Source organism: Microbispora sp. H10830 (genome assembly GCF_014161375.1).
In the GTDB taxonomy this organism is placed as follows: Bacteria; Actinomycetota; Actinomycetes; order Streptosporangiales; family Streptosporangiaceae; genus Microbispora; species Microbispora catharanthi.
In genome coordinates this window covers 113,479-169,979 of sequence record NZ_JABBWX010000017.1, presented here as the reverse complement: position 1 = coordinate 169,979, position 56,501 = coordinate 113,479, and the positions used below count along the sequence as shown (strand labels likewise).

The 56,501-nt window shown below is 72.6% G+C and carries 51 protein-coding genes (2 of these 51 only partly in view); 33 read left to right on the top strand and 18 right to left on the bottom strand.

Annotated elements, in window-relative coordinates; genetic code table 11:
- A protein-coding gene (locus HHX35_RS34515; protein ID WP_182902839.1) for an HAD hydrolase-like protein crosses the window boundary here: on the bottom strand, window positions 1-210 show its 5' end (the start). The gene continues 456 nt to the left of window position 1, outside the view; 210 of the gene's 666 nt are visible here — the first part of the coding sequence; the start codon lies at window positions 208-210; its stop codon lies off the left edge, out of view.
- A gap of 28 nt (window positions 211-238) precedes the next feature.
- On the bottom strand, window positions 239-1,381 hold the full coding sequence (locus HHX35_RS34510) for an ROK family protein (protein WP_220506223.1): 1,143 nt from the start codon (window positions 1,379-1,381) through the stop codon (window positions 239-241).
- A 104-nt stretch (window positions 1,382-1,485) separates the two neighbouring features.
- On the opposite strand from HHX35_RS34510, the gene HHX35_RS34505 reads away from it, so the two are divergent.
- The 7 genes from HHX35_RS34505 (at window position 1,486) to HHX35_RS34475 (ending at window position 7,148) form a co-directional block, all read left to right on the top strand.
- Window positions 1,486-2,214 (top strand): amino acid ABC transporter ATP-binding protein, encoded by a 729-nt coding sequence (locus HHX35_RS34505; protein WP_139579438.1) that lies wholly within the window; start codon window positions 1,486-1,488, stop codon window positions 2,212-2,214.
- Window positions 2,215-2,236: 22 nt separating this feature from the next.
- Window positions 2,237-3,166 carry a glutamate ABC transporter substrate-binding protein gene (locus tag HHX35_RS34500; protein WP_182902838.1) on the top strand — a complete coding sequence of 310 codons (930 nt, stop codon included), beginning with the start codon at window positions 2,237-2,239 and terminating at the stop codon, window positions 3,164-3,166.
- Window positions 3,166-3,810, top strand: coding sequence for an amino acid ABC transporter permease (locus HHX35_RS34495; RefSeq protein WP_182902837.1), 645 nt, complete (start codon window positions 3,166-3,168; stop codon window positions 3,808-3,810). The genes HHX35_RS34500 and HHX35_RS34495 overlap by 1 nt, the downstream gene beginning before the upstream one ends.
- Complete coding sequence (locus tag HHX35_RS34490; RefSeq protein ID WP_182902836.1) at window positions 3,807-4,637, top strand: amino acid ABC transporter permease; 831 nt, start codon at window positions 3,807-3,809, stop codon at window positions 4,635-4,637. Before HHX35_RS34495 ends, HHX35_RS34490 begins: the two co-directional genes overlap by 4 nt.
- On the top strand, window positions 4,624-5,574 hold the full coding sequence (locus HHX35_RS34485) for an asparaginase (RefSeq protein WP_182902835.1): 951 nt from the start codon (window positions 4,624-4,626) through the stop codon (window positions 5,572-5,574). The genes HHX35_RS34490 and HHX35_RS34485 overlap by 14 nt, the downstream gene beginning before the upstream one ends.
- Before the next feature lie 11 nt (window positions 5,575-5,585).
- On the top strand, window positions 5,586-6,332 hold the full coding sequence (locus tag HHX35_RS34480) for a copper homeostasis protein CutC (protein ID WP_182902834.1): 747 nt from the start codon (window positions 5,586-5,588) through the stop codon (window positions 6,330-6,332).
- Between the two features lie 96 nt (window positions 6,333-6,428).
- On the top strand, window positions 6,429-7,148 hold the full coding sequence (locus HHX35_RS34475; RefSeq protein ID WP_182902833.1) for an alpha/beta hydrolase: 720 nt from the start codon (window positions 6,429-6,431) through the stop codon (window positions 7,146-7,148).
- 15 nt (window positions 7,149-7,163) lie between these two features.
- On the opposite strand, the gene HHX35_RS44025 is transcribed toward HHX35_RS34475, so the two are convergent.
- From HHX35_RS44025 to HHX35_RS34460, 3 genes are all read right to left on the bottom strand, one after another.
- A complete protein-coding gene (locus HHX35_RS44025) occupies window positions 7,164-8,558 on the bottom strand; it encodes a lectin (RefSeq protein WP_182902832.1) in 1,395 nt (464 codons plus the stop codon).
- Between the two features lie 318 nt (window positions 8,559-8,876).
- Window positions 8,877-10,544, bottom strand: a complete 1,668-nt coding sequence (locus HHX35_RS34465; RefSeq protein ID WP_182902831.1) for an MBL fold metallo-hydrolase — start codon at window positions 10,542-10,544, stop codon at window positions 8,877-8,879.
- 32 nt (window positions 10,545-10,576) lie between these two features.
- The gene (locus HHX35_RS34460) at window positions 10,577-12,037 is read right to left on the bottom strand and encodes an MFS transporter (protein WP_182902830.1); all 1,461 of its coding nucleotides are present in this window, start codon (window positions 12,035-12,037) and stop codon (window positions 10,577-10,579) included.
- A 77-nt stretch (window positions 12,038-12,114) separates the two neighbouring features.
- Here HHX35_RS34460 and HHX35_RS34455 point away from each other — a divergent pair, with 77 nt between their 5' ends.
- From HHX35_RS34455 to HHX35_RS34445, 3 genes are all read left to right on the top strand, one after another.
- Window positions 12,115-12,798: a winged helix-turn-helix transcriptional regulator gene (locus HHX35_RS34455; protein WP_182902829.1), complete on the top strand. Its 684-nt coding sequence runs from the start codon at window positions 12,115-12,117 to the stop codon at window positions 12,796-12,798.
- 152 nt (window positions 12,799-12,950) lie between these two features.
- The gene (locus HHX35_RS34450; protein WP_182902828.1) at window positions 12,951-15,614 is read left to right on the top strand and encodes an exo 1,3/1,4-beta-D-glucan glucohydrolase; all 2,664 of its coding nucleotides are present in this window, start codon (window positions 12,951-12,953) and stop codon (window positions 15,612-15,614) included.
- 81 nt (window positions 15,615-15,695) lie between these two features.
- Window positions 15,696-17,150 carry an acyltransferase gene (locus HHX35_RS34445; protein ID WP_182902827.1) on the top strand — a complete coding sequence of 485 codons (1,455 nt, stop codon included), beginning with the start codon at window positions 15,696-15,698 and terminating at the stop codon, window positions 17,148-17,150.
- Here HHX35_RS34445 and HHX35_RS34440 read toward each other — a convergent pair.
- Window positions 17,053-18,375 (bottom strand): MFS transporter, encoded by a 1,323-nt coding sequence (locus HHX35_RS34440; RefSeq protein WP_182902826.1) that lies wholly within the window; start codon window positions 18,373-18,375, stop codon window positions 17,053-17,055. The two genes, HHX35_RS34445 and HHX35_RS34440, sit on opposite strands and share 98 nt — an antisense overlap.
- A gap of 122 nt (window positions 18,376-18,497) precedes the next feature.
- On the opposite strand from HHX35_RS34440, the gene HHX35_RS34435 reads away from it, so the two are divergent.
- Window positions 18,498-19,304, top strand: a complete 807-nt coding sequence (locus HHX35_RS34435; RefSeq protein ID WP_182902825.1) for an SAM-dependent methyltransferase — start codon at window positions 18,498-18,500, stop codon at window positions 19,302-19,304.
- Here HHX35_RS34435 and HHX35_RS34430 read toward each other — a convergent pair.
- Together HHX35_RS34430 and HHX35_RS34425 are read right to left on the bottom strand one after the other, a co-directional pair.
- Window positions 19,271-20,455 (bottom strand): MFS transporter, encoded by a 1,185-nt coding sequence (locus HHX35_RS34430; RefSeq protein WP_310739504.1) that lies wholly within the window; start codon window positions 20,453-20,455, stop codon window positions 19,271-19,273. The genes HHX35_RS34435 and HHX35_RS34430 overlap by 34 nt on opposite strands.
- A gap of 9 nt (window positions 20,456-20,464) precedes the next feature.
- On the bottom strand, window positions 20,465-21,673 hold the full coding sequence (locus HHX35_RS34425; RefSeq protein ID WP_182902823.1) for a monooxygenase: 1,209 nt from the start codon (window positions 21,671-21,673) through the stop codon (window positions 20,465-20,467).
- Between the two features lie 243 nt (window positions 21,674-21,916).
- Here HHX35_RS34425 and HHX35_RS34420 point away from each other — a divergent pair, with 243 nt between their 5' ends.
- A complete protein-coding gene (locus tag HHX35_RS34420) occupies window positions 21,917-23,632 on the top strand; it encodes a DEAD/DEAH box helicase (protein ID WP_182902822.1) in 1,716 nt (571 codons plus the stop codon).
- A gap of 48 nt (window positions 23,633-23,680) precedes the next feature.
- Here the strand turns inward: HHX35_RS34420 and HHX35_RS34415 are convergent, their stop codons facing one another.
- Complete coding sequence (locus HHX35_RS34415) at window positions 23,681-25,543, bottom strand: cytochrome c oxidase assembly protein (protein ID WP_182902821.1); 1,863 nt, start codon at window positions 25,541-25,543, stop codon at window positions 23,681-23,683.
- A 991-nt stretch (window positions 25,544-26,534) separates the two neighbouring features.
- Here HHX35_RS34415 and HHX35_RS34410 point away from each other — a divergent pair.
- The 3 genes from HHX35_RS34410 to HHX35_RS34400 all read left to right on the top strand — a co-directional run bounded on the left by HHX35_RS34410 (window position 26,535) and on the right by HHX35_RS34400 (window position 29,827).
- The gene (locus tag HHX35_RS34410) at window positions 26,535-28,205 is read left to right on the top strand and encodes a lectin (protein WP_310739503.1); all 1,671 of its coding nucleotides are present in this window, start codon (window positions 26,535-26,537) and stop codon (window positions 28,203-28,205) included.
- A gap of 185 nt (window positions 28,206-28,390) precedes the next feature.
- Window positions 28,391-28,981, top strand: a complete 591-nt coding sequence (locus tag HHX35_RS34405; RefSeq protein ID WP_182902820.1) for an MFS transporter — start codon at window positions 28,391-28,393, stop codon at window positions 28,979-28,981.
- 102 nt (window positions 28,982-29,083) lie between these two features.
- Entirely contained in the window at window positions 29,084-29,827 is a 744-nt protein-coding gene (locus tag HHX35_RS34400) for a YcnI family protein (RefSeq protein WP_182902819.1), read from the top strand.
- Between the two features lie 110 nt (window positions 29,828-29,937).
- Here HHX35_RS34400 and HHX35_RS34395 read toward each other — a convergent pair whose 3' ends face one another.
- The 4 genes from HHX35_RS34395 to HHX35_RS34380 all read right to left on the bottom strand — a co-directional run bounded on the left by HHX35_RS34395 (window position 29,938) and on the right by HHX35_RS34380 (window position 33,572).
- The gene (locus tag HHX35_RS34395) at window positions 29,938-31,152 is read right to left on the bottom strand and encodes a Dyp-type peroxidase (protein WP_182902818.1); all 1,215 of its coding nucleotides are present in this window, start codon (window positions 31,150-31,152) and stop codon (window positions 29,938-29,940) included.
- Window positions 31,145-31,693, bottom strand: coding sequence for a copper chaperone PCu(A)C (locus HHX35_RS34390; protein ID WP_182902817.1), 549 nt, complete (start codon window positions 31,691-31,693; stop codon window positions 31,145-31,147). Before HHX35_RS34390 ends, HHX35_RS34395 begins: the two co-directional genes overlap by 8 nt.
- A gap of 221 nt (window positions 31,694-31,914) precedes the next feature.
- Window positions 31,915-32,496 (bottom strand): MFS transporter, encoded by a 582-nt coding sequence (locus HHX35_RS34385; RefSeq protein ID WP_182902816.1) that lies wholly within the window; start codon window positions 32,494-32,496, stop codon window positions 31,915-31,917.
- Between the two features lie 104 nt (window positions 32,497-32,600).
- Window positions 32,601-33,572, bottom strand: a complete 972-nt coding sequence (locus tag HHX35_RS34380; RefSeq protein WP_182902815.1) for an AraC family transcriptional regulator — start codon at window positions 33,570-33,572, stop codon at window positions 32,601-32,603.
- Window positions 33,573-33,670: 98 nt separating this feature from the next.
- Between HHX35_RS34380 and HHX35_RS34375 the strand changes: the two genes are divergently transcribed.
- From HHX35_RS34375 to HHX35_RS34330, 10 genes are all read left to right on the top strand, one after another.
- Window positions 33,671-34,627 carry an SDR family NAD(P)-dependent oxidoreductase gene (locus tag HHX35_RS34375; protein ID WP_182902814.1) on the top strand — a complete coding sequence of 319 codons (957 nt, stop codon included), beginning with the start codon at window positions 33,671-33,673 and terminating at the stop codon, window positions 34,625-34,627.
- 58 nt (window positions 34,628-34,685) lie between these two features.
- The gene (locus tag HHX35_RS34370) at window positions 34,686-34,910 is read left to right on the top strand and encodes a hypothetical protein (RefSeq protein WP_139579411.1); all 225 of its coding nucleotides are present in this window, start codon (window positions 34,686-34,688) and stop codon (window positions 34,908-34,910) included.
- Window positions 34,911-34,995: 85 nt separating this feature from the next.
- Window positions 34,996-36,021 carry a BadF/BadG/BcrA/BcrD ATPase family protein gene (locus tag HHX35_RS34365; protein WP_310739502.1) on the top strand — a complete coding sequence of 342 codons (1,026 nt, stop codon included), beginning with the start codon at window positions 34,996-34,998 and terminating at the stop codon, window positions 36,019-36,021.
- Window positions 36,012-37,490, top strand: coding sequence for a glycoside hydrolase family 3 protein (locus tag HHX35_RS34360; protein WP_182902812.1), 1,479 nt, complete (start codon window positions 36,012-36,014; stop codon window positions 37,488-37,490). The genes HHX35_RS34365 and HHX35_RS34360 overlap by 10 nt, the downstream gene beginning before the upstream one ends.
- A 148-nt stretch (window positions 37,491-37,638) precedes the next feature.
- A complete protein-coding gene (locus HHX35_RS34355; protein ID WP_182902811.1) occupies window positions 37,639-39,459 on the top strand; it encodes an ABC transporter substrate-binding protein in 1,821 nt (606 codons plus the stop codon).
- Entirely contained in the window at window positions 39,456-40,490 is a 1,035-nt protein-coding gene (locus tag HHX35_RS34350; protein WP_182902810.1) for an ABC transporter permease, read from the top strand. The genes HHX35_RS34355 and HHX35_RS34350 overlap by 4 nt, the downstream gene beginning before the upstream one ends.
- On the top strand, window positions 40,487-41,419 hold the full coding sequence (locus tag HHX35_RS34345) for an ABC transporter permease (protein ID WP_182902809.1): 933 nt from the start codon (window positions 40,487-40,489) through the stop codon (window positions 41,417-41,419). The genes HHX35_RS34350 and HHX35_RS34345 overlap by 4 nt, the downstream gene beginning before the upstream one ends.
- A 5-nt stretch (window positions 41,420-41,424) precedes the next feature.
- Complete coding sequence (locus HHX35_RS34340; RefSeq protein ID WP_259405654.1) at window positions 41,425-42,468, top strand: ABC transporter ATP-binding protein; 1,044 nt, start codon at window positions 41,425-41,427, stop codon at window positions 42,466-42,468.
- Window positions 42,465-43,484 carry an ABC transporter ATP-binding protein gene (locus HHX35_RS34335; protein ID WP_182902808.1) on the top strand — a complete coding sequence of 340 codons (1,020 nt, stop codon included), beginning with the start codon at window positions 42,465-42,467 and terminating at the stop codon, window positions 43,482-43,484. Before HHX35_RS34340 ends, HHX35_RS34335 begins: the two co-directional genes overlap by 4 nt.
- A complete protein-coding gene (locus tag HHX35_RS34330; RefSeq protein ID WP_182902807.1) occupies window positions 43,481-44,362 on the top strand; it encodes a GNAT family N-acetyltransferase in 882 nt (293 codons plus the stop codon). The genes HHX35_RS34335 and HHX35_RS34330 overlap by 4 nt, the downstream gene beginning before the upstream one ends.
- 2 nt (window positions 44,363-44,364) lie before the next feature.
- Here the strand turns inward: HHX35_RS34330 and HHX35_RS34325 are convergent, their stop codons facing one another.
- Complete coding sequence (locus tag HHX35_RS34325) at window positions 44,365-45,483, bottom strand: exo-beta-N-acetylmuramidase NamZ domain-containing protein (RefSeq protein ID WP_182902806.1); 1,119 nt, start codon at window positions 45,481-45,483, stop codon at window positions 44,365-44,367.
- Between the two features lie 29 nt (window positions 45,484-45,512).
- Between HHX35_RS34325 and murQ the strand changes: the two genes are divergently transcribed.
- The 3 genes from murQ (at window position 45,513) to HHX35_RS34310 (ending at window position 48,357) form a co-directional block, all read left to right on the top strand.
- Entirely contained in the window at window positions 45,513-46,415 is a 903-nt protein-coding gene (murQ, locus tag HHX35_RS34320) for an N-acetylmuramic acid 6-phosphate etherase (protein ID WP_182902805.1), read from the top strand.
- Window positions 46,416-46,422: 7 nt separating this feature from the next.
- A complete protein-coding gene (locus tag HHX35_RS34315) occupies window positions 46,423-47,469 on the top strand; it encodes a serine hydrolase domain-containing protein (RefSeq protein ID WP_310739500.1) in 1,047 nt (348 codons plus the stop codon).
- A 75-nt stretch (window positions 47,470-47,544) separates the two neighbouring features.
- On the top strand, window positions 47,545-48,357 hold the full coding sequence (locus HHX35_RS34310; RefSeq protein WP_182902804.1) for a DUF1206 domain-containing protein: 813 nt from the start codon (window positions 47,545-47,547) through the stop codon (window positions 48,355-48,357).
- A gap of 42 nt (window positions 48,358-48,399) precedes the next feature.
- Here the strand turns inward: HHX35_RS34310 and HHX35_RS34305 are convergent, their stop codons facing one another.
- The gene (locus tag HHX35_RS34305; protein ID WP_220506222.1) at window positions 48,400-48,987 is read right to left on the bottom strand and encodes a TetR/AcrR family transcriptional regulator; all 588 of its coding nucleotides are present in this window, start codon (window positions 48,985-48,987) and stop codon (window positions 48,400-48,402) included.
- 141 nt (window positions 48,988-49,128) lie between these two features.
- Here HHX35_RS34305 and HHX35_RS34300 point away from each other — a divergent pair, with 141 nt between their 5' ends.
- Window positions 49,129-50,073: an SDR family NAD(P)-dependent oxidoreductase gene (locus HHX35_RS34300; RefSeq protein ID WP_182902803.1), complete on the top strand. Its 945-nt coding sequence runs from the start codon at window positions 49,129-49,131 to the stop codon at window positions 50,071-50,073.
- A gap of 164 nt (window positions 50,074-50,237) precedes the next feature.
- Window positions 50,238-50,699, top strand: a complete 462-nt coding sequence (locus HHX35_RS34295; RefSeq protein ID WP_182902802.1) for a hypothetical protein — start codon at window positions 50,238-50,240, stop codon at window positions 50,697-50,699.
- A gap of 449 nt (window positions 50,700-51,148) precedes the next feature.
- On the opposite strand, the gene HHX35_RS34290 is transcribed toward HHX35_RS34295, so the two are convergent.
- Window positions 51,149-51,664 carry a hypothetical protein gene (locus HHX35_RS34290; protein ID WP_182902801.1) on the bottom strand — a complete coding sequence of 172 codons (516 nt, stop codon included), beginning with the start codon at window positions 51,662-51,664 and terminating at the stop codon, window positions 51,149-51,151.
- Between the two features lie 280 nt (window positions 51,665-51,944).
- Between HHX35_RS34290 and HHX35_RS34285 the strand changes: the two genes are divergently transcribed.
- From HHX35_RS34285 to HHX35_RS34275, 3 genes are all read left to right on the top strand, one after another.
- A complete protein-coding gene (locus HHX35_RS34285) occupies window positions 51,945-52,493 on the top strand; it encodes a TetR/AcrR family transcriptional regulator (protein WP_182902800.1) in 549 nt (182 codons plus the stop codon).
- Between the two features lie 23 nt (window positions 52,494-52,516).
- A complete protein-coding gene (locus tag HHX35_RS34280) occupies window positions 52,517-54,673 on the top strand; it encodes an MMPL family transporter (RefSeq protein WP_182902799.1) in 2,157 nt (718 codons plus the stop codon).
- A gap of 118 nt (window positions 54,674-54,791) precedes the next feature.
- Window positions 54,792-55,652 carry a universal stress protein gene (locus HHX35_RS34275; protein ID WP_139579393.1) on the top strand — a complete coding sequence of 287 codons (861 nt, stop codon included), beginning with the start codon at window positions 54,792-54,794 and terminating at the stop codon, window positions 55,650-55,652.
- Between the two features lie 98 nt (window positions 55,653-55,750).
- Here HHX35_RS34275 and HHX35_RS34270 read toward each other — a convergent pair whose 3' ends face one another.
- On the bottom strand, window positions 55,751-56,095 hold the full coding sequence (locus HHX35_RS34270) for an RNA polymerase-binding protein RbpA (RefSeq protein ID WP_139579392.1): 345 nt from the start codon (window positions 56,093-56,095) through the stop codon (window positions 55,751-55,753).
- A gap of 125 nt (window positions 56,096-56,220) precedes the next feature.
- Window positions 56,221-56,501: the 3' portion of an MFS transporter gene (locus tag HHX35_RS34265; protein ID WP_139579391.1), read on the bottom strand. 1,069 nt of this gene lie beyond the right edge of the window; the window shows 281 of its 1,350 coding nt (coding positions 1,070-1,350); the start codon falls outside the window, past its right edge; it ends in the stop codon at window positions 56,221-56,223.

Here is a 56,501-nt window from a genome sequence, read left to right as displayed (position 1 = left end):
GTACGCGTGGACCGCCTCATCGAGACGCTCCCGCGGCACGCCGAGGAAGAGGAAGGCGTCCTGAAGGGGAGGGCCGATCAGGGCGCGGAGCCGTCCGTGCTCCACCTCTGGCATCCCGACCGCGGAAAGGGCGTGCCGCAGCGAGGCGACGATGCCGGTCTCGGGGTCGGTCAGCGTGCCGTCGAGGTCGAAGAGGCAGTATCGGGTCACGTACGGGCTGTCCGTTCAGGGTCGGTGTTCAGGCGAGCACGGCGTCGAGCAGCAGGGAACCGGCGCCGAGCAGGGCGGCGTCGGGTCCCGACCGGGTGGTGGAGATCTCCAGGTCGCGGGTGGCCAGCGGCAGGCACCGCTCGTACACCGCCGCGCGGATCGACGCGATCAGCGGCTCGGCCGGCGACAGGCTGCCCCCGACCACGATCGCGTCGGGATTGATGAAGTTCACCAGCACGGTCAGCACCTCGCCGATGAGCCGGCCGGCGTTGCGGACCAGGGCGGTGGCCTCGGGCACTCCGTCCTCGACCAGCGCGACGACGTCGGCCGGCCGCCGCACTTCGATGCCCTGCTCGTTGAGGACGCTCATCAGGGCCGCGCCGCTGGCGTAGGCCTCCAGGCAGTCGTCGTGCCCGCAGGAGCAGGTGACCGACGAGTCGCTCCTGACCCGCACGTGGCTGATGTCCCCGGCCGCGCCCCGCCCCCGGTGGAGCGCGCCGTTCACCATCACGCCGCAGCCGATGCCGCTGCCGGCCTTGAGAACCATCAGCGTCTCGCACTTCGGCCACGACCTGGCCTCACCGGCCGCCATGAGGTTGGCGTCGTTCTCCACCAGCACCGGCAGGTCGAAGTGCGCGCCGAGGCGCTCCGCGACGGGGAAGTTGTTCCAGCCGGGCATGCGCGAGGGCGCGACGACCCGGCCGGTCGCCGGGTCCACAGGCCCGGGGATGCCCGTGCCGACCCCGCGCAGCGGGACCCCGGGCGGGCCGTGCGCGGCCAGCAGGTCCTCGAACGCGGCGGCCATCCAGTCGATGGTCGCCTCGGGGCCGTCCGCGATCTCGCAGGGGCGCTCCTCGACCACCAGCGGGGTGCCGCTGAGGTCGAGGAGGCCGAGGCGCGCGTGGTGGGCGCCCAGGTCGGCGACCGCGAGCAGTCCCGCGCTGGGGCTGAGCCGCAGCCGCCGGGGTCGCCGGCCGCCGCGGGAGGTGCCCGCGCCCTCCTCCACCAGCAACCCGCTGCCGATCAGCTCTTCGACGCGCAGCGAGACGCTGGAGGCCGCCAGGCCGGACAGGCGGGCGAGTTCCGCCCGCGACTCGGCGTGGCCGGCGGCGACGAGGCGCAGGAGGTCGCCCTGCGCCCCCCGCACCGGCAACCTCTCTTTGCCTGGCATGGAGGAAGGAATACCACGACTTGACTTTGTGCGCCAACGCGTTGACTTCGCCCAGAATCATCCATTACGGTCCGCCATATCTTCGATTTCGAAGGAAGATGGCGATGATTCGGGTACGAGGCCTCAACAAGTGGTTCGGTGAGCACCACGTGCTGCACGACGTCGATCTCGACGTGGCGCGCGGCGAGGTCGTGGTGGTGATCGGCCCCTCCGGGTCCGGCAAGTCGACGCTGTGCCGGTGTCTCAACCGGCTGGAGGCGGCGGACTCGGGCGAGATCCTCGTCGACGGGGTGCCCGTGCCCGCGGAGGGCCGCGCGCTGGCCCGGCTGCGGGCCGACGTGGGGATGGTCTTCCAGAACTTCAACCTCTTCCAGCACAAGACCGTGCTGGAGAACGTGATGCTCGCGCCGACGAAGGTGCGCGGCGTGAGCCGCGCCGAGGCCGAGCGGACCGCCCACGAGCTGCTGGCCCGGGTCGGCATCGCCGAGCAGGCGGGCAAGCAGCCCGCGCGGCTGTCGGGCGGCCAGCAGCAGCGCGCCGCCATCGCCCGCGCGCTCGCCATGCGGCCCAAGGTCATGCTCTTCGACGAGCCCACCTCGGCGCTCGACCCGGAGATGGTCGGCGAGGTCCTCGACGTGATGACGGGCCTGGCCGCCGACGGCATGACCATGGTCGTCGTCACCCACGAGATGGGGTTCGCGCGCCGCGCGGCCGACCGCGTGGTGTTCATGGACGGCGGCCGGATCGTCGAGACGGGGGAGCCGAACGCCTTCTTCGACTCCCCCCGGACCGATCGGGCCAGGGACTTCCTGGCCAAGGTACTCACGCACTGATCGCAAAGGATGGTGGACCCCGATGGTGTCCATTAAGCGGGTGGCCGCTGTCGCCGCGGTGGCGATGGCCGGCCTGACGGCCTGTGCCGGGACGGACTCGGCCGGCTCGGCCGTGCCGGGCGCGGGCGCGAGCGAGGGCGGCGGCGGTGGCGTGCTCGCCAAGGCCCCGGTGGCCGCCGCCGCGGACATCCTGCCCGGCTCGACGATGGAGAAGATCAAGCAGCGCGGCGAGCTGATCGTCGGCGGCTCCCTCGACGCGCCGCTGCTGTCCCAGCAGAACCCGACCACCGGCGAGGTGGAGGGCTTCGACGCCGACCTCGGCAAGGCGCTGGCCAAGTACATCATCGGGCAGCCGAAGGTGAAGATCGTCAACTCGGCGTCCGAGACCCGGGAGGCGCTGCTGAGCAACGGCACCGTCGACGTGGTCTTCCAGACCTACACGATCACCCCTGAGCGGGCCGAGCAGGTCGCCTTCGCCGGGCCGTACTACTCCTCGGGCCTGTCCATCGCCGTCAAGAAGGGCACGACGGGGATCTCCTCGCCGCAGGACCTGAACGGCAAGACCGTCATCGCCGGCGCCAACACCCCCGCCATTCCCGCGATCAAGAAGCTCGCGCCGCAGGCGAAGATCATCACCTTCGGCGGCGACCCCGAGTGCGTCCAGGCGCTCAAGCAGGACCGCGGCGTCGCCTACGTGCAGGACGAGACGCTGCTGGTCGCCGACGCCAAGAAGGACCCCGAACTGCAGGTCGTGACCAAGCCGTTCACCCAGGACCCGTACGGCATCGGCCTCAAGCACGGCGACGACCAGTTCAAGTCGTTCGTCAACGACTGGCTGAAGAAGATCCAGGCGAACGGGGTCTGGCAGGACATCTGGAAGAACTCCCTCGGCACGGTCGTGCAGGGCGAGGCCCCCACGCCGCCCGAGATCGGGTCGGTGCCGGGTTCCTGATGTCGGCGCTGCTTGATCACCTGCCCGAGTTCTGGCAGGGGCTGGTCGTGACCCTCCAGATGACCGCGGCGTCGTTCGTCGGCGCCGCGGCCGTGGGGCTCGTGATCGTGGCGATGCGGGTCGGGCCGGTCCCGGTCCTGCGCACGGTCGCGACCGTCTACGTCGAGACCCTGCAGAACCTCCCGCTGCTCGTGCTGCTCGTGCTCGCGGTCTTCGGCCTGCCCGAGATCGGGCTTCAGGCCGGCCTGACCACCACGGCCATCGTGGTGATCGCGCTGTACGAGGGCGCCTACATCGCCGAGGCCCTCCGCTCGGGCGTCAACGCGATCTCCGCCGGTCAGGGCGAGGCGGCCCGCGCCCTGGGGCTGACGTTCGGCCAGTCGCTGCGCCACGTCGTGCTGCCCCAGGCGCTGCGGACCGTCGTCCAGCCGATCGGCAACATCTTCATCGCGCTCACGATGAACACCTCGCTCGCGGCGGCCGTGGGCGTGGTCGAGCTGACCGCCGCCGCCAACCGGGTGAACCTGCTGGAGGCGCAGCCCATCCCGATCTTCGTGGGGGCGGGCCTGGCGTACGCGGCGATCGCCGCCTGCGCCGGGTTCGTGACGGGGCGGCTCGAACGGCGACTGGCGGTGGCGCGGTGAGCAACCTGCTGTTCGACGAGCCGGGTCCGCGCGCCCGCCGCCGCATCCGCCTCGCCACCGTCGCGGGCGTGCTGGTGCTGCTCGCCCTGCTGGCCCTGGCCGTGCGCCAGTTCGCCGCCAACGGCCAGCTCGCCGCCGAGCGCTGGCAGCCGTACGCGACCTGGCCGATGTGGCGCTACCTGCTCGGCGGGCTGTGGTCCACGGCGCTGGCCGCCGTCGTGTCCGCCACCCTCGCGATGGCGGCAGGGCTCGCCCTCGCGCTCGGACGGCTGTCGCGGCGCCGCGCGGTCCGCCTGCCGTCCGCCGCGTACGTCGAGGCCGTGCGCACGATCCCGGCGCTGCTGCTGGTCTACCTCGTGCTGTTCGCGCTGCCGAGGTACGGCCTGGACCTGCCGCTGTTCTGGAAGCTCGTGGTGCCGCTGGCCGTGTCCAACGCGGCCGCGTTCGCCGAGGTCTTCCGCGCCGGGATCATGTCCGTGGAGCGGGGGCAGGGGGAGGCCGCCCTGGCCCTCGGGCTCACCCAGGGGCAGTCGATGCGGCTGGTCGTGCTGCCGCAGGCGGCCCGCCGGGTGCTGCCCTCGATCGTCAGCCAGTCGGTCGGCCTGCTGAAGGACACCTCGCTCGGGTTCGTCGTCAGCTACGCCGAGCTGCTCTACAGCGGCAAGGTCCTGGCCAACTACAACGGCCTGCTCATCCAGACGTACATCGTCGTCGCGCTGGTCTACCTCGTGGTCAACGCGTCGCTGTCCGCGCTCGCCCGTTCCCTCGACCGCTCCGTGGCGGGCAGGGGCGGGCCGCGCAGGAGGATCATCCGTGTCCCTCGCTGAATACGCCCCGCTCGCGGAGGTCGTGCGGTCCGGCTTCGTGGAGAGCGTCCACTTCGGCAGCGCGGTCGCGCTCTCGGCGGGCGGTGAGGTCGCCGTCGCGCGCGGCCCGGTGGACGCGCCGGTGCTGCCGCGTTCGTCGGCCAAGCCGTTCCAGGCCCTCGCCTGCCTGCTCGCCGGGGCTCACCTGCAGGGCCCCGCGCTCGCGATCGCCGCGGGCAGCCACACGGGGGAGGACTTCCACGTGCGGCTCGTGGCCGGGATGCTCGGCGAGGCCGGGCTCGGCTTCGGCGACCTGCGCTGCCCGCCCGACTGGCCGGAGGACGAGGCCGCCCGGCAGGCCCTGGTGCGGGCGGGCCTCGGGCCGTCGCGGGAGCGGATGAACTGCTCGGGCAAGCACGCCGCGATGCTCGCCGCCGCCGTGGCCGCGGGCGCGCCCACCGGCACCTACCTCGATCCCGGCCACTTCGTGCAGGAGCGGGTCAGGTCGGTGGTGGAGGAGCTGTCGGGGGAGAAGGCCGCCCACGTCGCCGTCGACGGCTGCGGCGCCCCGCTGTTCGGGATCTCGCTGACGGGCCTGGCCCGCGCCGTACGCGCCATGGTCGTGTCCGCGCAGGGAACGCCGCCGCGCGCGGTCGCCGACGCCATGCGCGCGCACCCCGAGTACGTCGGCGGGACCGGCCACGTGAACACCCGCCTGATGCGGGCGCTGCCCGGCGCCGTGGTGAAGGGCGGCGCCGAGGGAGTGCTGGTCGTGGCGCTCGCCTCCGGGCACGCGGCGGCCGTCAAGGCGATCGACGGCGGCCCCCGGGCCACGACCGCGATCGCGCTCGCGGCGCTGCGGGCCGCGGGCGCGGACGTCTCGGCGGCAGCCGAGTTCGCGACCGTTCCGGTGCTGGGCGGGGGAGTCCCGGTCGGCGAGATTCACGCGACGTTCTGATGGGGGAGAGCATGAGCCTGACGTACGAGATCTGCATCGACAGCACGGCCGGGGCGCTGGCCGCCGAGCGGGCGGGCGCGCACCGCGTGGAGCTGTGCGCCGCGCTGTTCGAGGGCGGCCTGACACCCACCCTGGGCACGGTCGAGGCCACGCTGGCGGCGGTCTCGTCGATCCGGGTCCACGTGATCATCCGGCCGCGCGGCGGCGACTTCGTCTACGACGAGCACGAGGTCGCGGCGATGGTCCGCGACGTCGCGGCCGTACGCGACGCCGGGGCGCAGGGCGTCGTGATCGGCGCGCTCACCCCGGCCGGAGAGGTGGACACCGAGGTGGCCAGGCGGCTGATCGACGCGGCCGACGGGCTCTCGGTCACCTTCCACCGTGCCTTCGACATGACGGCCGATCCCTTCGCCGCGCTGGAGACGCTGGCCGGCCTGGGGATCGACCGGGTGCTCACCTCCGGCCAGGACAGCTCGGCCCTGGAGGGCGCGCCACTGATCGCCGAACTGGTGGCGCGGGCCGGCGACAGGCTGGTCGTCATGCCCGGAGGCGGCATCACCCCGCGCAACGTGAGCCGGGTGGTCGAGGCGACCGGGGCCAGGGAGATCCACTTCGCCGCCCTGGTGGACGAGCCCAGCCCGGCCGTCCACCGCAACCCGTACCCCTACATGGGCGGTGAGCTGCGCCAGCCCGAGTACGTCCGCCGGGTCACCTCGCCCGCCCTGGTCACAGAGGTGATCGCCGCCGCCCGCGGCTGAAGGCCGCCGCCTCCCGACCACCGGGTCTCCCCGGCCGCCGGGAATGAGGTGACCGGCGGCCAGGACGGGTAGACCCGTGGGCGGGAGGTGAGGCCGATGGCCACGCCGGAGCGGAGCCGGCCCCATCCGGGGCCCGAGGAGGGCGTGCGACACGGCCGCCTGTCCGCCCGCCCCGTCGCGGTGCCGCCCCAGCACGCCGCGCCTCTCGTACCGGGCCTCCACCGCCTGGGCGGGCGTGCTCTGTTCTACGTGCCGCCCGCCCCGGAACCCGGGCCGTCCATGCTCGCCGTCGTGCTGCACGGCGCGGGCGGTGCGGCGGAGCAGGCGCTCGAGTGGCTGCTGCCCCAGGCCGAGGAGTTCGGCGTGCTGCTGCTCGCGCCGCAGGCCGTCTCCGCCACCTGGGACGTGATCGTCGGCGGGTACGGCGCGGACGTGTCCAGGATCGACGCCGCGCTGGAGGAGGCGTTCTCCCGTGCGGCCGTCGAACTCGGCGGCGTGGCCGTGGCGGGTTTCTCCGACGGCGCCTCCTACGCCCTGTCGCTGGGCCTGGCCAACGGCGACCTGTTCCACGCCGTGCTCGCGTTCTCCCCGGGCTTCATGGCCCCGATGATCCGGCACGGCCGTCCCCGGATCTTCGTCTCGCACGGCGTCTCCGATCGGGTGCTGCCGATCGACCGATGCAGCAGGCGCCTCGTCCCCGACCTTCGGGAGAGCGGTTACGAGGTGACGTACGAGGAGTTCCGCGGCGGGCATCAGGTGCCACCGCGGACGGCCGCCGAGGCCGTCCGCTGGTGGATCGGACGCTCGCCGCCCTGACCGTGGCCGCGGGTGTCAGACGCGGGTCCACCGCTGGTTGGCGCCGCCGTTGCAGGTCCACATCTGCACCTTGGTGCCGTTGGCCGTCTGGTTGCCGTTCACGTCCAGGCACAGGCCCGACTGGACGCCGACGACGGTGCCGGCGGAGTCGACCGTCCACTTCTGGTTGGCGCCGCCGTTGCAGTCCCAGATGCCCACCGGGGCGCCCGCCGTGGTCCGCTGGTCGAACACGTCGAGGCACTTCGTCCCGCCGAACGTGCGAAGCTCCCCGGAGGAGGTGAGGGACCACTTCTGGCCCGCGCCGCCGTTGCAGTCGTAGATCTGCATGGTCGAGCCGTTGTTCGCGGCGCCGCCGGCGACGTCGAGGCAGCGCCCCGACTGGGCGCCGACGAGCGCGAAGTTCTGCGGAGCCTGCGCGGCCGCCCAGGTGCCGGTCGCCGTGTCGATGGTCCAGGAGTCGTAGAACGCGCTCATCGAGGCGGTGGAGCCGCTGATCGTGAGCGGCAGCCACACGGGTGTCGAGCTGTTGAGGTCGTTGGGGTTCCACCGGTCGCCTACGTAGACGTACGTGGTGCCCGACGACCCCGACACCGGCACGACGGAGGAGGTCTGGGAGTCGAACGTGCGGCTGCCGCTGGGGGCGAACGTGGTGAAGCCGCTCCACGGCCCGGACAGGGAGCTCGCGGTGGCGTAGACGTTGTCGTTGGTGGACCAGCCCGTCAGGTGTGAGGCGAACAGGAAGTACCGTCCGTTCACCTTGACCATCGCCGGGGATTCCAGGTCGGCGAGCACCGCCGTCGTGCTCACCGCCTGGGTGTAGTCGGCGGAGAGCCGGTCGATGCGCAGGCCGTGGGCGCGGTCCTCGGTCAGCAGGTAGGCCGTGCCGTCGTCGTCCTTGAACAGGCCCAGATCCCGGCTTTCGAATCCCAGCGGACGTGAGGAGCCGCGGTAGGTGTACGGCCCGCACGGCGTCGGGCTGGTGGCCACGCCCGCCCGCGCGTCGCTGTAGGAGGAGTTGTCGATGTGTACCCACATCACGTACTGGCCGGTCGCCGAGTTGTAGATCACCTTCGGCCGTTCCACGATGCGCCCGGCGGCGAGATCGCCGCTGGCCTGCCGGCTCAGCGCGTTGCCCACCCGGGTCCAGGTGGCGAGGTCGGTGGAGGAGTAGCAGGCGACCGCCGTGAACGTGGCGCCGGCGCTCTTGTCCTCGCCGACCATGTAGTAGGTCGAACCGACCTTGAACACCCCGGCGCCGTGCGCCTGCAGCCGGTTGCCCGCCGTGTCGTACCACAGGACGCCGGGGTGAAGCGTCGCGGCGGCGGCGAACGCCGGGGCGGGCGCGAGCAGCCCGGCGATCATCAGGATGGCTGTGCCGAGCGCCGTGAACCACGCGCGTATGCGTCTCATGGGTGCCTCACCTGGGTGGACGGACGGGCGGGGCCGCGATCGGCGCCGCCAGGCCGGCCGGGCCCTGGTGGGGGCCGGGGGGAGAACCAGGCGAAGCGTTGGGCGTCACGCGGCCACGGGGGACAGAGTGTCGATCTTCGGCTTCGGGCGTCCCCGGACCATAGACACGGTCCGGGGACGGGGGCAATGCCCGGCCCGCCCCGCCTGCCGGCCCGCCCACGATGACCTCGGCCCCGGCCGTCCGCCGCGGCCGGACGACCCGAAACTTTCACGAGGCGGTGCCGCCGGCCCGCCTGCCCGCGGGCGCCCGGCGGCCCTTCACTCGGCCGGTTCCAGTTCGAGACCGGCGAGTGAGGCGTAGTGCATGAACTTGAACGGGTTGAGCAGCTGGTTCCGCGCGACCATCGACTCCAGCAGGCTCTGCCGCAGGCTGACGAGTTCGGGAGCGTCCGCATGGCTGAGCAGTCCCAGGTCGACGACGTGCAGGGCCAGCGGATGCTCGCCGCGCCGCGCGAGATCGAGGCCCGCCGTGACGAAGGCGGCCGCGCTCCGGCCGCCCAGCAGATCCAGCGCGGCCGACAGTTCGGCGGATGTGAAGCGCTCCACGCCCTCACCGCCCCGGTGCCAGTAGCCGGTCCGCTGGCGGTGCACGCGCTGGATGAAGTTGTCACGGGTGACCAGGTAGGGCATCACCGCGGCGGGATGGTCCCTGAGAACGTCCGGCAGGTGGTTGAGCCGAAGGATCTCGGCGAGCGTCAGACCGTCCGAGATCCCGGCCGTGATGGCGCGCTCCAGGTCGCGCAGTGCCGCCAGCAGCCCGGGGAAGGCCTCGATGGGGTAGTTCTCTGTCAGCGCCGGGTGCCCGTGGATCAGCGTGCGCGGCCGCAGGTCCATGACCGCCCGCATGGCGTCGAACAGGCCCTGCGGGGAGCCTTCCGCGAGGGTCGGCGAGCCGAGATAGGGCATGCACATGTCGCCGATGAAGGCCACTTCCTGACTCGGGAGGTGGATGACCAGCCCGTCCTCGGTCTCTCCTCCCGCGATCGGGATGAGTGTGAAGTCCACGCCGCCGATGGTCAGCTTCTCCACGGTGTCCACCAGTCGGCCGGGGGAGACGTGGGCGTGACGGCCCTGGCCGCGCGGAAGGTAGTAGCCCAGCGGCGGCGGGCCGGAGTTCTGGAGCGCGAGCTCGTGGGGGAAGTTCGCCTGGGCGATCACCGTGGCGCCGTCGGCCGTGAGGGCGTCGAGGCCGCCGACATGATCAAGATGGGCATGCGTGAGGATCACGTGGGTGACGGGCAGTTCGGTGATCGCGCGGAGTTCGCGGAGCGCCGCGGCCGCGTGCTCGGGCGTGCTGGCGGCGTCGATGGCGACCACCCCGGTGCCGGTGACGACGAAGCCGACGTCGGCGAAGTCGTAGCCCTGCGCCACGTGGACGCCCGGTGCGTGTTCGACCAGGCGCGGGGGGACGAAGCGGAACCCGTCCTCGGGATTCGCCCAGTAGTCGGTGATCAGGTGACCGGCTCGCCCGCGTGCCCGCGCGGCATCCTCGGCGCGTCCCAGCAGGTCGTACGCGCGTGACAGCGCCGCGTGGACGGGCCGCATGAAGCCCGGCGGGAACTGGTCCTTGACCATGAGGACGAACTCCAGATCCGCGACCACGGTCTCCGCACGGCCCGCGCACTCGGGCAGGCCGGCCAGGGAGATGCCGCGGTAGTAGTGGGGCAGCCCGAGGTCCAGGGAGGCGGCGGCGTCGAGCTTGGCGATCGCCGCCTCGGCCTGACCGTCCAGACGGGACTGGAAGGCGCCGGCGAGCGCCAGCAGGAGCCCGTCGCCCGGCATCCGGGACGACAGTTCCGCGAAGAACCCGAACCCTTCCGCATCGAGCCCGGCGGCCGTGAACTGGCTCGCCAGCACGACTCTGGTGCGTCGGTCGGCGTTCGGCCACGTGGCGACCCGGGAGAGCGCCGCGATCTCTTCGTTCATGTCTCTTCTCCGTCCGAGATCTGAGCGCGCTGTCAGCGCGCCGGGTGCTGACCGGTTCTGTCGGGCCGCCGATGGCGGATGAGTACGAGTGCGAGGGCGGCGCCGGCCGCCGCAGCGATCATGAACCAGCGGACGTCGTCGTGAGCGCTGACCACAGTGGCCGCGGTCGGGGTGCCGAAGACGGCGACGAAGGCGGCGACGCCGAGGGCCGAACCGATCTGGCGGAACATGGTCTGCGCGCCGATTCCGGTGGCCAGCGTCTGCGGCGCCAGGGTGGAGGTGGCCGCGATCGTGAACGCGGGCAGGGCGAGGCCCACTCCGCCACCGCCGATGAGCATGGCGGGGAAGAACAGCGACCAGTAGGCGGGCTCCACGCCGATGAACGCGACCCACATCACCGATCCCGTCCCGAACAGCAGGGCGCCCGCACCGCCGACGAGCCCGGGGCCGACGCGCTGCGCGAGTCTGCCGGCGAACGGCGCGCACACCGCGGCCGCGACGGGGCCGGGGGTCAGGGCCAGCCCGGCCCGCAGGATCGAGTAGTGCCAGGTTCCGGTGAGGAAGAGCACGTTGGCGAGCAGCATCGCCGAGAACGCGGCCGAGAACAGCGCCGCTGACAGAGCGGACAGCGCGAACGCCGGTACGCGCACGATGCTCAGCTCCAGGATCGGGGCGCGGTGACGGCGGGAGCGCGCGGCGAACACGGCCGTGAGCACGACGGCGGCGACGAAGCAGCCGATCACCCGTGCGTCCCAGTTCCACGCGTGCCCTTGGACGAGGCCGAGAGTGGCGAGGGAGACGGCGCCGATCAGGACGAGGGTGCCGAGACCGTCGGGCAGCGGCGGGCGGGCGGGATCGCGGATCTCGGGCAGCACGCGGTACGCGCCGGCGAGCACGATCGCGGTCAGGGGAACGTTGACGATGAAGATCCAGTGCCAGCTCACCTGGGTGAGGAGCCCGCCAAGCGAGGGGCCCGAGGCGGCGCCGACCGCGCCCAGGGCGGACCAGGCGCCGATCGCGGCCGCCCGGCCCCGCGGTGGGATGGACGGCAGCAGGAGGCCGAGCGAGGTCGGGGTGATCGCGGCGGCTCCGGCCCCCTGCAGGATGCGGGCGGCGATGAGGAACCCGAGGGACGGCGAGGCCGCGCACAGGGCCGATCCCAGGCCGAACGCGAACAACCCGGCGGTGAAGACCCGCCGCCGGCCGATGACGTCGCCGAGCTTGCCGGCGGGCACGAGTAGCGCGGCGAAGACGATCGCGTAGGCGTTCAGGACCCAGGACACACCGGCCACGGTGGAGCCCGCGAAGTCGGCCTGGAGCGCCGGAACGGCGATGTTGACGATGAACACGTCGAGCGTGGAGACGAACACGCCCAGCGCCAGCACGGCGAAGACGGCACGCGGGTGACCGGCGCCCGGAGGCGGAGTGAAGGGGGGCGGGCCGGAAGACGGAGGTGCGTCTGCGGCGGCCGCCTGCTTGTCGAGGTTGGCCATGACGTATTTCTAAAGTGCTTAGACAAGAAAGTCAACCAAGTACGTGATTCTTTCAAGTTAGCTGATAGGCTCTGGTCATGCGCTCCTATGGTCAGTACTGCTCCGTGGCCAAAGCACTCGATGTCGTCGGCGATCGGTGGACGCTGTTGATCGTGCGCGAGCTCCTGTCGCGCGGTCCGTCCCGCTACACCGACCTGCGCTCCGGATTGCCGGGAATCGCCACCAATCTGCTCGCGGATCGGCTGCGCGAGTTGGAGGCCGCCGGCCTCGTGGAACGTGAGGACGCCCCGCCGCCGATCGCCACCACCCTGTTCCGGCTCACCGATCGGGGTGCCGAACTGGCGCCGGTGATCGACGCGCTCGGCCGCTGGGGCGTACCCCTGATGCGCGACTACCGGACCGAGGACGCCTTCCGCGGCCAGTGGCTGCGCCTGCCTGTGCGGATGTTCCTCGCCGACCACGAGCCCGATCGGCCGGCGTCCTCGATCCAGGTCCACGCCGGGGACCAGACCGTGGTGATCGACGCCGACGCCGGCCGGGTCTCGCTACGCCTGGGCGCCGACCCGAACGCCGACGCCACCGTCACCGGCCCGCCACCGCTCATCCTCGCCCTCTTCAGCGGCGGCCTCGCCCTCGCCGACGCCGAGGAACAAGGCCTGCGGGTCGACGGGTCCCGTGAGGTCATCCGGCGTGTCCTGCCCCGCGCCGGGAGTGCCGCCGGTGAGCGACTCTCCGCACCTGTCGAGGAGAACGCTCCGTAGGTGCCCGGCGGGGTCCGCACCCTGGCCGCACTCGTCCCCGTCCCGGGGTTGGAGAGCGCTTTCTTGACCGATGGGCCTTACGGGGTGACGATCTGCGCAACACGCCCGTAACACCCGATCCGGTCCTGGTGACCCCTCGAGAACGGACGTTCATGCGCAGAGTCATCACCCGATCGCCCCGGCGCGTCCTCGCGGCCCTGGCCGGCCTCGCCCTGCTGCCGGGCGCCGTGGCGGCGGCGACCCCCGGCGAGCCGCCGGGGAAGCCCCCAGGCAAGCCCCCGGTCCGACCGGTGGTTGGCAAGCCGGACATGGACCACGGCTGTGCCCGCATCGACAAGCGCCTGCCCGCGCTGCCCGACTGGCCGACCGTCAAGAGCGAGATCAAGCGGAACCCGGCCGACGAGAAGCGCATCACGAAGATCGTCGCGGGGATGACCCTGGCCGAGAAAGTGGGCCAGATGACCCAGCCGGAGATCTCCGCGATCACTCCGGAGGAGGTCGCACAGTACGGCATCGGCTCCGTGCTCAACGGTGGCGGGTCATGGCCGGGCCGCGACAAGCACGCCTCCCCGCAGGACTGGCTCGCCCTCGCCGACGCGTACTGGCAGGCGTCGGTGAACACGCGGACCAAGATCCCGGTCATCTGGGGCATCGACGCCGTCCACGGCAACAACAACGTGTTCGGCGCGACGCTCTTCCCGCACAACATCGGGCTCGGCGCCGCGCACGACCCCTGCCTGCTGCGCGACATCGGCGCCGCCACCGCCGCGCAGGTCCGCGCGACCGGCCAGGACTGGGCCTTCGCGCCCACCCTCGCCGTCGTCAGGGACGACCGCTGGGGCCGCACGTACGAGGGCTACTCGGAGGATCCGCGCATCACCCGCGCGTACGGCTACGAGGTCGTGCGCGGCCTGCAGGGCGGCGGCTCCCGCAGGCTGGGCGACCGGGGTGTGATCGCCACGGCCAAGCACTTCATCGGCGACGGCGGCACGCTCAAGGGGCAGGACCAGGGGGTCGACCCCTCGTCCGAGGCCGACATGATCAACATCCACGGCCAGGGCTACTACGGTGCGCTCGCCGCCGGGGCGCAGACCGTCATGGCGTCCTTCAACAGCTGGACCAACGAGGACCTCGGCATCACCGAGGGCAAGGTGCACGGCAGCCGCAAGCTGCTCACCGAGGTGCTCAAGCAGAAGATGGGCTTCGACGGCGTCGTCGTCTCGGACTGGAACGGCATCGGCCAGGTCGCCGGCTGCACGAACTCGAACTGCGCCCGGGCGATCAACGCCGGCATCGACGTGGTGATGGTGCCGAACGACTGGAAGGCGTTCATCTCCACCACGATCGCCCAGGTCGAGGCGGGTGAGATCCCGATGTCCCGGATCGACGACGCCGTGACGCGCATCCTGCGGGTGAAGCTGCGGGCGGGCCTGTTCGACGCGCCGAAGCCCTCCGCGCGCCCCGGCGCGGGCTCGGCGAAGGCCCTGCAGGCGCGGGCGCTGGCCAGGAAGGCGGTGCGGGAGTCGCAGGTCCTGCTGAAGAACAACGGGAAGGTCCTCCCGCTCTCCCCCCGATCCACGGTGCTGGTGGTCGGCAAGAGCGCCGACAGCATGCAGAACCAGGCCGGCGGCTGGACCCTCACCTGGCAGGGCACCGGCAACACCGCCGCCGACTTCCCGAACGGCACGACCATCCTGGACGGTTTGCGCGAGGTCCTCGGCGCGGACAACGTGACCTTCAGCGAGACGGCCGACGGCGTGGACCCGAGCCGGTACGACGCGGTGATCGCCGTGATCGGCGAGACGCCGTACGCCGAGGGCGTGGGCGACCTCGGGCGGCGCTCGCTGGAGGCCGCCGCGCTCTATCCCGGCGACCTCGCGGTGCTCGACAAGGTCGCCGGCAAGGGCACGCCGGTCGTCACCGTCTACGTCACCGGCCGCCCGCTGCACGTGAACAAGGAGCTCAACCGGTCGGACGCGTTCGTGGTCGCCTGGCTTCCCGGCACCGAGGGCGGCGGCGTGGCCGACCTGCTGGTCAGGAGCCGCGACAGCGGCCCCGGATACACCGGCACGCTGTCGTACTCGTGGCCGAGGAGCGCCTGCCAGTCCCCGCTCAATCCGGGTGAGGAGGGCTACGACCCGCTCTTCCCCCCGGGGTACGGCCTGCGCTACGGGCAGACCGGGTCGGTCGGCACGCTCGACGAGACCTCGCCCGAGTTCGGCTGCTCCGGCACGGGCGGCGGCGGCACCGCGACCGAGGACCTGGAGATCTACAACCGCCAGGACGTGGCGCCGTACAAGAGCTACATCGGCTCGGCCGAGAACTGGGGCGGCACGGAGATCGGCGTGGACGGCGAGGCGGCGCACTCGGAGATCGCCGTCGTCCCGTCGGACGTCGACGTGCAGGGCGACGGGCTGAAGGCGACCTGGAACGGCGCCGGGGCGGCGCAGATCTACATGCAGGACCCCGCGGGCGGCAGCGACCTGCGCGGCTACCTGAACGCCGGCGCGGCGCTGGTCTTCGACACGATCGTCCACCAGCCTCCGGCGGCCCGCACGGTGATCAGCGCCCACTGCGTCTACCCGTGCTTCGCGGAGGTCGTGGCGACGTCGCTGTTCCAGAAGCTGCCCGTGGGCACGAAGGCGACCGTCAAGATCCCGGTGTCGTGCTTCTCACCGAACCTGGACTTCGAGAACGTCAACACGCCGTTCCTCGTCTACACGGACGGCGCGTTCTCGGCCTCGTTCGCGAACGTCCGGTGGGTGCCGGGCGCGGCCGAGGACACCGACGCGCGAAGCTGCGCGGACCTGACATAGAGGCACGTGAGCGCCCCCTGAGGCCCGCGGCGATCAGGGGGCGCTCACGATTTTCCCAGGCTGACCTCCTACCCTGACCGGATGTTCGTCGATGTTGTGGAAACGAGCCGGAGCGGTGTCAGGGAGGAGGCGTTACCGGCGCGGCCGCAGCCGCCGTCGCCGGCGCCGCGGCAGGGATGGCTGGACGCGTTGCGCGGCGTGGCCGCGCTCGTCGTGGTCTTCGAGCACTCCCTGGACGCGCTGTTTCCCGAGGTGCGCGCGGGCGCCGGCCAGTGGTTCAACTTCGGCCAGTATGGCGTGCTCGTGTTCTTCCTCGTCAGCGGCTATGTGGTGCCGGTCTCGCTGGAGCGGCGGGGCAGCGTCGGCGGGTTCTGGATCAACCGGGTCTTCCGCCTGTATCCCCTGTGGTTCGTCGCCGCCGCTGCCGGGACGGTGTTCGGCGTCCAGGGCGTGTACACGGCGCTGCCGGATCAGCTGGCCGACAATCCGGGGATCTCGGCCCTGGCGCACCTGACGATGCTGCAGGACCTTCTTCAGGTGGTCAGCGTCGTGAACGTGTTCTGGACGTTGTCGTACGAAATGGTCTTCTATCTGCTCGTGACGGCGATGTTCGTGGCGGGCGCGCGACGCGCCGGCACCACAGGCATGCTCGCCTTCGCCGCGGCGGCTCTCACCGTGGGCGGGCTGCTTCCGGCGGGCGCGCTGTCGCGTGGCGCGGGCACCGCCCAGGTCGTGGTGGTCACGGTGGTCGTGTTGCTCGCGGCGGCCGCGTCGCTGGCGTGTCGCGGGCGGCTGCGCGCGTGCGGCACCGCTGCCGCGGCCGTGCTGGCTCTTGTGCTGCTCGGCGTCAACAGCCGGATCGGGGCGTGGCAGAGTCTCGCCATCCTCGCGACGATGTTCGCCGGCACCGTGCTCCACCGGCTCGACCGGGGACGACTGCGCTGGAAGAAGAGCAGATGGGCGCTGGTGTGCGTGCCGGTCGCGTCCATCGGCGCCGCGTGGGCCTTCGGTCCCGGCTGGGGCATGCCCGACGACCAGGCGCTGGCGTTCACCAGGGGCTGGTCCACGGCCGTCGCCGCGGCATGGGCCACCTTCCTGGCCGCCCGTCTTCTGCGGCACCGGCCGATGCCCCGCGCTCTCGTGTGGCTCGGCCTGATCAGCTACTCCGTCTACCTGCTGCATCCCCTCGCCGTGCAGGTGCTCCGGCGGCTGACGACGGACCCGGGCCGGTTCTCCCTCGCCGAACGCCTGGCCATGGCCGTCCTGCTGCTCGCGGTGGTGCTCGCCTGCTCCGCGCTGACCTACCGCGCCGTCGAGCGCCCGGCCCAGTCCCTCGGCCGTCGCCTGTCGCGCAGAGCACGCTCCCGGACCCTCACGACGGAGACCCTTACGACGGAGACCCTTACGACAGGGACCCTCGCGACGGGCCCGGCCGGTGTCAGGCCGCCGGGACGGCCTCCCCTGCGACGTCGGCCTCGGCCCTGGCCGTCACCCGCCGCCGTACGGCCAGGCCGAAGCACGCGACCGCCAGGCTGAAGACGCCGGCCACGACGAACGGCCCGGCGGGGCGCCACGCGTCGAACAACGCCCCGCCGAGCGCCGAGATGATCATCACCCCGGCCGCGCCGCAGAGCGTGTGGACGCCGAACGCCGAGCCCCGCACCGCCGCCGGCGCCTGCTGCGCGAGCAGCGGGCCCGCCGTGGTGATGGCGGCGATCTCGCCCACCCCGATCAGCACGGCGACCGGCATCATGCCCGGGCCGAGGGGATCGGAGACGAGCAGCGTCGACAGGTAGGCGAGAGCGGCGACCACCTGCGCCACGACGACCAGGTCCTGGCGCCGCATCCGGTCGCCCAGCCAGCCGAACACCGGCGCGCACAGCAACGCGACCATCTGCGAGATGCCCACCACGGCGCCCGCTTTGGCGAGCGCCTCCGCACCCGACAGCCCGCCGTGCTCGGTCCCGTGGTTCTTGATCCACAACGACATGAAGGCGACCACGATGGCGAGGTCGGCCCGTGCCACGAACGACGCCGCGTACGACAGTGCCACTCCCGGGTCGCGGACGAGGGCCACGCCCTCGCGCACCAGCCGGACCAGCGGCACGCGCTCGGCGGCGACCGGCCGCACCGGCGACAGCGTCAGCCACAGCAGGCCCGCCGTGACCAGGACGCCCGCGGCGATCAGCAGGAACGCCGTGCGGGCCGCATGCACGGGCGCCATCCCGCCCGCCTCCAGCGTCTGCGGCAGCCGCACCAGGACCAGCACGGCGACCAGAGCGCCGAGGCCGCCGAAGAAGCCGATGAGCCCGTACGACGCCCCGCGCGACCTGCTGCGCACGTAGTCGATCGCGATCGTCGACAGCATCGCGTTGATCGCCGCGACGCCCAGGCCGAACACCACCCGCAGCACGGCCAGCACGGCCGTATTGGCCGCGAACGGGAACAATGCGGTGCCGGCGGCGCACAGCACCAGACCGGAGACCACGATCACCCTGCGCCCGAACCGGTCGGCCAGCGCGCCATACCACGCGAGGCTCGCGACCATGGCGAGTTCGGCGGCCGTGTTGAGCAGCCCGACGACCGTGCCCTGCCGCGATTCGGGCAGCCCAAGGATCGTGGTGAGGATGTGCGGCTGGGCCGACGGCAGGAAGGAGATCACCGCGGTGCCGGCCGTCGCCAGCGCCAGCAGGGCCCACATGTTGGCACGGGTGACGCCGTCGGCGAGGTATGCGCCCAGCACACGGCGCAGGGGTGTCATGGAACGATCATGACATCGTCACGCGTCGATCTTCGGGAAATGTCGCGTTCCTCTACGGGTGAGGTGCATCGCGTGCAACGGGCTAGGATCACCCGCGTTGACGATGATCAGGGGGAGGCGTCATGGAACGGGTGACGATGGGGCCCGGCTTCGATCCGAACGTGCCCAACGCGGCCCGGATGTACGACTACTTCCTCGGGGGCAAGGACAACTTCCCCGCCGACCGGGCGGCGGCAGAGCAGGTGCTGCGACACGTGCCGGAGGTCCCCCTGGGGATCAGGGAGAACCGGGAATTCCTCGTCCGCGCCGTGCGGTTCCTCGCCGGCCAGGGCATCCGGCAGTTCCTCGACATCGGCGCGGGCCTGCCCACCCAGCGCAACGTCCACCAGGTGGCGGCCGAGCACGCGCCCGGCTCCAGGACCGTGTACGTCGACAACGACCGGCAGGTGCTCGCGCACGCCCGCGCGCTGCTCCAGGACAGCCCGCAGGTGCGGGTCGTGGAGGGCGACCTGCGGCGGCCTGAGGAGATCCTGTCCCATCCCGAGGTGCGGGGCCACCTGGACCTCGACCGGCCGGTCGCCGTGCTGCTGCTCGCGATCGTCCACTTCCTGCCCGACTCCGACGAGCCCCGCCGGCTGATCGAAGAGATCCGCCAGGCGCTCGCACCCGGCAGCTACCTGGCCATCTCGCACGTCGCGGTGGACGAGCGCCCGGAGCGGGCGCCCGCCGTCGAGCAGGTCTACCAGGGCGCGTCCGCGCAGTTCGTGGCCAGGCAGTCGGACGAGATCACGCCGTTCTTCGAGGGGCTCGACCTGGTCGATCCCGGTGTGGTCAACCTGCACCAGTGGCGGCCCGAGCACGAGGCGTTCGACCCGCGCCTGCTGGCGGTCAAGAACTACTTCCTGTGCGGGGTCGGCCGCGTCTCCTGACGCGCCTTCCCGGCCGAGGGCGCGAGCCTGCCCGCGCCCAGCAGCACCGCCAGCAGCAACACGGTGACCAGCGCGAACGAGGCGGGCAGCCCGGCCAGCGTGGCGATACCGCCGATGGCGCTCGGCGCGACGAACCCCGACGCGTAGCTCACCGTGGCCGCGCCCGCGACGCCCTCGCTCGGCGAGGGCGCGGCGTTGCCCGCCGCCGCGAACACCAGCGGGATGACCACCGCGATCCCCACGCCGATCAGCATGAACCCGGCGATCGCCGGCACCGGGGCCCGGGAGACCACGACGAGCAGCCCGCCGAGCGCCGCCAGCGCCCCGCCGCCGCGCACGGTCGCCACCGGCCCCAGCCGCCGCACCACCGCGTCGCCGCACAACCGGCCCGCGGCCATCATGCAGGCGAAGGCCGTGTACGCCGCGGCGCCCACCGCCTGGGACGCGCCCGCGACCTGCCGGAGGTAGACCGCGCACCAGTCCTGGGCGGCGGCCTCGCCGAACACCGAGCAGAAGCCCACCAGTCCGATGAGCAGCACTTCGCGGGGCGGGAGCACGAAATGCGGCGGGGCGGGCTCGTCCTCACCCGCCCGCACGTCGAGCAGCAGCGGGCCCGCGGCCAGAGCCACGAGGAACAGCACGACCGCCGCCCCGCCCAGATGGAGCCGGGCGTCGAGGCCCGCGCTCGCCGCCAGCGTGCCCACCGCGCCGCCTGCGAGCGTTCCCACGCTCCACATGCCGTGCAGCCCGGACATGATCGAACGGCCGAGCCGCTGCTCGATCACCACTCCCTGGGCGTTCATCGCGACGTCGCCGATGCCGGCCACCGCTCCGTACAGCATGAGCGCCGCGCACAGCAGAGGCAGGTTCGGCGCCAGCGGGGGCAGGACGAGGACCAGGCACCACAGGCCGATCGAGACGCGGGTGACGGCCCGCCCGCCGAACCGGTGCGTGAGGCGCCCGGCGGTCGGCATCGCGAGGATGGAGCCGACCGCGGGCGCGAGCAGGGCCAGCCCGAGCTGGCCGGGCCCGGCCCCGACGTGATCCTGGATCCAGGGGATGCGGGAGGCGAAGCCGCCGGTCACCGCCCCGTGCAGGGCGAAGGTGACCGACACCGCGAACCTGGCCCGTCTCAGCTCCCGAAGATCCACGATCACACGTTATGTCCCGGATCGCGCCTGAGGCGACCACACGAGCAGGCCCAGGCACATCTCGTCGCTGGTTCCCTCGCCCCAGACCACGTAGCGGGGCGCCGACCCGTGCAGCGCGGGCAGCATGGCGCGCAGTCCCGCGTCGTGCGTGCAGGTCACCCGGAGGGTGTCGCCGGCCTTGATCTCCAGCGGCTGGGCCAGCGGGCGGATCGCCTGGTCGTCGAAGTTGTACGCGGGGATGTCGAGCAGAGTCCTCGCGTCCGGCTTTCCGGGATTGAGGTCGATCCGGATGGAGCGGCCGAGCAGGTGCATGTGCCCGGCGACGGCGTACAGCGTCGCGTCTTCCCGGATGGGCATGTCGCAGTGCTGCGTGGAGCCCGGCCGCGGAGGCTCGCCCCGCCCGCACATCCGGGTGAGGCCGTCGACCATCTGGCGCGCCTGCTCGCCGAACCGGTGGGCCACATCCTCGACGGCCGCCTCACGCTCGCACAGCGGCCCCGACTCCTCGGCAGTGCAGGGCAGTTCGATCGGCCCCGCGACCAGCCCCGTCTCCAGAGGGGCCCGGCCGCTCGCGCCGTCGGCGAGCCGCAGCCGGATGCCGGACCTGTCCGTGCCGCCCGAGCCGCCCAGCAGGTTGTAGTGGATCTGCAGCACCATCTGGCTGCCTGCCGGGAGGGGATACCCGACCTTCTGCCGCAGCAGGGTCTCGTCGACCCCTGGGGCCCAGGAGCCGACCCACGCGCCGTTCTCGATACCGGCGTCGCCGAAGCAGGTCCAGCCCTCGCCCGGGGTCGCGGCGTCGGCCCTGCGCGCCGCCTCCGCCTCCTTGGGGCCGACCCGGAAGATGATCGCGTGGTGCACGATGTCGGTGTTCTGCGGCAGGAACCGGCTGCCGGTCAGGAACGCGGGCCCCGTGAGCCCGGGATCGACCAGGAAGCAGCGGTACTCGTCGGTGCCGCCCGAGGGCGCCGAGGGCCGGTAGGGCTCCGGGACCGTCAGCGTCATGAACCGTTCGCCCGGCCGCAGCGGCGCCGCCGGCGGCGTCCCGGCCGCGGCGTGGCCCGCGTGACCGGCGTGGCCGGTCTGCGCGGCGGGTGCGCCCGAGGCGCCGGAAGTGCGCCCGGGTGCCGCGTCGCCGCACGACGCGACGAGAAGGACGGCGGCGAGCGCGACCGCGGCCCCGCCCGCCCACCGTGTCAACCGTGCCTTTCCTTCCATGGAGCCTCCTGCTCCTCGGGGACGCTTTCCAGGCTTCCTTGCCGGGGCGGTCACGTCGACCTACTTCGGATGTAAACCTCTGCTCCGACCTCGGCAGGAGACGCGTACGCCGCAGGGGCCAGGGGGAGGAGCGCGTCGCGTGCCGGGGGCGGCGTTCGGGGTAAGGGCGGAAAGACCATAGGGTCGTCCCGTGCACATTCGCCCCGCCACAGCCGGGACCAGGAGCAGGACCAGGAGCAGGACATGGTCGTGAACGAGATCGATGAAGGACCCGGATTCGCCGATCTGGCGCTGGGCCCCGAGCTCCTCAAGGCCCTGACCGGTCTCGGCTACGAGGAGCCCACGCCGATCCAGCGGGAGGCCATCCCGCCGCTGCTGGAGGGCCGCGACCTCCTCGGGCAGGCCGCGACCGGCACGGGCAAGACGGCCGCGTTCGCCCTGCCCATGCTCCAGCGGCTGCACGGCGCCCATCCGCTGGGCGCGGAGGACGGCGGCGGGGAGCCCGCCGGGCTCGTGCTCGTGCCGACCCGTGAGCTGGCCGTCCAGGTCTCGGAGGCCATGCACCGCTACGGCCGCGACCTCGGCGCTCGGGTGCTGCCCATCTACGGCGGCCAGCCGATCGGGCGGCAGCTGCGGGCGCTGGAGCGCGGCGTGGACGTCGTCGTCGCCACGCCGGGACGGGCGCTCGACCACATCGGCAGGGGCACCCTGCCGCTGAAGGGCCTGCGGATGATCGTCCTCGACGAGGCCGACGAGATGCTCGACATGGGCTTCGCCGACGACATCGAGGCGATCCTCCAGGACACCCCGGAGGACCGGCAGACCGTGCTGTTCTCCGCGACCATGCCGCCGCGCATCGACGGGATCGCCCGGCGCCACCTGCGCCAGCCGGTGCGGATCAGGATCGAGCGGGAGGCGCCCGCCGCCGGCGAGGCGCCGCTCATCCGGCAGAGCGCCTACATCGTGTCGCGGGCATACAAGCCGGCGGCGCTGGGCCGGGTGCTCGACGTGGAGGCCCCCACCGCGGCGATCGTCTTCTGCCGCACCCGTGAGGAGGTCGACCAGCTCACCGAGACCATGAACGGCCGGGGTTACCGCGCCGAGGCCCTGCACGGCGGCATGGGCCAGGAGCAGCGCGACCGGGTCATGAGCCGGCTGCGCAGCGGGACCGCCGACCTGCTCGTCGCGACCGACGTGGCCGCCCGCGGCCTCGACATCGAGCAGCTCACCCACGTAATCAACTACGACGTGCCGTCCGCCCCCGAGTCGTACGTGCACCGCATCGGCCGGGTGGGCCGGGCCGGTCGCGAGGGCGTCGCGATCACACTCGCCGAGCCGCGCGAGCACCGCATGCTCAAGACCATCGAGCGCGTCACCCGCAGCAGGATCACGGTCGAGAAGGTGCCGACGGTCGCCGATCTGCGCGCCCGGCGCCTGGAGCTGACCAGGGCCGCGCTGCAGGAGAGCCTGATGGAGGACGGCGACCTCGACCGCTTCCGTGTGGTGGTCGAGACGCTCGCCGACGAGTTCGACCTGGTCGCCATCGCGCTCGCGGCGGTCAAGCTCGCCCACGAGTCCACCGGCGCCGCCGCCGACGAGGAGGAGATCCCCGAGGTCGCGCCGCGCGCCCAGCGGCCCGAGCGCGGGCCGCGCGACGACAGGTACGGCCGCGACGACCGGCGCGGGCGGCGCACAGGCGGCGCGATGAGCCGCGTCTTCGTCGGCGCGGGCCGCAGCGCGGGCGTGCGTCCCCAGGACATCGTCGGCGCGATCACCGGGGAGACCCGGGTCAGCGGGCGCGAGATCGGCGCGATCGAGATCGCCGACCGGTTCACCCTGGTCGAGATCCCGGACGGCGCCGTGGACGAGGTGGTCCAGGCGCTGCGCCGCACCACGATCAAGGGCAGGAAGCCGATCGTGCGCAGGGACCGCGACGACGCCCCCCGCGGCCGCCGCTGACCACCGGATTTCCGTCCGCCGGCTGACCGGATCGCATGGGCGGCCCGGTCAGCGGGCGCCCACGGACCTTCCTGCGCGGGCGGCCGCGACGGTCCTGCGCCGCGCCGCGCGCCAGCGGGCGAGCAGCAGCGCGAGCAGGCCCGCGAGGACGGCGACGGTCACGCCGGTGCCGAGCAGCGCCCCCAGCCGCTGGTCGGCCGCCCGGTCCGGCGCCCACGGCAGCCCGAGCGCCGCGTACCACTCCGGTGCCTGCGGCGGCCCCGCCAGCACCACCAGGCCCGTCCACGCGCGTACGGCGATCGCCCCGGCGAGCATCCAGGCGCGGACCTGGGGCCGGATCGCGCGCGGGAGCGGGTCCGCGCCGGCGGCCACCGCGAGGAACAGCACCGCGGTGACCGTCACCACCGTCTGCGCCGCCAGCCGCAGGGCGAGGCTCGGCTGGGCGTATCCGAACAGGCCGGTCAGGTACAGCTCCGGATACGGCAGCGCGTACAGGGCCAGCGCCGTCACCGGATGGGACAGTGCGCGGCCGGCGGGACCGCCGACGGGATCCGCGTCCGGACGCGCCCGCCGCCACAACGTCACCGGGGCGCCGAACACGAGCAGGACGGGGCCCACGGCGCCGAGCAGCGCGTACTGCGCCGCGTGCGCCGAGAACAGCGCGGGCGCGTACGCCGCCACACCTCCGGAGGTGGCGTAGCCGAGCACGGCCAGGCCGGCCAGCCAGGAGGCGGTCCGCCAGGCCGGCCACCCCTCGCCGTCCCCCGGCGCGCGCGACAGCCGCCGCACGCCGGACAGGTACGCGGCGAGGGCGGCGGCCAGCAGGAGCAGCGCGATCGGGTCGGGCCGCACCTCGGTGACGAGCGCACCCGGGGTGAGGGGAGGCAGGGCGTACCCCAGCGCGTCGTGCTGGTGCGCGGCCGTCCCCGTGGGCGGCGGGGGCGTGCGTCCCAGCGCCACGGCCAGGCCCAGCGTGCCGGCCATCACCGCGATCTCGCCGCAGGCGAGGCGGAGGAACGGCGCGCGGGCCCCGCCGGTGTCCATCGCCTCGATGGTCCTGCGCCGGTGCCGCCACCCGAACCAGCCGAGCACCGCCAGCGCGGCGATCTTGGCCAGCACGAGCAGGCCGTACCTCGACTGCCAGAGCAGGGGCAGCGAGCCGAGCCTCACCCAGGCGTTGAGTGCGCCGGACGCCCCGACGGCGGCGAAGCAGCCGAGCGCGAGCGTGCTGAAGCGGCGCACGGCGACGGTGAGCCCGGGTGCGGCGCGCAGGTGCGCCACGAGGGCGTACAGGCCGCCGGTCCACAGCGCGACGGCCGCCACGTGCGCCATCAGGCTGAGGACGGCGAGGTTGTGGTCGGCGGCCGAGGCGGAGTGGCCCACGTACGCCGGGGGCAGCACCGCGAGGAGCGCCACCGCGAGCAGCGTGAGCCGGAGCAGGGGGCCGTTCGGCAGGAGCGACCCGGCGGCGACCGCCAGGGCCGCGAGCGTCACCGTCAGGAACGCCTGACCCTGCGGGATGTGGAAGAGGAAGGCGGGCAGCGCGCCGGAGCGCAGCGCGTCGCCCGGCGGCAGCCCGAGGAAGTCCGACAGCGTCAGGACCTCGGTGACCGCCGCGCTCGCCGCCCAGCCGAGCGCCCAGGCCCCGGCCGCCCGCACGACGACCCGGCCGCTCGCGGGGGCCAGCACGACGGCTGCCAGCAGGACCCCGACCGTGGCGGCGGCGCAGAGGTCGTGGACGAGGCGCGCGACCGGCAGGCCCCAGGTGGTCAGGGCGCCGGGGGAGGGCAGGCCCTGGATCGCCGGTTGTGGTCTGCCGCCCCCGAACCACAGGGCGAGCGCCAGTACGGCGAACGCCGCCGCGGCGACGGCGGGAACGACCACGCCGCGGTGGCGCTGGGGAGATGTCATCGTCGGCGTCCTCGGCTCGGCACCGTTGATCGCTTGAGAGTATGACCGAAGGGGCGTCCTCAGGGGAGCCCCCCTCGACAGGATCGCCATCGCCTCGGCGTCCGGCTGAAACGTGCATCGGCCCCTTCCGGGGCCGATGCCGACATGGCGTGGCCACTCGCGTCGTGGGGAAGATCGGCGTAAGGGCCGGCCGAGCGTGTCAGCGTTGACGTGCCGATATGTGCTTTTTCCTCCTCTCAGGTGTGAGCCGCGTGGGGGAAGCCACATGGGATCGCGCTCTCTCGCGGGGGTCGGACGCGAGCTGTGCGGTCGCGGAACGGCCAGGTCTTCCTTCAGATGGTTCTACGCGAAATTGTTAGCGTTAACAATCGAATGGCGGAGAGGTTCTCCTTCCGGGAGTGGCTCAAGGGCGGTGGTGCAGCGGAGCAAATACGACGCGGCGGACGCTGTCAAGAGCCCGGGTCAGGGCCGCCTCCGGGATTCCCCGGGCACCGGGGCGCTCATCTCCTCCCGGGTGGCGGACCATGCTGAAAGTTTCACCGGCCGGGGGCGCGCGCGGTGAGGTGCGGTTCGTGGACACCTGGGCCCGCACGATGGAAATGCTGCGCGAAACGATTCGCTCAACGGTCTTGACACATCTCACGGTGGTTTCGACACTGATTTCGCGTTCGGCTTCTTCCTGCCGGGGTCGGTGATGAGCGGCAGGGGCCGGCGGTGACGTCGGCCGCGTCGCGTCCGGCGATCCGCCACGCGGTGAATCTCGCGGGTATCTCCGGCTTCCTCCTTGTCCTACAGCCATGCCCGCTCGACCTGGACGCGGGATCCGCCGGCTTCCTTCTCCGGAGATCGGCCGTGCCCGCACCTGTCGAGGGCCCCCTACCAGAAGGAGAAACGAATGCGACTGTGCGGGCCTGGCCGGCGACGGCCCCCCGGGCACACCGTGGGCGGCCGTTCCCCCCGCGTTCGGCGGCTTTGGCGCCTGGTCGCCGCCGTGCACCTCGCGATCGTGGCGATGGTGCCGTCGGGGTGGGCGGTCGCGGACGGCGCCGCGGCCGCCACGACGAGAACGGTCGCCGCCGCGGCCGTGGCGGCGGTGACGACTCCGCCGATGGGCTGGGCGTCGTGGAACACCTTCGCGGCCCAGATCAACTACAACGTGATCAAAGCTCAGGCGGACGCGATGGTGTCCTCGGGGATGAAGGACGCCGGCTACCAGTACGTCAACATCGACGAGGGCTGGTGGCAGGGAACGCGTGACGCGTCCGGCAACATCACGGTCGACACGGCGGAGTGGCCGGGCGGAATGAAGGCGATCGCCGACTATATCCACAGCAAGGGCTTGAAGGCGGGCATCTACACAGACGCCGGTCGGAACGGATGCGGCTACTACTACCCGACCGGCCGTCCGGCCGCGCCGAACAGCGGTAGCGAGGGCCACTACGACCAGGACTTCCTGCAGTTCTCGCGGTGGGGCTTCGACTTCGTGAAGGTCGACTGGTGCGGGGGGAGCGCCGAGGGTCTCAACCCTCGCACCGCCTACCAGGCGATCAGCGACGCGATAGACCGGGCCACGGCGCAGACCGGGCGGCCGATGGTGCTGTCGGTGTGCAACTGGGGTGTCCAGAGCCCCTGGGACTGGGCGCCGGGCATGTCCACCATGTGGCGGACCAGCGGCGACATCATCTACTGGGGGCAGAGCGCGTCGATGGACCGGGTGCTGGCCAACTTCGATTCCGCCCAGCATCCCGCCGCCCAGAGCCCGGGACACTACAACGACCCTGACATGCTCGTCGTCGGAATGAACGGCTTCTCGGCCGCGCAGAACCGTACGCACATGGGCCTGTGGGCGATCTCGGGGGCGCCCCTGCTGGCCGGCAACAACCTCGCCACGATGACCGCCGAGACCAGGGCGATCCTCACCAATGGGGAGGTGCTGGCGGTCGACCAGGACCCTCTCGGGCGGCAGGGGGTGAAGGTGGCCGAGGATCTGAGCGGCCGCCAGGTGTATTCCAAGGTGTTGTCGGGGACCGGCCGGCGCGCGGTGCTCCTGCTCAACCGCACCACCTCGCCCGCCGCCATCACCGCCCGCTGGTCCGACCTCGGCCTCGCGGGACCGGCGACCGTACGGAACCTGTGGACGGGGACCGACGCCGGGACGTTCGACGGTGGCTACACCGTGACCGTGCCCGCCCGCGAAGCGGTCCTTCTCACCGTCACAGGGAGCGGCGCCAGTCCGTCCGTCAGTCCGTCCGCCAGTCCGTCGCCCACTTCCGGCACCACGAGCGCGATCAAGGGTGTGGGGTCGGGCCGATGCCTGGATGTCACCGGCGTCTCCCAGACCAACGGCGCCCAGGTGCAGCTGTGGGACTGCAACGGTCAGAACAACCAGCAGTGGACCTCCACCAGCGCCGGTGAGCTGCGCGTGTACGGCAACAAGTGCCTGGACGTCAACGGCGGCGGCACGGCCGACGGCACCGCCGTGATCATCTGGGACTGCAACGGCCAGAACAACCAGAAGTGGCGGCTCAACTCCGACGGCACCATCACCGCCGTCGGCGCGAACAAGTGCCTGGACGCCTACAACAACGGCACCGCCAACGGCACCAAGGTCATCATCTGGACCTGCAACGGCCAGGCCAACCAGCGCTGGACCCGCGTCTGACCTCTCTGCGCATGCCCTTCGCCGGGACGGCACGATCCGTCCCGGCGAAGACCGTGCGCGGCAGCGGCGGGCCGCGGCGCGGAGCGGCCCCTTGGCCGACGCCGTCCCGGCGCGCCGCCGTGCTGGCTGTGAAGATCGGCGGCGGACCGGCCGAGATCGCCGGGGTGTGAGACAATCCCGGCGTCATGCGCGCCACGCTCTCCTTCAGGCTCGCGCGGTCGGCCGCCTTCTCCGCCGTCTGCGTGCTCCTCGCCGTCGGCGCGCACCGGTTCGCCGGCGGAGGCGGGCCGGCGCCCGCCGCGCTCCTCACGGGAGTGCTCACGGTGACGGCAGGCGTGGCCGTCGCGGCGGGCCGGGAACGGTCGCCCCAGGCGATCGTCGGTCTGCTGGCCGGCGCCCAGGTGTTCCTGCACTGTCTCCTCGACGCCACGGGGCCCGCCGCGGTGTCACACCCCACCTGGCACGGCGGCCTGAGCGCGCAGACCGGCATGTTCACCGCCCACCTCACCGCGGCGACCCTCACCGGATTGTGGCTGTCACGCGGCGAGGAGGCCCTGTGGTCCGTGCTGCGCGCGATCGGCGCCGGGGCGGTCCGCTGCCTGCGGGCGGTGGCCGTGCTGGTGCGTGCGCTGCTCGCGCTGCGGGGGGCCGATCTCGCGGGCACCGGACGTCCACGCCGGCGCGCGATGCGGAACTCCGAGCGCGCTCCGCGCACCGCGGGCGTGCTGCGGCACGCGGTCGTCCGCCGCGGGCCGCCGGTTCTCCTGGTCTTCTGAGCTTCACGCGCGAGCGGCGCATCTCTCCCCATGGGATCTGCCTGTCCCCATAGGGACATGCTCGCGCGCCTCCGTAATCTCGCAGACGACTGGAGAACCCCCATGACCTCGTATGTCCGTCGTGCGGCCACCGTCACCGCCGGTGCCCTCGCGCTCACCATCGGTCTCGCCGTGCCCGCCCTCGCCCACGTCACCGTCAACCCCGGCACCGCCGTGCAGGGCTCCTGGACGAAGATCGCCTTCCGGGTCCCCAACGAGCGCGACAGCGCCTCGACCACCAAGGTGGAGGTCGAGTTCCCCACCGACCATCCGCTGCCGTTCGTCTCGGTCCGCCCGGTCCCCGGCTGGGACGTCAAGCTCACCCGAGGCAAGCTGCCCAAGCCCGTCGTCTCCGACGACGGCGACAAGATCACCGAGTCGGTGCTGAAGATCACCTGGACCGGCGGGAAGATCGAGTCCGGCCAGTTCCAGGAGTTCGAGGCGTCGGTCGGCCCGCTGCCGAAGAACGTGGACGCGCTCGAGTTCCCCACGACGCAGACCTACTCCAACGATGAGGTCGTCAAGTGGGCGGACGCGCCGAAGGCCGACGGGTCCGAGCCCGAGCACCCCGCGCCGACGCTCAAGCTCGTCGCCGCCGAGGAAGGGGAGGACGACCAGCACGGCGCCGCCTCCGCCTCGCCCGCCGCCGCCTCCGCCGCCCCCACGGTGGCGGCCGCGGCGAGCGACGACGACGATCACGAGGGCGGGGACACCACCCCGGCCCTGGTGCTCGGCGGCCTCGGCCTCGTCGCCGGCCTGGTGGGGGCCGGGGCGGGCATCACCGCCCTGCGCCGCTCGCGCGGCTGAGCCGCCCGGCCTCTATCGGGAGCCCCTTCCGGGTCACGCGGCCCGGAAGGGGCTCCCTCTTCTCTGTGCACTGTTCGAGCGCACCGCCGGGCCCGCCGGGAGCACGGCGGTCAGGACAGGAGGCCCTCGCCGATCCAGCCGCCAGGGGAACACCCGGGCGGCACGGCGAAGACGGCCGACCCGATGGGCGTGATCCACTGGTTGAGCAGGTCCACCTCCGCGAGGCGCTGCTGGATCGGGACGAACTGCCGCGCCACGTCGGCCTGGTAGGACGCGAACAACAGGCCGGCGTCCGGCCGTCCCTCCGGGCTGAGGCCGTCCTCGTAGTTGTAGGCCCGGCGCAGGATGCGCATGCCCGGGTCGGCCACCCGGGCGCGGCGGATGTGCGCGTACTCGGAGATCACCGGCAGGCCCGAAGGGCCGAGCGCGGCGAAGTCGGGCTCGTCGGTCTCGGCCCGGCCGGTCAGCGGCGCACCGGTGTCCAGCCGCCGCCCGACGCTGAACTCCTTGGCCGCCCGGTCCGCGGCGTCCCACTTCTCCAGGTCCATCCGGATGCGGCGGAGCACCAGTGTGGTGCCCTCGCGCAGCCACCCGTCGCGCACCCACACGGCCCGCTCGAAGTCCGCCGACCCCGGCCGGGGGTTGACGGTGCCGTCGAGCTGGCCCATCAGGTTGCGCTGGGTCGTCCCCGGCGCACGCACCTGCGGGCTCTGCCGGAATCCGTGCTGGGTCCAGCGCACGGTGGCGAAGGAGCGGGCGTCCCTGACGAGCACGCGCAGGGCGTGCGCCAGCGTGACGCGGTCGTCCGCGCACACCTGGACCAGCAGGTCGCCGCCGCTCCAGCGGGGCTGGAGGGCGTCGACCTTGAACGCCGGCAGCGGCCGCGGCGCGAGATGCCCGGCCCCCGCCGCCTCGAACAGCCCGGCGCCGAACCCGAAGGTGACGGTGAGCCGCGCGGGCAGGTGTGCGAGCTCGGCGTCGGTGTCGGCGAGCGCGGGCTCGCCCCGGGTGAGCCGCCGCGCGTCGTCGGTCAGCAGCCGCATCAGGCGCGCGAGCGCCGCACGGCCGGTCCCCGGCCGCAGGTCGAACCCGGCGAACACCGCGAACGTCTGCGGAGACGTCGCGACGCCCGCCTGGTGGACGCCGTGGAAGGGTTCGACGGCGTCACCGCCGGGGAGGGGCGCGGGCCCGGCCGATGCGCGCCCTGCCGTGTCCGGTACGGCGGAGGCCGGGGCGCAGGCCGCCGCCGCGGCGGCGACCGCCCCTCCCGCGAGCAGGCCGCGCCGGGTCAGCCGCCGTTCCGCCGGGTGTCCGCTCTCACTCATGAGGGGCGTAGGACTCGTTGGCGCCGGCGAAGTCCTTTGCCACCGCGGTGAAGGACACCGTCCTGCCGTCCTTCAGGGTGAGCGTGAAGGGCACCTCCGCGCCGGGCTCGACGGCCGTGCGCACGTCCATGAGCATGATGTGGTCGCCGCCGGGCTGGAGCACGTGCCGGCCACCGGCGGGGATCACGAACCCGCCCTGCTTGCGGCGCATGGTCGTGGTGCCGCCGTCTCCGACGACCTCGTGCAGCTCCACGGACGGGGAGACAGGGGTGCTCGCCGCGACGACGGTCACCGCCGCGCCGGTGGTGTTGACGAGCGTGGCGAAGGCGGCGCTCATGCCGGAGCGGGCCGTCTTCACCCACGGGTCGCTGATCGACAGCGGGGCGGCGGCCGCGGAGGCGGGGGTCTGCGCCGCGGCCGGCGAGGCGGCGCCGGTGGTGGTGCCGGTGGTGGTGCCGGACGGCGCGGCACAGGCCCCGGTGGCCAGGAGTGCGGCCAGTGCCGCCGGGAGCACGCGGTAGACGACGGTGATGGTGGTCATGCGAAAGCCTTCTCTCGGTCGTCCGGCGGGCACGCGGGCGGCGTTCCCGGGCATGCGAGGCAGCCCCCGCGGGCCGTCCCCGGCGATGCGGGGCAGCGCGGGCGGGACCGGCCGCCACGGCCGCAGATCGGGGCATGCGCGCGGGCATGCTCCGCCGGAAAAGAGCATCGACAACGCTCCCAGGGCCGAATACGGCCGGGAGCGGGGTGAGGGGCGCCGTCTCAGGCGGACGGCTGGAGAAGGCGGGGTGGGCCGCGCCGGGTGACGCAGTGCAGCGGTGCGACGGAGCGCGGCAGCCGCGCCCCGTCAGGATGCGGCGACGCGGGCGGTGTGAACACCGGCGGAGCCGGATCGGCCGCGATCCGCGTGAGCCGTACGGCGAGCCGCCGCAGCAGCGCCCAGAGGGCGGCCTCGCCCCTTGCGAGCCACAGAGCCGTCAGCACCACCGCCCAGCCGTGGCCGAGCAGCATTCCGAAGCCCGGCCCGGCATGCGCGTGCCCGGCCATGGCATGCCCGGCCAGGACAGGCAAGGCGGACGACGGCGCGGACGACGACGGGGACGACAGGGCGAACAATCCGTGCAGCGCGACCTGCAGGGCCGCGAGCAGGGGCAGGATCGCGCGCAGCGTCCGTTCCCCACCGGACAGGGGCAGCGCGGCGGCGAAGACCGCCGGCAGGCCCAGCACCAGCGCGCCGGGGGCGACCACGCCGCCGCTGAACAGGTGCGCCACCACACCCAGGCCGAGGCACACCGCGGTGAAGGCGGCGGCTCGGGCGAGGCGGAGAGGCGATGTCACCGGCATGGCACAGCCAATATGGCACGCCGGGTGCCCGGTCCCCGTTCCGGGACGCCGTGTCGCTCGCGGACGTCCGGCTCCTCGGCCGCCGCGCCCGCGGCGATGCCGGTTCAACCGCCGGCCTGCGACGCCGGGCTCGGGGACGCGGCGACGGCCGCAGAGACAAGGGCCGTGCCCGCACGCCGCCGGCGATACTCGCGCGGCGAGAGGCCGGTGATCCGCTTGAACGCGGTGCTGAGGGCGCTTTCCGAGCCGTAGCCCACGGCGAGGGCGATCGTGGCGAGCGTGTCGTCGCCGATGCGCAGGCGCCGGGAGGCGAGCTCGATCCGCCATCGGGCGAGGTAGTCCAGGGGACCGAGACCGACCGTGTCCTTGAACCGCGCGGCGAGGGTGGATCGGGACACCGCACCGGCCCGTGCCAGCTCCGCGACGGTCCACGGGTGGGCGGGCCGGGCGTGCATGGACCGCAGTGCCGCCGCGACCACGGGGTCGGCGAGACCGGCGAGCCACCCCGACACCGCGCGGGGCTCGCGGGCGAGGTGCAGACGCAGCACGTGGATGAGCATGACCACGGCGAGATGCTCGGCCACGAGCGTCGAGCCGATCGGACGCCCCCGCAGCTCGGCGTCGATCTGACCGAGGGCCCACCGCACCGCGCTCGCCTCGCCGGTTTCCGCGGGCACGTGGATGACCGGCGGCAGCCCGTCGAGCAGCAGCTCGCGCGCGCGGTCGCCGAACGAGAAGCGGCCGCCGATGATCAACGTGTCCACACCGTCGCCGACGTGGGGGAGGCGGCCCCGGGCGGCGCTCCACAAGGGCTCGGCGTCGACCGGGACGGTGTGGGGGTCGCTGGAGAGAGTGAAGGCGACGGGGTGCGTAAGCAGGAAGCAGTCGCCCTCCGCCAGAGGGATCGGCGCGGTGAGGCCCTCGACACCCAGGAGGCACCGGCCGCGCCGGACGGTGTTGAACTTCACGCCGTCCGGCGGCTCGAAGCGCACCGCCCAGCTGCCGCCCGCCGTCATCCCCGTGGACAGGTGTGCCCGGGTGCCCAGCAGCGCGAGCACGTCTTCGAGTGGATCCATCGGCTTCCCCCGCGGCGATCGAGTCGAGTGGACGATCGATGAAGTTTTACAGACTTTCTATTATAGATAGTCCGCATAGGGTCTCTTAGCGTGGCCTCATGAACAGCGACCAGACTCGTCTCACGACTCCGTTCCACTCCCACGCCACGGCCGCCGAGGTCGTCGAGGGGGTGGATTTGTCCGGACGGCGCGTCGTCGTCACCGGCGGCGCCTCCGGCATCGGGACCGAGACCGTCCGCGTCCTGGCCGCGGCCGGCGCGGAGGTCACCATCGCCACCCGCGACCCGGCCGCCGCGGCGCGGATCGCCGCGACCTTCGCCGACGCGGCCGGAACCGTGCGGTCCGCCGCGCTCGACCTGGCCGATCTGTCGTCGGTCGCGGCGTTCGCACGAGACTGGCGCGGCCCGCTAGACGTGCTGGTCGCCAACGCCGGGGTCATGGCGATCCCGGTGCGCGAGGTTACCCCGCAAGGCTGGGAGATGCAGCTCGCGACGAACTACCTCGGACATTTCGCCCTCGCCGTGGGTCTGTACGGCAGTCTGCGGGCGGCGGGCCGGGCGCGGATCGTCGTCGTCAGCTCCGGCGCCCATCGCGACACGCCGTTCGACTTCGACGACCCGCAGTTCGAGCGCCGGCCGTACCACCCGTGGACGGCCTACGGGCAGTCCAAGACGGCGGACGTCCTGCTCGCGGTGGGTGCGCGCCGGTGGGCGGCCGACGGAATCACGGCGAACGCGCTCAACCCCGGCTGGATCATGACGAACCTCCAGCGCCACCTCGACGAAGCGGCGATGCGCGAGATGGGCGCGATCGACGAAGACGGCGAGATCATCCCTCAGCCCTACCTCAAGACGGTCGCCCAGGGCGCGGCGGCATCGGTGCTGCTGGCGGCCTCACCCCTGGTGGAAGGCGTGACCGGCCGCTACTTCGAGGACAACCAGGAGGCCCCGCCCGCCGCCCCCGGGATCGTCGGCGGCGTGGCGGCCCACGCGCTCGATCCGGACGCGGCGGACCGCCTGTGGGACTATGCGACCTCCGTGCTCGCGGCGGCATAGGAAATGTGCCGTTTGGGCACTTCAAGAGGTATTGGGGGCGTGTTCGATGGGGGGAACCATGGCTGTATCGGCGGACCTGGCGAAGCTGCTCGACCGCGAGTACGAGGACAAGACCCTGGACGAGATCATCAAGGCGCCGGTAGACGCGCTGGCCGGGGTGAGCGCGGAGGACGCGGAGCTGTTGAAGAAGGCCTTCCACATCAAGACCGTCGGGGATCTCGGACGAAACAAGTTCTTCCGGGCGGCCACCGCACTCGTCGATCTCACCGACAGCAGGAAATAATCGGGCATCCCGTCCGGCCGGTGGCCGTTGTAGAAGATTTCCATCGCCTTATAGGTTGATGGAAGGTATCTACAAAGGAGCGGCCGTGGGGGCTCTGTTCGTCGGCGTGGACGGGGGAGGCACCAGTACGCGCTGCGTCGTGGTCACCGAGTCGGGCGAGATCGCCGGGCGGGGACGGGCCGGCGGCGCCAACGCGATCTCGGTCCCCGACCCGGCCGCCAACCTGCGCGCCGCGCTGCTCGGCGCGCTGGAGGGCCTGGACCCCGCGCGGGTCGCCGGCGGCGTGTTCGGCCTGGCCGGAGCCGCCCGCGCCGCGGAGCCGGCGGAGCGGGCCTGGCGGGAGGCCGGGCTCGCCGGGCGCCCGGCGGTGGTCGCCGACGTGCTCGTCGCCTTCACCGGCGCCACCGATCAACCGGACGGTGCGGTCCTGGTGGCCGGCACCGGCGCGATCGGCGCCCGCATCCGCGACCGCCGCATCGTACGGCGGGCCGACGGCCTGGGCTGGCTCCTGGGCGACGAGGGCTCGGGCGTGTGGCTGGGCCGCCGGGCCGCCGCCGCGGCGCTGAACGCGATCGACGGCCGGGGCGCGCCCACGCTACTGGTCGTCCGGGTCGCCGAGGCCGTCCTGGGAGCGGGGGCGGCCGGCGAGGACGACGGGCCCGCGCTCACCCAGGCCCTGATCGCGGCCGTGTACGCGCGGGTCGCCGAGTCGGGGCCCGCCTGGCTGGGCACGCTCGCGCCCGTGGTGGACGCCGCCGCCCGCGAGGGCGACGAGGTGGCGCGCGGCATCGTCGCGGAGGCGGCCCGCAGGCTGTGCCGCACGGCAGGCGTCGTCATAGGGGAGGGCGCCCGTGAACGTGGCACCCAGGCGGAGCGCGGCCCGGACCAGATAGGCGCGGGGCCGCTGGTGCTCGCGGGGTCGCTGCTGACCGAGCCGACCGAGCTCGCCCATCTGGTCCGGGCCGAGCTGGGCAGGCGGGCCGTGCTGGTGCGCGCCGGAGACAACGCGGCGGGGGCCGCCGCGCTCGCGGTGCGGGCCGCCCTGCCCGGCGACCCGCGTGCCGCCGAGGCGCACCGCGTGCTGATCGAGCAGGGGGGCCCATGGGGCTGAGCGGCGGCGAGCTGGACCGGATGGCGATGGCCGTGCTCCAGCCCGGTTTCGAGGGCACGGAGCCGCCCGCCTGGCTGCGGCGGGCGCTCGGCGAGGGCCTGGGCGGCGTGGTCCTGTTCGCCCGCAACGTCGCCGGTCTCGACAGGACGGCCGCCCTGGTCGCCGAGCTGCGCCGGGAACGGCCGGACGTGGTCGTCGCCGTGGACGAGGAGGGCGGGGCCGTCACCCGGCTGGAGGCCGCCACCGGCAGCTCATGGCCGGGCAACCTGGCGCTGGGCGTCGCCGGCGACGAGTCGCTGACCCGCCGGGTGGCGCGGCAGATCGGCCGGATGGTCGCCGCCGCCGGCGTCACCCTCGACTACGCCCCCGTGGTGGACGTCAACGCCGACCCCCGCAACCCCGTCATCGGCGTGCGTTCCTTCGGCTCCGACCCCGAGGAGGTCGGCCGCCACGGCGCCGCGTGGATCGAGGGGCTGCAGAGCGCGGGCGTGGCCGCCTGCGCCAAGCACTTCCCCGGCCACGGGGACACCGTGACCGACTCCCACCTGGCACTGCCCGCCGTACGGGCCTCCCGCGAGGTGATAGAGCGGCGCGACCTGCCGCCGTTCCGGGCCGCCATCGCGGCGGGCGTGCGCGCCGTGATGTGCGGTCACCTGCTCGTCCCCGCCGTCGACGCGCTCCCCGCGACGCTGAGCCGTGCGGTGCTGACCGGCCTGCTGCGCGAGGAGCTGGGGTTCGACGGGCTCGTGGTGACCGACGCGATAGAGATGCGCGCGGTCGCCGCCCTGCACGAGCCGGGCGAGATCGCGGTCCGCGCGCTGGCCGCCGGGGCCGACGCGATCTGCGTCGGCGTGTCCTCGGCCAGGGGGGAGAGCGTCTACGCGCTGCGCGACGCGATCGCCGGCGCGGTCCGCGAGGGACGGCTGGCGGAGGAGCGCCTGGCCGAGGCGGCGGGCCGGGTGCGGGACCTGGCCGCGTGGTACGACGCGCGGGCCGAGGCCAGGGCCGCGGTGGCCCGCGACGCCGACGAGGGCCTCGGCCTGGCGGCGGCGACGGCCGCTCTGCGTGCGACCCCGGCGGAGCAGGCGGCGGCGCCGCTGACGAAGGCGCCGCTGGTGGTGCACCTGGCGGCGCGGCCCAGCCAGGCCGTCGGCCGCGCGACCCCGCTGAAACTCGGTCAGGCGATCGAGGAGATCCTGCCCGGGACGGTGACGGCCGAAGTCGACGACGACGGGCACCTGCCGGATCTGAGCGAGGCGGGGCGCCCGCTCGTCATCGCCGTCCACGACGCCGTACGGCACGCCTGGATGCGGCGGCTCCTCGACGAGGCGCTGCGGGCCCGCCCGGACGCGGTCGTGGTCGAGACGGGGGTGCCGGGGCCGCCCGCCGGGCGGTTGTACCTCACCACCCACGGCAACTCCACGGCCTCCGCGCGGGCGGCGGCCCGCTGGCTCACCGGCGGCGTCTGACCGGTCCGCCGACCCTCGCGTGAGGCGTCTTCGCAGGTAGCGGGCTCGGGTAAAAATTAACTCCATCACCACGTCTGTCCGTGGAAAAAATTGACGACATCGCGAGGGCGCCCGTATTGTCCAGGCAATCGGGAACCAGGAGCAGCCCATGAAGCGACTCGCGGCGATCGTGGCTCTGGCGTCGATCGTCACAGCCACCGCCTGCGGCACTACCGGGACGACGGACACCGCCCAGCAGGGCGGCGGCGTGTACACCACGATCGACGGCAGCAAGCAGATCAACGCGAGCGCGCCGATCAACCCGTTCAACCCCGTCGGATCGGTCTTCTCGGGATACAACGGCATGGCGCTGGCGTGGCCCAAGAACGACCCCACCGATCCCAACCAGTTCTACCCGGCCATCGCCAAGAGCTGGAGCATGTCCCCGGATCGGTCGGAGGTCGTCATCCACCTGCAGCCGAACGCCAGGTGGTCCGACGGCACGCCCGTGACCAGCGAGGACGTGCGTGTCTCGATCGGTCTCGCCTACACCCAGGGCGGCACGGCGTACGCGCTGGACCCGAAGGCGGCGGGCGCCGCCGCCGACATCCAGGTCGTCGACCCCAAGACGATCAGGGTGACGCAGGGCGCCAACCGCAGCTCGACGTTCCTCGCCAACCTGCTGTCGACCGTGGTCGTGCCCGCGCACGTCTTCGGGAAGCTGCTGCCCGCGGACTTCTGGCAGACGCTCAAGGTCGCCCAGCACGGCCAGGGCGCGTCGGCCGAGAAGGCGAAGAGCCAGATCACCGGCCTGGCGGAGAAGGTCATCGCCTTCAACCCCGGTCACGACGTGTCCGCCGGGCCGTTCGTGCTGGAGCGGGTCAACCCGGGCGCGGCGCTGCTGAGGCGTAACCCCTACTTCTACGCCCGGCAGAACATCGCGCCGGACAAGGTGAAGATCCTGAACTACACCGGCAACGAGCAGATCTGGAACTACCTGATCGCCGGCCGGCTGGACAACGCCCCCTTCACCTCCGTGCCCACCGCCGTCATGAACCGGATCCGCGACGCGAAGGGCAGCGAGGTGGTCAAGGGCTACTCGCCCGTGGCGGTCTCCCTCGCGTTCAACCAGTCGCGTAAGCCGTACGACAACGTGCACGTGCGGCGGGCGATGGCCTACCTGATCGACCGCGCCCAGGTCACGAAGATCGCCTCTCCGGAGGGCGGCACGCCCGCCGCCACCACCTCGGGCATCCACGCCAAGGCGGCCCGGGCCTGGCTGGGCGACGCGTTCGACACCCTTGAGCAGTACCGCGTGAACCCCGGCAAGGCCGACGCCGAGCTGAAGGCGGCCGGCATGACCAAGCGGGGCGGCCACTGGACCCTGCCGGACGGCAGCCCGTGGAAGGTCCGCATCCACGTGCCCGCGTCGTTCTCCGACTGGGTCGCCGCGGCCAAGTCGATCAGCAGCCAGCTCAGCGACCACGGCATCGACGCGAGCGTGGTCACCGCCGCCGACTACACGCTCTATCTCGGTGAGCTGGCCGACGGCAAGTACGACCTCGGGTTCTGGCTGATCGGCCTCGGCCCCTCGCCGTACAACATCTTCCAGCGGCTGTTCGGGCAGGCGAACGGCTGGCAGATGTTCGGCGGCAGGCTGCGGCACGTCGCGCCGGGCACCGAGGGCAACTGGATGGGCGGCCCGGAGAAGGTCGACGCCGGCGCCGCCGGCACGGTCGACCCGGGCGAGCTGACCAGCACGCTGAACTTCGCGTCCCACGACGAGCAGCGGCGCATCGTCGGCGTCCTGGCCAAGGTCGCCAACGAGCAGCTTCCGGTCGTCCAGCTCTGGGACTACGTGAACACCCAGTTCGTGAACACCTCCCGGTATACCGCGTTCCCGCCCGACGACGACGAGTCCCTGCGGCTGTCGTCCGGGGTGTGGATGCAGCTCGGGATGATCAGGAAAGCGGAGAAGGGGCAGGCATGACGCACGCCGTTCCGGGGCGTCCCCGGCTGGGCGCCATCGCCAGGAAGATCGGCGGCCACCTGGTCCGCGGCCTGGCGATGATCTGGGTCGTCGCCACGATCAGCTTCGTCATCATCCGGGAGATCCCCGGCAACCCCGTGCTCGGGCAGTACGAGAGCCTGATCCAGAAGGGCATGTCGCCCGAGCAGGCCGAGCGGGCCACCGCCGTCCTGTACGGCTTCCTGCCCACCGGCAACCTGTGGCAGCAGTACGTCGGCTACATGGGCTCGCTGCTCCACCTCGACCTCGGGCGTTCGCTCAGCACGCCCGGCGTGGAGGTGACCACGCTCATCGGGCACGCGGCCCGGTGGACCGTGCTGCCGGTCCTCGCCGGCACGCTGCTGAGCTTCCTGCTCGGCGTCACCATGGGCGTCTACGCCGCGATCAAGCGGTCGGGCAAGCTGGGCGACGCGCTCGCGCTGTCCGGCTCGCTGCTGCACGGCGTGCCGGTGTACGTCATCGGCCTGCTGCTCACCGCGGTCTTCGCCACGCTGTGGCCCATCATGCCGTCGGGCGGGCCGGTGGACGTCGAGTTCGTCCCCGGCTTCAACGCCGGCTACATCGGCTCGCTCGTGCACCACGCCGTGCTGCCGGTCGTCACGTACACGCTGGCCAGCTACGGCGGGTGGATCCTCGCGATGAAGTCGAACGTCGTCGCCGTGCTCGGCGACGACTTCATCCTCGCGGCCGAGCTGCGCGGCCTGCGGCGCGGCTTCGTGTTCCGGTATCTGGCGCGCAACGCGATCCTGCCGCTGTTCACGATCCTCGCCCTGTCGGTCGGCATGCTGTTCGGCGGCTCGATCTTCATCGAGGAGATCTTCAACTACCCGGGCCTCGGCCTGCTGCTCGTCAACAGCATCAGCAGCCGCGACTACGCGCTGATGGGCGGCACGTTCCTCGTGATCACGGTGGGCATCGTCGTCGCCAACATCGTCGCCGACCTGCTGTACACGGTGATCGACCCGCGGGTCAGGAGCGGAGGCGCGGCATGACCGTCATCGTCAACCCGGAGGGGGCGATCAGCCCCGAGGCCGCGCCGGCCGGGACAACGCGGGCCACGCTGCGGCGCAACTTCTGGCGCGGGGTGTGGCGGGTGCTGCGGCGCAAGCCCAGCCGCATGGCCGGGGTGGTCATCGTGGCCCTGTTCGCCGTCATGGGCGTGGCGGGGCCGCTGCTCTACCCCGCGCAGCTGCCGCGCGACGACAACGCGCTGTACGCGCCGCCGAGCCTGGCCCACCCCTTCGGCACCGACTTCGAGGGCACCGACGTGCTCGCGCTCGTCGTCACCGGCGCGCGCTACGTGCTGCTCACCGGCCTGGCCACCGCCGTCATCACGGTCGCGCTCGGCACGCTCATCGGGCTGGTCGCGGGCTTCCACCGCGGCCGGTGGGACACGCTGCTGATGCGGCTGACCGACATGAACCTCGCGATCCCCGGCCTGCCGCTGCTGCTCGTGCTGTCCACGGTGTGGAAGTTCGAGAGCCCGCTGGAGATGGGCCTGGTGCTCGGAGTGCTCGGCTGGGGCGGCATCGCCCGCGCCGTGCGGTCGCAGACGCTGTCGCTGCGCGAGCGCGGCTTCATCGAGGCCGCCCGCGGCCTCGGCCTGCCCACCCGGCACATCATCGGCCGCGAGCTGCTGCCGAGCATGGCGCCCTACATCGCGATGAACATGCTCATCGCCGTCACCGGCGCGGTGTACGCCCAGGTGGGCCTGTTCTTCCTCGGCGTGCTGCCCTTCGAGTCGAACAACTGGGGCGTGATGCTGAACCTCGCGGTGTTCAACGGCGGGGCGCTCACCACTCCCGCCGCGCTGCCGTACCTGCTGGCCCCGCTGATCGCGATCCTGTTGCTCACCCTGGGCATCGTGCTGATCGTGGACGCGATGGACGAGATCTTCAATCCCCGCCTGCGGGAGGAGTAGCCCCTATGACCGCTCACACGGCCGCACGTGACATGGCAGCACGTGACATGGAAGCACCGGGGGTCGCGATCCGGGACCTCACGGTCGTCTACAAGACGCCCGCGGGTGAGCTGCCCGCGGTACGCGGCGTCGACCTCACCCTCGCCCCCGGCACGATCACCGGCGTCGTCGGCGAGTCGGGTTCGGGCAAGTCGACGCTCGCGCTCTCCCTGCTCAACGCGGTGCAGCCGCCCGGCAGGATCGCGGCGGGCAGCGTCGAGATCGACGGCCTCGGCGACGTGCTGACGCTGCGGGGCGAGGACCTGCGCCGCGCCCGCGGCCGCCAGGTCGGGTACGTCTTCCAGGCCGCGCAGAACTCGCTGAACCCGCTCAAGACCATCGGCAAGCAGCTGCTCGACCTCGGCCGCTCCCACGACGTGGAGGACCTGCGGGGGCTGGTGCGCGACGCCAAGGACCTGCTGGCCCGCATGGGCATGGACGGCGCCCGGGTGCTCGACTCCTACCAGCACGAGCTGTCCGGCGGCATGCGCCAGCGGGTCGGCATCATGCTCGCGCTCGTCCTGAACGCCAAGGTCGTCGTTCTGGACGAGCCGACCACCGCCCTCGACATGATCACGCAGGCCACGATCCTGCGGATCATCCGCGAGGTCCACGAGGAGCGGGCGCTCACCACGCTCGTCATCACCCACGACGTCGGCGCGGTCGCCGAGGTCGCCGACAGCCTCGCCGTCATGTACGGCGGCCGGGTGGTCGAGCACGGCCCGGTGACCGAGGTGCTCGGGGACGCCCGGCACCCGTACACCCAGGGCCTGATCAGGGCGATCCCGCGTCTGTCCGGCGACCTGTCGCTGGCCCGGGCGCTGCCGGGACGCCCGCCGACGCTCGGGACGCTGCCCAAGCAGGGCTGCGTCTTCCGCGAGCGCTGCGAGCGGCGCATGGAGGTGTGCGAGACCGACGAGCCCATGTCCGTCAACCGGGACGGCCGCACCGTCGCCTGCCACGCCGCCGACCGCCACCTCACCCTGGTCAAGCGGAAGGAGTTCGTGTGATCACGGGAACCGGGATCACCAAGATCTTCAAGCAGCGCGGCGGCGTGCTCGGCGCCCGGGAGGTGCCCGCGCTGCGCGGCGTGGACTTCGCCATCGCCAAGGGCGGCGCCGTCTCGTTCATCGGCGAGTCGGGCAGCGGCAAGACCACCCTCGGCCGGATCGTCGCCGGGCTGGAGACCCACGACGCCGGCGAGATCGTCATCGACGGCGTGCCGATGTCCACGCTGAGCCACCGGAGGCGGCAGCCGTACTTCCGCCGGATCCAGCTCATCCACCAGGACCCCTACTCGGCGCTCAACCCCACCCGGACGATCCACCAGACGCTGGAGGCGCCGCTGCGGCTGCGCGCCCGGCAGACGGGCCGCCCGAGGTCGTGGGTCGACGGGCGGGCCGCGGAACTGCTGGCGATGGTCGGCATCGACCCCGGCTACGTGCTGCCGCGCTATCCCCACCAGCTGTCCGGCGGCATGCGCCAGCGTGTGGTGATCGCCCGTGCGCTCACCATGGACCCCGAGGTGCTCGTCGCCGACGAGGCCGTCTCGATGATCGACGTGTCGCTGCGCCTGGGCATCCTCGCCCTGCTGAAGGACCTGCGCGAGCGCCTCGGCGTGGGCGTGCTGTTCATCACCCACGACATCGCCACCGCCCGCTACATCGGCGACGACGGCGAGCTGTACGTGCTCTATCGCGGCCAGGTCGTCGAGCGGGGCGCCACGGAGAAGATCATCGCGGACCCGGTCCACCCGTACACGCAGTCGCTGCTGTCGGCGATTCCGGTGCTGCACGGCCTGGAACGGCCGGGCGCCGAGCGGGTCGTGCCGAGGGAGATGCAGCGGGAGGGAGAGCCCGACGGCGGCTGCCTGTTCGCCCGGCGCTGCCCGTTCAGCACCGAGCGCTGCGAGAACGAGATGCCCGTGCTGGGCCGCGACGGCGGGCCCGGACAGGAGACCGAGCAGGAGTACGCCTGCTTCCACCCCAGGCGGCGCAGCGTGATCCCGGTGGGGGTGGGCGAGTGACGGACATCCTTCCTGTCGAGGCGGACGGGACGCTGGAGCGCCTCGCCACCGCCGCGCTGTGGGCCGACGCCGAGGACGCCGCGCTGGTCGTACGGCGGCTGGCCGACCCGCCGGAGGGTCGGGCGTGGACGGTCCTGGCCACGCCGGATCGGGACGGTGTCGTGTTCACCTCGATCGGCGCCGACGGCGCCGGTCACATCGACCTGATCGCCGTGGACCCCGCCGCCCGGGGCCGGGGGATCGGGCGGGCGCTGGTCGGCGCGGCCGAGGAGTGGATGCGGGCGCACGGCGCGGCCGAGGCGAGGTTCGCCGGCAACCCGCCCTGCTACGCCTGGCCCGGGATCGACGTGCGCTACACCCCGGCGGCCTGCCTGGCCGAGAGCCTGGGGTACGAGCAGTACCGCGTGGCCTGGAACATGACGGCCGACCTGCCGGCCCGCTACGACGAGGCCGAGCACGAGGCCGACCTGGCCAAGCTGGCCGCGGCCGGGGTCACCGTCGCCGCGGCCCCCGCGGGGAATCGCGGGGTGGTCGCGGCCTTCGTCCGCGAGCAGTGGAACGACAAGTGGGCCTGGGAGGCCGAGCAGGCGACCGGCCTGCACTATGCCTTCCGCGACGGGGCGTCGCGCGACGGCGAGATCCTGGGCTTCGCCGCCTGGGGCGCCCGGCCGCTGTGGTTCGGGCCGATGGGCACGGCCGCGGCCGCCCGTGGCCTCGGGGTGGGCCGGGTGCTGCTGCGCCGTTGCCTCGCCGAGCAGGCCGCCGCGGGGCAGGCGTCCGCGCAGATCGGCTGGGTGGGCCCGCTCCGCTTCTACTCCCGGGCGGTGGGCGCCCGCGCCGAGCGGGTGTTCTGGCTCTACCGCCGCGCGCTGGGCTGATGTCAGCCGTACAGCAGTTCGCCACTGGGCGGGCCCGGCGGGGAGCACAGCCCGCGGGGGTCGCGGCCCGCCTCCAGGTGCTCGCGCAGCGACGCGGAGCCCCACAGCAGGTCGAGGAACGGCTCGCAGGCGAAGTCGCCCGGATAGAGGGTGCGCAGCACGTGCAGGACGGACACGCCCGTCAGCACCGGCCGGAAGGCCTGGCGGTCGGTCACGTGCAGTTGCGCGCCGCGCACCACGACGCCCGCGTCCCTGCCGAACGTCGGGGTGAACCACGTGTCGCGGAAGCGCACACCTGGCAGGCCCAGGTCGTTCATCGCGGCGGCGAACCGGCCGTCCGCGTACGGCGCGCCGACCAGCTCGAACGGCCGGGTCGTGCCCCGGCCCTCGGCGGCGTTCACACCCTCCAGCAGCCCGGTGCCGGGGTAGACGAGGGCGGTGTCGAGGGTCGGCATGTTGGCCGACGGCATCACCCAGGGCAGCCCGGTGCGGTCGAAGTGCCACTCCCTGCGCCAGCCCTCCATGCGCACCACTTCCAGCTCGGCGCCGATCTCGCGGTTGGCGAACACGGCGATCTCGCCCGGCGTGAGGCCGTGCCGTACGGGCAGGGCGGCGCGGCCGACGAAGCTCGCGTAGGCCGGGTCGAGCACCGGGCCCTCGGCCACCGCGCCGCCGATCGGGTTGGGCCGGTCGAGCACGGTGAACCGCAGCCCGAGCCGGGCGGCCGAGCCCATCAGGTCGTACATCGTCCAGACGTAGGTGTAGAAGCGCGCGCCCACGTCGCACACGTCGAAGACGAGCGCGTCCACCCCGGACGACGCGACCAGCGCGTCCAGGTCGCCGCCGGTCCGCCGGTAGGTGTCGAGCACGGGCAGGCCGGTGACCGGGTCGACGGTGTCGCCCTCGCCGCCGCCCGCCTGGGCCGTGCCGCGCAGCCCGTGCTCGGGGCTGAACAACGTGGTCACGGGCACCCCGGCGACCAGCAGGGCCGGTGCGGCGGCGGTCAGATCGGGCAGGACTCCGGTGGGGTTGGTGACGAGGCCCACCCGCTGCCACCCAGCCCGGCGTCCCGCTTCCGGCGCGCTGACCAGCAGCTCCAGCCCCGTACGCACGCGATCCATGAAGACTCCGAAGCCGAGGAACCATGACCATGACGCAATCACTCGCCACTCTGGCCACCGAACAGAGCGATCCCCGCTACAGCGGGATCGACACGCTCCCGACTGAGGAGATCGCGCGGCTCATGAACGCGGCGGACGCCGCCGTCCCGGCCGCGGTGGGCCGGGCCGTCCCGGCGATCTCCGCGGCCGTCGACGCCATCGCGGCGCGGATGTCCGACGGGGGGAGGCTCCTCTACGTGGGCGCGGGCACCTCCGGGCGGCTCGCGGTGCTCGACGCCTCCGAGTGCCCGCCGACCTTCGGCACGCACCCCGACCTCGTCCAGGGCATCATCGCGGGCGGCGAGGCCGCGCTGGTGCGCTCCGTCGAGGGCGCCGAGGACGACGCCGAGGCCGGCGCCGCCGTGATCCGCGGCAAGCACGTCGGCCCGCTCGACTCCGTGGTGGGCATCTCCGCCAGCGGGCGCGCGCCGTACGTCGTCGCGGCGGTCGAGCAGGCCCGGCGGCTGGGCGCGCTGACCGTGGGCCTGGCCTGCAACACCGGCACCCCGCTCGCGCGGGCCGCCGACCACGCCGTCGAGGTCATCGTGGGGCCGGAGGTGGTCACCGGCTCGACCCGCCTGAAGGCCGGCACCGCCCAGAAGCTGGTCCTCAACATGATCTCTACGATCACGATGATCAGGTCGGGCCGGACCTACGGGAACTTCATGGTCGACGTCGTGGCCAGCAACTCCAAGCTCGTCGACCGGGCGGCCCGCATCGTCTCCGACATCACCGGCACGCAGGTGCCGCGGGCCCGGGAGGTCCTGGAGAGCGCGGGACGGGACGTGAAGACGGCCGTCGTGATGATCGAGCGCGGCGTGGGCGCCGACGACGCGCGGGCGCTGCTCGCGGCCAACGGCAACCGGCTCGGCCCGGCGCTGCACAGTGCTTGACGACGCGGTGTCTGACAACGCTGTGCCTGATCCTTCGCTGGAGGACGTCCTGCGGATGGCCGTGCCCGAGGTCGCCTCGGCGGCGGTCGCCGTGATCGCCGTGGACGGGCGTACGGTCGCCGCGGCCGCCGTGGGGGAGGCCGTGCGGTACGGCGACCCGTCCGGGGGGCTGCTGGCGCGACGGCCTGCCGTGGCGGCGGACGCGCTCTTCGACATCGCCTCCCTGACCAAGATGTTCACGGCCGTGGTGCTGGTCTCACTGGCGCAGGAGGGCGCGCTCGACCTCGACGAGCCGGTGGCCGTCCGGCTGCCCGGGTTCTACGGGGACCGGCGAGAGATCACCGTACGGCACCTGCTGACGCATTCGGCGGGCCTGCCCGCGAGCCGCCGGGTGGAGAAGGAACCGGAGGAGGCCCGGTGGGACCTGGTGCTGTCCACTCCGGTGCAGGGGCTGCCGGGGACGCACCTGTACTCGGACGTCGGCATGATCACGGCCGGGCGGGTGGCGGAGGCCGCCGGCGGTGCGCCGCTGGATGTGCTCGTGCGCGAGCGGGTCACCGGGCCGCTCGGGCTCGGCGCCACGACGTACGGGCCGGTCGAGCCGGGCCGGGCCGTCGCCACCGAGTTCAAGCGCGGCACCTGCGTGCGGGGTGAGGTGCACGACGAGACGGCCCACGCGCTGGGCGGCGTGGCCGGGCACGCCGGGCTGTTCTCCACCGCCGCCGACCTCGTGCGTTTCGGCGAGGCGCTGCGCACCGGCGGCGGCCCGGTCCTGTCTCCCGCCTGGACCGCCGAGATGCTGCGCGACCAGGGCGTGCCGGGCGCCGCCTTCCGGCAGGGGCTCGGCGTCCGCATCGACGACCCGGCCATCGTGGGGCCGCTCGCGGGCGCGTTCGGCCACTCGGGCTTCACCGGCACGTCGCTGGTCGTCGATCCCGCTCACCGGCTGACCGTCGTGCTGCTCACCAACAACGTGCATCCGCTGCGGGGCCGCCCCGGCATCCGCGGCCTCCGGCACGCCGTCGCGGCGGAGGCCCTGCGCCTGGCCGGCTGATCCGGTGGATGTTTGACCCTCCTCGTGCGGGCAGCAGGAAGATCGCGATCCGCCGCCAAGAGGAGAGGAGCCGTGATGACGACCGCGCATCAGGCAGGCCGGCGATTCGAGGGCGCCGCCCGGAGGGCGGCCGACCACCCCGTCCTGGAGAAACTCGCCAAGGTCGGGTTCGCCGCCCGGGGCGTGCTGTACGCGATCATCGGCCTGGTCGCGCTCCAGATCGCCTTCGGTGGCGGTGGAGAGGCCGACAAGAGCAGCGCGATCCACATCGTGCGCGACTCGCCCCTGGGCGACACCCTGCTGTGGGTCATGGCCGTCGGCCTGGCCGCGCTGGCGATCTGGCAGGTCTCCGAGGCGGTCTGGGGCCGGCCCGAGGCCAGGGACCGCGTGCAGGCCGTGGCCAGGGCGGTCGTCTACGCCGCCCTCGTGTACTCGATGGTGGCGCTGCTGACGCGGAACAAGGCCGCCTCCTCGTCCGACGACCAGTCGCAGGACGCCACGAAGGCGCTGTTCGAGCTGCCGGGCGGCCAGTTCCTGGTCGGCCTGATGGCACTCGCCGTGATCGCCCTCGGCGTCTTCTGGATCCGCGAGGGCTGGACCGGGAAGTTCATGCGCGACATGCACGTGACCGAGCCCCGCACCCGCGGTGTCGTGGTCAAGCTCGGCAAGGCCGGTTACCTCGCCCGTGGCGTCATCGCGCTGGCCGCCGGCGCCCTGATCGGCGAGGCCGCCCTCACGTACGACCCCGACAAGGCCGTCGGAATCGACGGCGCGCTCAAGGCGCTCGCCGACACCCCGGCCGGTCCGTGGCTGCTCGTCCTGGTCGCGATCGGCCTGGTGCTGTTCGCCGCCTACTGCTTCGCGGAGGCCCGCTGGCACCGGGTGTGAGCAGGGCGTGAGCAGGGTGTGAGCAGACGATGGGCGGCGTCCTCAGACCGTCGCCCCGGACGCCTTGTGACGCAGGCCGTCCATCAGCAGGTCGAGCAGGCGCCCGGCCTGCTCGCGCTGCGCGGGCTCGCCGGCGGCGAGGCAGATGCCGTTGACGCCGGTGAGCACGTCCTCGGCCGCCACGTCCCGCCGCAGCGTCCCGGCCGCGCCGCCCGCGTCGAGCAGCGTGCCGATCGCGCCGAGCAGCCGGTCGCGGCTGTGCGCGTACGGGTTGGCGCCGGAGGCGATCACGGCGCGCAGCGCGTCGGCCATGCCCCGCTTCGTTGCCAGGTAGTCGACGAAACGGTCCATCCAGGTGCGTATCGCCACGTCGGGCGGCATCGCGTCCGCAAGCTCGGCCGCCGCGTCGCACAGCTTCGCCAGCTCGTTGCGGTAGGCCGCCTCGATCAGCGCCTCCCTGGTGGGGAAGTGGCGGTAGAGCGTGCCGATGCCGACGCCCGCCTCCTTCGCGATCGCGTCGAGCGTGACGTCCGGCCCGCCCTGGGAGAACGCCCGCACGGCGACGTCGAGCAACCGCTCGCGGTTGCGCCGGGCGTCGGCGCGCAACGGCTTGGTTCCGGGGATGGACACGGCTCCTCCACGGGCACGGGTTGCTAACCGGAGGATCCTCCGATTAGAGTTGCAGGCGTACCGGAGGTTCCTCCGGTTCTTCTCAGTGTAGCGGCCGGGGTCCTTGGGGAGCCCGCGCCGCCGTACGGGACGGGGACGAACATGACTCAGACCACGCGCATCAGCACGCCGTTCACCGGGCAGTCCACCGCGGCCGAGGTCCTGGAGGGCGTCGACCTGCGCGGGCGGCGGGCGATCGTGACCGGCGGGGCGTCGGGAATCGGCGTCGAGACCGCCCGGGCGCTGGCCGCGGCCGGCGCGGAGGTGACGATCGCGGTCCGCGACCTCGACGCGGGCAAGCGGACCGCGGAGGACATCGCCGCCACCACCGCAGGCACTCCCGTCCTCGTCGCGCGGCTGGACCTCGCCGACCAGGCCTCCGTCGCGGCGTTCGTCGCCGCGTGGGAGGGGCCGCTGCACATCCTGGTCAACAACGCCGGGGTGATGGCGTGCCCCGAGACGCGGACGCCGGAGGGCTGGGAACTGCAGTTCGCCACCAATCACCTTGGTCACTTCGCGCTGACCACGGGCCTGCACCCGGCGCTCGCGGCGGCCGGCGGCGCCCGCGTCGTGTCGGTCAGCTCCAGCGCCCACCTGCGCTCGCCGGTCGTCTTCGACGACATCCACTTCAGGGAGCGCCCGTACGACCCGTGGCTGGCGTACGGGCAGTCGAAGACGGCCAACGTGCTGTTCGCGGTCGAGGCCGGCAGGCGGTGGGCCGGCGACGGCATCACGGTCAACGCGCTCATGCCCGGCGGCATCCCCACCGGCCTTCAGCGGCACCTGGACGCGGACTACATCGAGCGCCGCCGTGCGCTGGGCGACTCGACCGGAGTGACGTGGAAGAACACCGAGCAGGGTGCGGCCACCTCCGTGCTGCTCGCCGCGTCGCCGCTGGTCGAGGGCGTCAGCGGACGCTACTTCGAGGACAACCAGGAGGCGGAGATCGTCGAGCCGGGTGCGGGTCGAGGTGTCGCGGCGTACGCGCTCGACCCCGAGGCGGCCACCCTGCTCTGGCAGGTGTCGGCGGACCTGCTCGACCTGTAGATACCAACCACGGGCTGACGCCCTGCTCCTGGAAGACTTTGTACAGATGCCGGACGGAGATCTGGTGCGCTGTGGCGATCGTTTCCGGGGTGAGGTCCGGGTCGCCGAGTCGCTGCCGGATGAAGTCGTGGATCAGAACACGATCTCATTTCGGGAGAGCCTGTATGAGTCTTCTCATCAAGTCGGTGACTGACCAGGTCAGGCTGCCTCCATACGGCGCCTTCGCCCTGGAGGATCAGGGGCGCAACGTGCGTGACCCGGGGCCCCTGGGTGTCGATCCGGGTCCCGACGCATGGTTCCAGGCCGTCGACGACGGTGCCGGCATCAGCAGCGAGCACGGATGGCAAGAGGTCGGCGTTCAGCTGGAACTGTGGGACGGACTCCCAAGGACCACCGAGGAATGGGACAAGTCTCAGGATGCACTCATTTACTTCACCTCCGGCAAGGTCGCCGCAGTGGAGGTGGAGTATTACAACAACGAGCACAACATCCTCGACTTGGGCCGTGCGGGCGCACACTGGAACGTGCGTGCGCTGATGCGCCAATTGCGGCCGGTGCGGCCAGAGGATTCGATTCGAATGAGGGTGGACCTGGAGGCGTACCTTTTCCAGTTCTGGCCGGCGTAGTACGGCGTGCAGGCGCATCCAAGACTATCCCAGCGGCAGTTGGCGGAGCACGTTGCAGCACCGCGGGCATCGTCTGCACGAACGAACTCAGGCGGGAGCCCGGAAAGGACTGCGACGAATTCTCGAGAACGGACAGCATGGCACTGTGCTGAACGCCCGGTACGAAAACAATCGAATTGAACTACGATCAATACTGGGTGGACCTCCAGCAGCACTACCGGTGGGACCTGTCTGGATCGCTAGTAGCGACCTAGACGGGTCCCACTTGTTACGTCAAAGAGCCAAGGAGAGCTGTGGCAGAAATCGTCAGCGAACTGCTTGATCCGCGCGAGATATTGAAATAAAGGCGGCACAATAGGCTTCAATCGGCGTCGACATAATTCATGCGACGGGTGGTGCGGGGGCGCTGAGAATTGACCGACCCATGATGGGCTGGCCGGGGCGAGTTTTCAATCGTCCCGGTCCCTTCGTTCTCCGGGGCGGTCCGGCCAGAACTGAAGGAAAAACACTTCGGCCTCGTACTCCTCGGCCCCCAACGTGAAGTACTCCACTTCCTCGGGCTCCAGTTCGATCTCACGAGCCGACAACCTGACCCACCAGCGCATGGCTCGCGCGCCCAGGTCGACCTGAAGCGGACTCGCCACTTCCTCGTCGTCCTCGAGATGGAGGACCCCCGATGTCGTCCGGAACTGAACGACGGTCTGCTTGTCCCAGGCGTCGTTCGGCGTGGGCGGCGGCTCAGTGCTCCAGACCTCGAAGACGAACCTTCCCCTTGTCAGTTCCAGGACGTCATCGCGCCCTGCGATCGACTCGATGACCATCAGGTTGTGGGTGGTGGAGCACAATTCGCCGCCCAAGAGCCGCGCATCTTCCGTGTCGTCGGTCGGACCATCCCCGTCAACGAGGAGGTAGCGACCATACCTGCGCTGGAAGGTATCTCCGGCGGTGATCAGCAGCTCGGCCATAAGCTCTCACGCTGTCACAGACGACGGGGCGATTCGGCTCAAATCGGATGGTTCCTTCGGTGCTATCGCATAGGGCTGTTTCCGGCGTAACTGCGGCGCCGCCGCATACGCCGAGCCCTGCATCGCGTCGTGGCGCCGTATGTCTGCTGCGTGAACGTACCGGTGGACGACGCATGAGGTCTCCACGCGGCTGCTGGCAGGAGCGCCGGCGACCGCCGGAACGGAGTCGGTTACTGGCCGATCGGTCAATGCTGGCCGATCGGTCAGCTAGGGTGTCCTCATGACACGTTCCGCAACCACCATGCGCGCGGACATCCTGGATTCGGCCGTGCGGCTGTTCGCCGCCCACGGCTTCCGCGGCACCTCCCTGCAGGACATCGCCACGGACGCGGGCTGCTCCAAGGCGTCCTTGCTCTACCACTTCACGAACAAGGACGCGATCTTGACCGAGCTGCTGGCGCCCGTCGGGCCGGAGTTCGCCGCGCTGGAGGGGCGGCTCGCCGGGCTGGACGGCGAGGAGGCCGCCCGTGCCGCCGTCGCCGGGCTCGTCGACCTGTCCCTGCGCTTCCGGCTGCAGGTGAAGATCCTCCTGCAGGACGTCGACGCGCTGATCAACCGGCCGGAACTGCCGGACGTGGACGGCCTCACCGAACGGCTGACGGACGCCCTGTCCGGCCGTTCGGCCGCCCCCCAGGCCCGGGTCTGGGCCTGGATGGCGATGCTGGGGATCATCCTGACCAGCGCCGGCGAGCTCACGCTCCCCGAGGAGACGCTGCGCGCGGAGCTGACCCGCGGCGCGTTGCGGACGCTCGGCCTGCAGACCGACTGACCTCCCGAAGAAAGAGATCTGCTTTGGCAACCCTGCTGTACCGGCTGGGCCGGTTCTCCTTCCGCAGACGCGGGCGTGTGGCCGCCGTGTGGCTGCTGCTGCTCGTGGTCCTGGGCCTGGCCGCCGCGGCCTTCCACGGCCCGACCGGCGACAAGTTCGCCATGCCCGGCACCGAGTCGCAGCGGGCGCTGGACGCTCTGGCCAAGGAGTTCCCGCAGGCCAGCGGTGCCACCGGCACCATCGTCGTCGCCGCTTCGCAGGGCCGGAAGCTGGACGCGGCCGCGGTCGCGCCCGTGGTCAAGGAGGCCGCCGCCGTGCCCGGCGTCGTCGCCGCCATGGACCCGTTCCGGGTCGGCGCGGTCTCCGCCGACGGCCGCTACGCCCTGGTCCAGGTGCAGTTCGACCGCGGGCTCAAGGATGTGACCGACGCCCAGCGCGCGGCCTACCTGAAGGCCGGCTCCTCGGTGGCGGGGCTGCGGGTCGAGCACGGCGGCGAGGTCCTGAACGCCGCGCCGGAAGTGGGCGGGTCGGAAGGGATCGGCGTCGTGATCGCCGCGGTGGTGCTGATCGTCACCTTCGGCTCCCTGGTGGCCGCCGGCATGACCCTGCTGAACGCGCTGATCGGCGTGGGGGCCGGCATGGGCGGCCTGTTCGCGCTCAGCGGCCTCGTCGAGCTGACCTCCGTCACGCCGGTGCTGGCGCTGATGCTGGGCCTGGCCGTGGGCATCGACTACTCGCTGTTCATCACCTCCCGCTACCGCCAGTTCCTGGCCGAGGGCGTGGCGCCGGAGGAGGCCGCGGGCCGGGCGGTCGGCACCGCCGGATCGGCGGTCGTGTTCGCCGGGGCCACCGTGGTCATCGCCCTCGCCGGTCTGTCGGTGGTCGGCATCCCGTTCCTGAGCGTGATGGGCCTGGCCGCCGCCGGCACCGTGGCCGTCGCCGTGCTGGTCGCCCTCACGCTGCTGCCCGCCTTCCTGTCGTACGCAGGAGCCCGGGTGCTGCCCCGCAAGCAGCGCACCGGCGAGAACGCGGACGCGGGCGGCAGGGGCTTCGGCTACACGTGGGGACGGGTGGTCACCCGGCTGCGCGTGCCGATCCTGCTGGCCGGAGTCCTCGGCCTCGGCGCGCTCACGCTGCCGGCCCAGGACCTGCGGCTGGCCCTGCCCGACGCCGGCACCGCCGCTCCCGGCACCCCGGCCCGCGAGGCGTACGACCTGACCAGCGAGGGGTTCGGCGAGGGCTTCAACGCCCGCCTGATCGCCGTGGTCTCCGCCGCCGACCGCGCGGCCACGACCGCCGCCGCGGGTGAGGCCGCCCGGGTGATCCAGCAGACCCCCGGCGTGCTGGCCGTGGCCCCGCCGCAGCCCAACGCAGCGGGCACCACCGCGCTGCTGACCATCATCCCCAAGGCCGGGCCCACCGCCGCGGCCACCGAGGACGCCGTCCACGCCATCCGCGCCAAGGTCGCCGCGATCGGCGGCGCCGAGATCGCCGTCACCGGCGCGACCGCCGTGGGCATCGACGTCTCCGACAAGCTCGCCGACGCCATGCCCGTGTACCTGCTGCTGGTGGTCGGCCTGTCGGTGCTGCTGCTCATGCTCGTCTTCCGCTCGATCCTGGTCCCGGTCAAGGCGGCGCTGGGCTTCCTGCTCACCGTCGGCTCGACCTTCGGCATCACCGTGGCGATCTTCCAGGAGGGTCACCTGGCCGGTCTGCTGGGCGTGGACGTGCCGGGCCCGCTGGTGAGCTTCCTGCCGATCCTGCTCATCGGCATCCTGTTCGGCCTGGCCATGGACTACGAGGTGTTCCTGGTCTCGCGGATGCGCGAGGACTACGTGCACGGCGACACTCCACGCCAGGCGACGATCAACGGCATGGGGCACAACGCGCGGGTCGTCACCGCCGCGGCGCTGATCATGACGGCCGTGTTCGGCGGGTTCGTGTTCATGAACGACCCGATCATCAAGTCGATGGGCTTCGCACTGGCGGTCGGCGTGCTCGTCGACGCCTTCGTGGTCCGCATGACCCTCGTCCCCGCCGTGATGTCCATGCTCGGCCGCGCCGCCTGGTGGCTGCCCCGCGCCCTGGACCGGGCGCTGCCCGACCTCGACGTCGAGGGCGAGCGCCTGCGCCACCACCTCACCACCCGCGCCGCCTCCCCCGAGCACGCCCTGTTGTAGGAGCGGGGTGTCGTAGCGGGCGCGGGGGCCGGAGGTCCCGTCCCGGCGGGACCTTCGGCGCTCGCACGCCCCGGCGTGGGAACGATGTCATGGAAGGACCGGCAGAGGGGAGGGCGTCATGATCGTCGTGGGTGTCGACGGCTCGCACGCCGGCATGGAGGCCGCCTGCTGGGCGGCCCGGGAGGCCGACCTGCGCGGCGTCCCCTTGCGCATCGCCAACGCCATCCCCGCCTGGGCGTGCTCGACCGCGCAGCAGGGTCCGTACACCAGCGTCGCGGCGTGGATGCGCGACGGCGCCGCCGCCGTGCTCGGCGCCGCCACCGAGCGGGTTCGCGCGGAGGCGCCCCGGGTGCCGGTCGACACCGCGATCCTGGCCGGCGACCCGCGCCCGGCGCTCGTCGAGGCGGCCCTGGACGCCGATCTCCTGGTGCTCGGCAACCACGGGCTCGGCGGCTTCCGCGGCCTGCTGCTCGGCTCGGTCGCGTACGGCGTGGCGGGTCACGCCCCGTGCGACGTGGTCGTCGTGCGGGAGGTGCCCTCCACGCCGCGCCCGGAGATCGTGGTGGGCATCGACGGATCGCCCGCCTGCGCCAAGGTGCTCGACTTCGCCTTCGCCGAGGCGGCGCTGCGGGGGACGGGACTGCGGGTGGTGCACGCCTACAGCTCGCTGGAGGCGGGCGGCGGCTTCGCCCCGCTCCCCGACGACTTCGACGACGAGAAGGTCGAAGTGCGGATGGTCAGGGAGGCCCTCGCCGGGCGCCGTGAGCGCCATCCCGACGTCAAGGTCGTCGAGGAGGTCGTCCGGGGCCATCCGGTGGACGTGCTGCGGCAGGCGTCGGCGAACGCCGACCTGCTCGTCATCGGCTCCCGGGGCCACGGCGAGTTCACCGGCCTGGTCCTCGGATCGGTCTGCCAGGCCATGCTCCACTACGCGACGTGCCCCATGGTCGTCGTCCGCGCGCCGGAGCCGACCGGCTGAGCAAGCAGTCCGGATCGAACGATTCGCTCGCGGGCCGGACATGCGAACGCCCCCGGCGGCCCGGAATCTCCGGGCCGCCGGGGGCGTTTTTCGGCGTCCTACGCGCTCTTGCGCCGCTGCTCGCGCAGAATGGCGAGCCGCTCGTTCAGCACCTCTTCGAGGTCCTCGATCGAGCGGCGCTCCAGCAGCATGTCCCAATGGGTCCGCGGGGGCTTCGCCTTCTTCTGCTGGGGCTGCTCCGCGTCCACCCGCAGCGCCGGGCTGCCGCAGTAACGGCACTCCCAGTTCGTCGGAATCTCGGCCTCGACGGCGAGCGGGACGGTGGTGAGATGGCCCTTGGGGCACGTGTAGGACACCTCCTGGCGCGGGGCCAGATCGGTGTTGCGGTCGTTCTCGTAGCTGGTCGCGCCGAGCCGGGTACCGCGAAGTGCACGCTCGCCCATGTCTTTAAGCCTCCTGAGGTCCCCGCCTTCGAGGGGTTCGTTCGCCACCGCGTACAACGCCTGATACCGTGTGTGGATTCCCAGCCGAGACCTGATCCAATCGCGCTTTTTCCGTCCCACTGGTCTCAGATGTGGTCGGGCACCTCGTTCCCCGCCTCGCGGATGGCCTGAGGCAGGTTGACAACGGTGAGCAACACGAACCCGACGACGAAGAACACGATCAGCGAGACGATCGCGGTGCGATAGCTGTCGGTGAGCTGGAGCGCCAGCGTGAGCACCAGCGAGCCGAGGAACGCCGAGCCCTTGTCACTGATCTGGTAGAGGCTGAAGTACTCCGCCTCCCGGCCGGGCGGGATGACCAGAGAGTACAGCGAGCGCGACAGCGCCTGCGTGCCGCCCATGACGA

Coding starts and splice junctions, on each gene's coding strand:
- HHX35_RS34270 (WP_139579392.1), bottom strand. CDS start 56,095: ATGGGCGAGCGTGCACTTCGCGGTACCCGGCTCGGCGCGACCAGCTAC.
- HHX35_RS34505 (WP_139579438.1), top strand. CDS start 1,486: ATGATTCGGGTACGAGGCCTCAACAAGTGGTTCGGTGAGCACCACGTG.
- HHX35_RS34405 (WP_182902820.1), top strand. CDS start 28,391: ATGCGCGCCACGCTCTCCTTCAGGCTCGCGCGGTCGGCCGCCTTCTCC.
- HHX35_RS34465 (WP_182902831.1), bottom strand. CDS start 10,544: ATGAACGAAGAGATCGCGGCGCTCTCCCGGGTCGCCACGTGGCCGAAC.
- HHX35_RS34395 (WP_182902818.1), bottom strand. CDS start 31,152: ATGAGTGAGAGCGGACACCCGGCGGAACGGCGGCTGACCCGGCGCGGC.
- HHX35_RS34390 (WP_182902817.1), bottom strand. CDS start 31,693: ATGACCACCATCACCGTCGTCTACCGCGTGCTCCCGGCGGCACTGGCC.
- HHX35_RS34285 (WP_182902800.1), top strand. CDS start 51,945: ATGACACGTTCCGCAACCACCATGCGCGCGGACATCCTGGATTCGGCC.
- HHX35_RS34345 (WP_182902809.1), top strand. CDS start 40,487: ATGACCGTCATCGTCAACCCGGAGGGGGCGATCAGCCCCGAGGCCGCG.
- HHX35_RS34400 (WP_182902819.1), top strand. CDS start 29,084: ATGACCTCGTATGTCCGTCGTGCGGCCACCGTCACCGCCGGTGCCCTC.
- HHX35_RS34340 (WP_259405654.1), top strand. CDS start 41,425: ATGACCGCTCACACGGCCGCACGTGACATGGCAGCACGTGACATGGAA.
- HHX35_RS34295 (WP_182902802.1), top strand. CDS start 50,238: ATGAGTCTTCTCATCAAGTCGGTGACTGACCAGGTCAGGCTGCCTCCA.
- murQ (WP_182902805.1), top strand. CDS start 45,513: ATGACGCAATCACTCGCCACTCTGGCCACCGAACAGAGCGATCCCCGC.
- HHX35_RS34480 (WP_182902834.1), top strand. CDS start 5,586: ATGAGCCTGACGTACGAGATCTGCATCGACAGCACGGCCGGGGCGCTG.
- HHX35_RS34300 (WP_182902803.1), top strand. CDS start 49,129: ATGACTCAGACCACGCGCATCAGCACGCCGTTCACCGGGCAGTCCACC.
- HHX35_RS34455 (WP_182902829.1), top strand. CDS start 12,115: ATGCGCTCCTATGGTCAGTACTGCTCCGTGGCCAAAGCACTCGATGTC.
- HHX35_RS34415 (WP_182902821.1), bottom strand. CDS start 25,543: ATGACATCTCCCCAGCGCCACCGCGGCGTGGTCGTTCCCGCCGTCGCC.
- HHX35_RS34350 (WP_182902810.1), top strand. CDS start 39,456: ATGACGCACGCCGTTCCGGGGCGTCCCCGGCTGGGCGCCATCGCCAGG.
- HHX35_RS34435 (WP_182902825.1), top strand. CDS start 18,498: ATGGAACGGGTGACGATGGGGCCCGGCTTCGATCCGAACGTGCCCAAC.
- HHX35_RS34380 (WP_182902815.1), bottom strand. CDS start 33,572: ATGGATCCACTCGAAGACGTGCTCGCGCTGCTGGGCACCCGGGCACAC.
- HHX35_RS34355 (WP_182902811.1), top strand. CDS start 37,639: ATGAAGCGACTCGCGGCGATCGTGGCTCTGGCGTCGATCGTCACAGCC.
- HHX35_RS34445 (WP_182902827.1), top strand. CDS start 15,696: ATGTTCGTCGATGTTGTGGAAACGAGCCGGAGCGGTGTCAGGGAGGAG.
- HHX35_RS34275 (WP_139579393.1), top strand. CDS start 54,792: ATGATCGTCGTGGGTGTCGACGGCTCGCACGCCGGCATGGAGGCCGCC.
- HHX35_RS44025 (WP_182902832.1), bottom strand. CDS start 8,558: ATGAGACGCATACGCGCGTGGTTCACGGCGCTCGGCACAGCCATCCTG.
- HHX35_RS34370 (WP_139579411.1), top strand. CDS start 34,686: ATGGCTGTATCGGCGGACCTGGCGAAGCTGCTCGACCGCGAGTACGAG.
- HHX35_RS34310 (WP_182902804.1), top strand. CDS start 47,545: ATGACGACCGCGCATCAGGCAGGCCGGCGATTCGAGGGCGCCGCCCGG.
- HHX35_RS34360 (WP_182902812.1), top strand. CDS start 36,012: ATGGGGCTGAGCGGCGGCGAGCTGGACCGGATGGCGATGGCCGTGCTC.
- HHX35_RS34460 (WP_182902830.1), bottom strand. CDS start 12,037: ATGGCCAACCTCGACAAGCAGGCGGCCGCCGCAGACGCACCTCCGTCT.
- HHX35_RS34450 (WP_182902828.1), top strand. CDS start 12,951: ATGCGCAGAGTCATCACCCGATCGCCCCGGCGCGTCCTCGCGGCCCTG.
- HHX35_RS34420 (WP_182902822.1), top strand. CDS start 21,917: ATGGTCGTGAACGAGATCGATGAAGGACCCGGATTCGCCGATCTGGCG.
- HHX35_RS34500 (WP_182902838.1), top strand. CDS start 2,237: ATGGTGTCCATTAAGCGGGTGGCCGCTGTCGCCGCGGTGGCGATGGCC.
- HHX35_RS34475 (WP_182902833.1), top strand. CDS start 6,429: ATGGCCACGCCGGAGCGGAGCCGGCCCCATCCGGGGCCCGAGGAGGGC.
- HHX35_RS34385 (WP_182902816.1), bottom strand. CDS start 32,496: ATGCCGGTGACATCGCCTCTCCGCCTCGCCCGAGCCGCCGCCTTCACC.
- HHX35_RS34495 (WP_182902837.1), top strand. CDS start 3,166: ATGTCGGCGCTGCTTGATCACCTGCCCGAGTTCTGGCAGGGGCTGGTC.
- HHX35_RS34290 (WP_182902801.1), bottom strand. CDS start 51,664: ATGGCCGAGCTGCTGATCACCGCCGGAGATACCTTCCAGCGCAGGTAT.
- HHX35_RS34375 (WP_182902814.1), top strand. CDS start 33,671: ATGAACAGCGACCAGACTCGTCTCACGACTCCGTTCCACTCCCACGCC.
- HHX35_RS34510 (WP_220506223.1), bottom strand. CDS start 1,381: ATGCCAGGCAAAGAGAGGTTGCCGGTGCGGGGGGCGCAGGGCGACCTC.
- HHX35_RS34440 (WP_182902826.1), bottom strand. CDS start 18,375: ATGACACCCCTGCGCCGTGTGCTGGGCGCATACCTCGCCGACGGCGTC.
- HHX35_RS34425 (WP_182902823.1), bottom strand. CDS start 21,673: ATGGAAGGAAAGGCACGGTTGACACGGTGGGCGGGCGGGGCCGCGGTC.
- HHX35_RS34325 (WP_182902806.1), bottom strand. CDS start 45,483: ATGGATCGCGTGCGTACGGGGCTGGAGCTGCTGGTCAGCGCGCCGGAA.